The sequence below is a fragment of the Gordonia soli NBRC 108243 genome (genome assembly GCF_000334455.1).
Classification (GTDB): domain Bacteria; phylum Actinomycetota; class Actinomycetes; order Mycobacteriales; family Mycobacteriaceae; genus Gordonia; species Gordonia soli.
Genome location: NZ_BANX01000015.1, coordinates 1 through 57,671, shown reverse-complemented (window position 1 = coordinate 57,671; position 57,671 = coordinate 1). Strand labels below are relative to the sequence as shown.

At 67.6% G+C, this 57,671-nt stretch carries 53 protein-coding genes and 4 tRNA genes (1 of these 57 running past the window's edge); 40 read left to right on the top strand and 17 right to left on the bottom strand.

What is annotated here, in order from left to right:
• Together GS4_RS11070 and GS4_RS11060 are read left to right on the top strand one after the other, a co-directional pair.
• On the top strand, window positions 1–152 hold the 3' end of the coding sequence (locus GS4_RS11070; protein WP_007620532.1) for a TetR/AcrR family transcriptional regulator. Its footprint begins 514 nt before the window's first position; only the last 152 of its 666 coding nucleotides appear in the window; the start codon falls outside the window, past its left edge; its stop codon occupies window positions 150–152.
• Window positions 153–681: 529 nt separating this feature from the next.
• Window positions 682–2,079 (top strand): hypothetical protein, encoded by a 1,398-nt coding sequence (locus tag GS4_RS11060; protein ID WP_007620531.1) that lies wholly within the window; start codon window positions 682–684, stop codon window positions 2,077–2,079.
• A 16-nt stretch (window positions 2,080–2,095) separates the two neighbouring features.
• Here the strand turns inward: GS4_RS11060 and GS4_RS11055 are convergent, their stop codons facing one another.
• From GS4_RS11055 to GS4_RS11035, 4 genes are all read right to left on the bottom strand, one after another.
• Window positions 2,096–2,806 (bottom strand): heme-binding beta-barrel domain-containing protein, encoded by a 711-nt coding sequence (locus GS4_RS11055; protein WP_007620530.1) that lies wholly within the window; start codon window positions 2,804–2,806, stop codon window positions 2,096–2,098.
• A gap of 216 nt (window positions 2,807–3,022) precedes the next feature.
• Entirely contained in the window at window positions 3,023–3,328 is a 306-nt protein-coding gene (locus GS4_RS11045; protein ID WP_007620529.1) for a DUF1416 domain-containing protein, read from the bottom strand.
• 5 nt (window positions 3,329–3,333) lie between these two features.
• Window positions 3,334–4,173: a sulfurtransferase gene (locus tag GS4_RS11040; RefSeq protein WP_007620528.1), complete on the bottom strand. Its 840-nt coding sequence runs from the start codon at window positions 4,171–4,173 to the stop codon at window positions 3,334–3,336.
• 389 nt (window positions 4,174–4,562) lie between these two features.
• On the bottom strand, window positions 4,563–5,489 hold the full coding sequence (locus tag GS4_RS11035) for an LmeA family phospholipid-binding protein (RefSeq protein ID WP_007620526.1): 927 nt from the start codon (window positions 5,487–5,489) through the stop codon (window positions 4,563–4,565).
• 166 nt (window positions 5,490–5,655) lie between these two features.
• On the opposite strand from GS4_RS11035, the gene GS4_RS11030 reads away from it, so the two are divergent.
• The 6 genes from GS4_RS11030 (at window position 5,656) to pstB (ending at window position 11,585) form a co-directional block, all read left to right on the top strand.
• A complete protein-coding gene (locus GS4_RS11030) occupies window positions 5,656–6,510 on the top strand; it encodes a winged helix-turn-helix transcriptional regulator (RefSeq protein ID WP_007620525.1) in 855 nt (284 codons plus the stop codon).
• Window positions 6,488–7,393 (top strand): mycothiol synthase, encoded by a 906-nt coding sequence (gene mshD, locus GS4_RS11025; protein ID WP_007620523.1) that lies wholly within the window; start codon window positions 6,488–6,490, stop codon window positions 7,391–7,393. The genes GS4_RS11030 and mshD overlap by 23 nt, the downstream gene beginning before the upstream one ends.
• A gap of 219 nt (window positions 7,394–7,612) precedes the next feature.
• The gene (pstS, locus tag GS4_RS11020) at window positions 7,613–8,698 is read left to right on the top strand and encodes a phosphate ABC transporter substrate-binding protein PstS (RefSeq protein ID WP_040510253.1); all 1,086 of its coding nucleotides are present in this window, start codon (window positions 7,613–7,615) and stop codon (window positions 8,696–8,698) included.
• Between the two features lie 123 nt (window positions 8,699–8,821).
• A complete protein-coding gene (gene pstC, locus GS4_RS11015) occupies window positions 8,822–9,853 on the top strand; it encodes a phosphate ABC transporter permease subunit PstC (protein WP_007620520.1) in 1,032 nt (343 codons plus the stop codon).
• Between the two features lies 1 nt (window position 9,854).
• Window positions 9,855–10,757 (top strand): phosphate ABC transporter permease PstA, encoded by a 903-nt coding sequence (gene pstA / locus GS4_RS11010; protein WP_007620518.1) that lies wholly within the window; start codon window positions 9,855–9,857, stop codon window positions 10,755–10,757.
• 51 nt (window positions 10,758–10,808) lie between these two features.
• A complete protein-coding gene (pstB, locus tag GS4_RS11005; protein ID WP_007620516.1) occupies window positions 10,809–11,585 on the top strand; it encodes a phosphate ABC transporter ATP-binding protein PstB in 777 nt (258 codons plus the stop codon).
• A gap of 309 nt (window positions 11,586–11,894) precedes the next feature.
• Here pstB and GS4_RS25845 read toward each other — a convergent pair whose 3' ends face one another.
• From GS4_RS25845 to gad, 7 genes are all read right to left on the bottom strand, one after another.
• The gene (locus GS4_RS25845) at window positions 11,895–12,044 is read right to left on the bottom strand and encodes a hypothetical protein (protein ID WP_169331479.1); all 150 of its coding nucleotides are present in this window, start codon (window positions 12,042–12,044) and stop codon (window positions 11,895–11,897) included.
• A 92-nt stretch (window positions 12,045–12,136) separates the two neighbouring features.
• Complete coding sequence (phoU, locus tag GS4_RS11000) at window positions 12,137–12,799, bottom strand: phosphate signaling complex protein PhoU (protein WP_007620514.1); 663 nt, start codon at window positions 12,797–12,799, stop codon at window positions 12,137–12,139.
• A 90-nt stretch (window positions 12,800–12,889) separates the two neighbouring features.
• Complete coding sequence (locus GS4_RS10995) at window positions 12,890–14,959, bottom strand: LCP family protein (RefSeq protein ID WP_007620511.1); 2,070 nt, start codon at window positions 14,957–14,959, stop codon at window positions 12,890–12,892.
• Between the two features lie 103 nt (window positions 14,960–15,062).
• Window positions 15,063–16,148: a tRNA dihydrouridine synthase DusB gene (gene dusB, locus GS4_RS10990; RefSeq protein WP_040510279.1), complete on the bottom strand. Its 1,086-nt coding sequence runs from the start codon at window positions 16,146–16,148 to the stop codon at window positions 15,063–15,065.
• A 158-nt stretch (window positions 16,149–16,306) separates the two neighbouring features.
• Window positions 16,307–17,299: an acyl-ACP desaturase gene (locus GS4_RS10985; RefSeq protein WP_007620509.1), complete on the bottom strand. Its 993-nt coding sequence runs from the start codon at window positions 17,297–17,299 to the stop codon at window positions 16,307–16,309.
• Between the two features lie 314 nt (window positions 17,300–17,613).
• The gene (locus tag GS4_RS10980) at window positions 17,614–18,126 is read right to left on the bottom strand and encodes a nuclear transport factor 2 family protein (protein WP_007620508.1); all 513 of its coding nucleotides are present in this window, start codon (window positions 18,124–18,126) and stop codon (window positions 17,614–17,616) included.
• A gap of 79 nt (window positions 18,127–18,205) precedes the next feature.
• Window positions 18,206–19,606 carry a glutamate decarboxylase gene (gene gad, locus GS4_RS10975; protein ID WP_007620506.1) on the bottom strand — a complete coding sequence of 467 codons (1,401 nt, stop codon included), beginning with the start codon at window positions 19,604–19,606 and terminating at the stop codon, window positions 18,206–18,208.
• Window positions 19,607–19,752: 146 nt separating this feature from the next.
• Here gad and GS4_RS10970 point away from each other — a divergent pair, with 146 nt between their 5' ends.
• Together GS4_RS10970 and GS4_RS10965 are read left to right on the top strand one after the other, a co-directional pair.
• Window positions 19,753–21,156, top strand: a complete 1,404-nt coding sequence (locus GS4_RS10970; protein ID WP_007620503.1) for a WS/DGAT/MGAT family O-acyltransferase — start codon at window positions 19,753–19,755, stop codon at window positions 21,154–21,156.
• Window positions 21,157–21,392: 236 nt separating this feature from the next.
• Window positions 21,393–22,370, top strand: coding sequence for a patatin-like phospholipase family protein (locus GS4_RS10965; protein WP_007620500.1), 978 nt, complete (start codon window positions 21,393–21,395; stop codon window positions 22,368–22,370).
• A 638-nt stretch (window positions 22,371–23,008) separates the two neighbouring features.
• On the opposite strand, the gene GS4_RS10960 is transcribed toward GS4_RS10965, so the two are convergent.
• Both GS4_RS10960 and GS4_RS10955 read right to left on the bottom strand, forming a co-directional pair.
• Entirely contained in the window at window positions 23,009–25,030 is a 2,022-nt protein-coding gene (locus GS4_RS10960; protein ID WP_007620498.1) for an NAD(+) synthase, read from the bottom strand.
• Between the two features lie 80 nt (window positions 25,031–25,110).
• A complete protein-coding gene (locus tag GS4_RS10955) occupies window positions 25,111–25,479 on the bottom strand; it encodes a winged helix-turn-helix transcriptional regulator (protein WP_007620496.1) in 369 nt (122 codons plus the stop codon).
• A gap of 68 nt (window positions 25,480–25,547) precedes the next feature.
• On the opposite strand from GS4_RS10955, the gene GS4_RS10950 reads away from it, so the two are divergent.
• The 5 genes from GS4_RS10950 to GS4_RS10930 all read left to right on the top strand — a co-directional run bounded on the left by GS4_RS10950 (window position 25,548) and on the right by GS4_RS10930 (window position 29,425).
• Window positions 25,548–26,384, top strand: a complete 837-nt coding sequence (locus tag GS4_RS10950) for an alpha/beta fold hydrolase (RefSeq protein ID WP_007620494.1) — start codon at window positions 25,548–25,550, stop codon at window positions 26,382–26,384.
• A gap of 136 nt (window positions 26,385–26,520) precedes the next feature.
• Entirely contained in the window at window positions 26,521–27,051 is a 531-nt protein-coding gene (locus tag GS4_RS10945; protein ID WP_040510252.1) for a hypothetical protein, read from the top strand.
• A gap of 104 nt (window positions 27,052–27,155) precedes the next feature.
• The gene (locus GS4_RS10940; protein WP_007620490.1) at window positions 27,156–27,965 is read left to right on the top strand and encodes a YcnI family protein; all 810 of its coding nucleotides are present in this window, start codon (window positions 27,156–27,158) and stop codon (window positions 27,963–27,965) included.
• Window positions 27,958–28,494 (top strand): copper resistance CopC family protein, encoded by a 537-nt coding sequence (locus GS4_RS10935; RefSeq protein WP_007620488.1) that lies wholly within the window; start codon window positions 27,958–27,960, stop codon window positions 28,492–28,494. The genes GS4_RS10940 and GS4_RS10935 overlap by 8 nt, the downstream gene beginning before the upstream one ends.
• 10 nt (window positions 28,495–28,504) lie before the next feature.
• Window positions 28,505–29,425, top strand: a complete 921-nt coding sequence (locus tag GS4_RS10930; protein WP_007620487.1) for a CopD family protein — start codon at window positions 28,505–28,507, stop codon at window positions 29,423–29,425.
• A gap of 57 nt (window positions 29,426–29,482) precedes the next feature.
• On the opposite strand, the gene GS4_RS10925 is transcribed toward GS4_RS10930, so the two are convergent.
• Window positions 29,483–30,391, bottom strand: a complete 909-nt coding sequence (locus tag GS4_RS10925; protein WP_040510276.1) for an alpha/beta fold hydrolase — start codon at window positions 30,389–30,391, stop codon at window positions 29,483–29,485.
• A 153-nt stretch (window positions 30,392–30,544) separates the two neighbouring features.
• On the opposite strand from GS4_RS10925, the gene GS4_RS10920 reads away from it, so the two are divergent.
• The 8 genes from GS4_RS10920 to GS4_RS10885 all read left to right on the top strand — a co-directional run bounded on the left by GS4_RS10920 (window position 30,545) and on the right by GS4_RS10885 (window position 36,722).
• A complete protein-coding gene (locus GS4_RS10920; protein ID WP_007620485.1) occupies window positions 30,545–31,210 on the top strand; it encodes an HAD family hydrolase in 666 nt (221 codons plus the stop codon).
• A 108-nt stretch (window positions 31,211–31,318) separates the two neighbouring features.
• Complete coding sequence (locus tag GS4_RS10915; RefSeq protein WP_007620483.1) at window positions 31,319–32,206, top strand: alpha/beta fold hydrolase; 888 nt, start codon at window positions 31,319–31,321, stop codon at window positions 32,204–32,206.
• 129 nt (window positions 32,207–32,335) lie between these two features.
• Window positions 32,336–33,577: an ATP-grasp domain-containing protein gene (locus GS4_RS10910; RefSeq protein WP_007620481.1), complete on the top strand. Its 1,242-nt coding sequence runs from the start codon at window positions 32,336–32,338 to the stop codon at window positions 33,575–33,577.
• Between the two features lie 75 nt (window positions 33,578–33,652).
• On the top strand, window positions 33,653–35,776 hold the full coding sequence (locus GS4_RS10905) for a hypothetical protein (protein ID WP_007620479.1): 2,124 nt from the start codon (window positions 33,653–33,655) through the stop codon (window positions 35,774–35,776).
• Window positions 35,777–36,061: 285 nt separating this feature from the next.
• A tRNA-Lys gene (locus tag GS4_RS10900) sits at window positions 36,062–36,134 on the top strand.
• 283 nt (window positions 36,135–36,417) lie between these two features.
• A tRNA-Glu gene (locus tag GS4_RS10895) sits at window positions 36,418–36,490 on the top strand.
• Window positions 36,491–36,535: 45 nt separating this feature from the next.
• A tRNA-Asp gene (locus GS4_RS10890) sits at window positions 36,536–36,609 on the top strand.
• Window positions 36,610–36,648: 39 nt separating this feature from the next.
• Window positions 36,649–36,722: transfer RNA gene (locus GS4_RS10885), tRNA-Phe, on the top strand.
• A 180-nt stretch (window positions 36,723–36,902) separates the two neighbouring features.
• Here the strand turns inward: GS4_RS10885 and GS4_RS10880 are convergent.
• Window positions 36,903–37,694, bottom strand: a complete 792-nt coding sequence (locus GS4_RS10880) for an IclR family transcriptional regulator (protein ID WP_007620477.1) — start codon at window positions 37,692–37,694, stop codon at window positions 36,903–36,905.
• Between the two features lie 204 nt (window positions 37,695–37,898).
• Between GS4_RS10880 and GS4_RS10875 the strand changes: the two genes are divergently transcribed.
• The 17 genes from GS4_RS10875 to GS4_RS10795 all read left to right on the top strand — a co-directional run bounded on the left by GS4_RS10875 (window position 37,899) and on the right by GS4_RS10795 (window position 56,316).
• The gene (locus GS4_RS10875; protein ID WP_007620470.1) at window positions 37,899–38,438 is read left to right on the top strand and encodes a hypothetical protein; all 540 of its coding nucleotides are present in this window, start codon (window positions 37,899–37,901) and stop codon (window positions 38,436–38,438) included.
• The gene (locus GS4_RS10870; protein ID WP_007620468.1) at window positions 38,435–39,988 is read left to right on the top strand and encodes a xylulokinase; all 1,554 of its coding nucleotides are present in this window, start codon (window positions 38,435–38,437) and stop codon (window positions 39,986–39,988) included. The genes GS4_RS10875 and GS4_RS10870 overlap by 4 nt, the downstream gene beginning before the upstream one ends.
• A gap of 50 nt (window positions 39,989–40,038) precedes the next feature.
• Window positions 40,039–40,962, top strand: a complete 924-nt coding sequence (locus GS4_RS10865) for a phosphotriesterase family protein (protein ID WP_007620466.1) — start codon at window positions 40,039–40,041, stop codon at window positions 40,960–40,962.
• Complete coding sequence (locus GS4_RS10860) at window positions 40,959–41,645, top strand: HAD family hydrolase (protein WP_007620465.1); 687 nt, start codon at window positions 40,959–40,961, stop codon at window positions 41,643–41,645. The genes GS4_RS10865 and GS4_RS10860 overlap by 4 nt, the downstream gene beginning before the upstream one ends.
• A gap of 69 nt (window positions 41,646–41,714) precedes the next feature.
• Window positions 41,715–43,151 carry an MFS transporter gene (locus GS4_RS10855; protein WP_007620463.1) on the top strand — a complete coding sequence of 479 codons (1,437 nt, stop codon included), beginning with the start codon at window positions 41,715–41,717 and terminating at the stop codon, window positions 43,149–43,151.
• Window positions 43,148–43,975, top strand: coding sequence for an SDR family NAD(P)-dependent oxidoreductase (locus GS4_RS10850; protein WP_007620461.1), 828 nt, complete (start codon window positions 43,148–43,150; stop codon window positions 43,973–43,975). The genes GS4_RS10855 and GS4_RS10850 overlap by 4 nt, the downstream gene beginning before the upstream one ends.
• Before the next feature lie 128 nt (window positions 43,976–44,103).
• Complete coding sequence (locus tag GS4_RS10845; protein ID WP_157226585.1) at window positions 44,104–45,492, top strand: MFS transporter; 1,389 nt, start codon at window positions 44,104–44,106, stop codon at window positions 45,490–45,492.
• A 53-nt stretch (window positions 45,493–45,545) separates the two neighbouring features.
• A complete protein-coding gene (locus tag GS4_RS10840; RefSeq protein WP_007620458.1) occupies window positions 45,546–46,388 on the top strand; it encodes a transketolase in 843 nt (280 codons plus the stop codon).
• Window positions 46,381–47,370 (top strand): transketolase family protein, encoded by a 990-nt coding sequence (locus GS4_RS10835; protein ID WP_007620456.1) that lies wholly within the window; start codon window positions 46,381–46,383, stop codon window positions 47,368–47,370. The genes GS4_RS10840 and GS4_RS10835 overlap by 8 nt, the downstream gene beginning before the upstream one ends.
• Window positions 47,367–48,494 carry an iron-containing alcohol dehydrogenase gene (locus tag GS4_RS10830; RefSeq protein WP_007620454.1) on the top strand — a complete coding sequence of 376 codons (1,128 nt, stop codon included), beginning with the start codon at window positions 47,367–47,369 and terminating at the stop codon, window positions 48,492–48,494. The genes GS4_RS10835 and GS4_RS10830 overlap by 4 nt, the downstream gene beginning before the upstream one ends.
• Entirely contained in the window at window positions 48,484–50,073 is a 1,590-nt protein-coding gene (locus tag GS4_RS10825) for an AMP-binding protein (protein ID WP_007620452.1), read from the top strand. The genes GS4_RS10830 and GS4_RS10825 overlap by 11 nt, the downstream gene beginning before the upstream one ends.
• A 343-nt stretch (window positions 50,074–50,416) precedes the next feature.
• On the top strand, window positions 50,417–50,797 hold the full coding sequence (locus tag GS4_RS24805; protein WP_007620450.1) for an STAS domain-containing protein: 381 nt from the start codon (window positions 50,417–50,419) through the stop codon (window positions 50,795–50,797).
• 153 nt (window positions 50,798–50,950) lie between these two features.
• On the top strand, window positions 50,951–52,027 hold the full coding sequence (locus tag GS4_RS10815) for a hypothetical protein (RefSeq protein WP_007620449.1): 1,077 nt from the start codon (window positions 50,951–50,953) through the stop codon (window positions 52,025–52,027).
• Window positions 52,024–52,635: an NUDIX hydrolase gene (locus tag GS4_RS10810; RefSeq protein WP_007620448.1), complete on the top strand. Its 612-nt coding sequence runs from the start codon at window positions 52,024–52,026 to the stop codon at window positions 52,633–52,635. The genes GS4_RS10815 and GS4_RS10810 overlap by 4 nt, the downstream gene beginning before the upstream one ends.
• Window positions 52,636–52,754: 119 nt before the next feature.
• Window positions 52,755–53,306, top strand: a complete 552-nt coding sequence (locus GS4_RS10805; RefSeq protein ID WP_007620447.1) for a YceI family protein — start codon at window positions 52,755–52,757, stop codon at window positions 53,304–53,306.
• Window positions 53,307–53,511: 205 nt separating this feature from the next.
• Window positions 53,512–55,236, top strand: a complete 1,725-nt coding sequence (locus GS4_RS10800) for an adenylate/guanylate cyclase domain-containing protein (RefSeq protein ID WP_007620446.1) — start codon at window positions 53,512–53,514, stop codon at window positions 55,234–55,236.
• A gap of 201 nt (window positions 55,237–55,437) precedes the next feature.
• Window positions 55,438–56,316 carry an oxidoreductase gene (locus GS4_RS10795; RefSeq protein WP_007620439.1) on the top strand — a complete coding sequence of 293 codons (879 nt, stop codon included), beginning with the start codon at window positions 55,438–55,440 and terminating at the stop codon, window positions 56,314–56,316.
• A gap of 48 nt (window positions 56,317–56,364) precedes the next feature.
• Here the strand turns inward: GS4_RS10795 and GS4_RS10790 are convergent, their stop codons facing one another.
• Entirely contained in the window at window positions 56,365–56,895 is a 531-nt protein-coding gene (locus GS4_RS10790; RefSeq protein WP_007620438.1) for a hypothetical protein, read from the bottom strand.
• Between the two features lie 111 nt (window positions 56,896–57,006).
• The gene (locus GS4_RS10785; RefSeq protein ID WP_007620437.1) at window positions 57,007–57,636 is read right to left on the bottom strand and encodes an alpha-ketoglutarate-dependent dioxygenase AlkB; all 630 of its coding nucleotides are present in this window, start codon (window positions 57,634–57,636) and stop codon (window positions 57,007–57,009) included.
• Window positions 57,637–57,671 lie beyond the last annotated feature (35 nt).

Genomic DNA, 57,671 nt, shown 5'->3' with positions numbered 1-57,671 from the left:
TCGCCGCGCATCTCCTCGTCCGCTCCGGTGTCGCGGACAAGGCCCGAGCCCGCTCGATCGTGGCGGCGGAGGTCGCGCGTCTGTGTCCGGGAGAGTGCTCGCACGACCGCGCCGGACTCCGGGATCGTCCCTCGGTCCGTATCGACGGGTGAATGGGTCGACGGGTAAATCGATTGCCGCGCCCGCGGGGCGGGCGTACGTTCGGTGGTACACGAGAGAGGAGGTGGTCTGCAGTTGAAGAACTTGAGGACACGTGAGGTGACCATCCGCTAGCGCGGTTTCCACGAGGCATTCACTGCCGCGTTCGCGACCCGATCCGGGGCGCGGCCGTGCCGGCGAATACCAGGTGGTCACCGGACCCCCGCACCCCGACTCGTCCAGTCGGCGTAGGCCCCGTCAACCGGGGTGGTGCGGGGGTCACTCATTTCTCGGGGGTATCCGACCTGCGCAAATCGCGTCGCTCGGCCCGCTTCGTCCCCCATCGTGTAACGAATGTCACCAGATGGCCGACTGCCATTTCGGGTAGTGGACTACTCGTGCGTCCCCTCGACGCGCGGGTGACGATGGCATCGGTCGCGTCGCTCCACCTCGAGAGATCGAGTCGGAGCGGCACGTCCCCTCCGACGCCGGCGCGGCCACCGCCCACCGACGACCTCCGATTCGCCCCCGAGGAGCGGTCCCATGACGACCACGCATGCACAGACCACGTCGCATCCGGGATCGACCGACACATTCGCGTCGCCCCGAACTGACCTCCGCGTCGCTCGTGAGCGACAGCCGGATGCCGAGTCGGTGTCCGCGGAGCTCGGCGACAGCGCGGTCGCGTCACCGTCGGCAGATCTGCGGCAGGGCGGCCCGGACGGGCCCCGCGGGTCGGTCGACACCCGATTCCTGACCCCGCAGAGCCCTCGGTGGACCAACGACGGCACGGCCGACTGGCTCCCCGGTCGGGTCGCCGGGCTGACGTACACCGAGGTGCCGGGAACAGCCCGCCTCGTGCTGCACAACGGCGGCCCGGTCGATGTCGGCGTGCTCTCGACGCCGCGACTGCCGCGCACCGACGGCACGGAGTTGACGGTCATCGCCGCGGGGGCCTCGGAGTCGCTGCCGGCGGCGGGCTATCACATCCTGCAACGGGAGATGGTGGACGGACATCCGGTGCTGGTCGGTCAGATCTGGCAGGACGAGGACGGTCCGGTGATGACTGTCGACGGGCCGGTGTCGGGCGAGATCGACATCGCCGCAATCGATTCCGCAAACCGGTTCTGGACCCCGGGTGATGCCGACTTCGGTGGTCCGGAGATGCCCGACCTCGAATTCCGCGACCCCTTCGCCGCCGGTCTGTACGTCACCGCCGACGGTGGTGAGGTGGCCGTCCACAACCGCGGAGATCAGCAGATCGCGGTGCTGACCATCGGCTCCGACGGACCGCGTGACCTGCTGCTCATCGCCCCCGAGGACACGGCGCCACTACCCGCGGGCGACCTGGTGGCCTATGTCCAGGGGGAGCGCCTCGACGGTGTTCCGGTGCTCTACGGGGTGTTGTGGATCGCCGGCGGCCGGATGATGCCCAGCGTCCTGCCGCTGCCCGGACGTCGGGAGTTTCTCGACTACCGCTACCTGACGCCGTGGAGCTCGGACTGGGACTGCGGTTATCCCGATCAACTGCACCTCGACGCCGAACTCGACGAGGTGACCTACCAGTACCGCGCGGGGGCGGAGTCGATCACCGTGCGCAACGACGGGCACATGTGGATCGCGGTGCTGCACAACAGCGGTGACGACCGTCGGATCACCGAGGTCGCCCCGGGCGGCAGGGCCAGCTTTCCGGTCTCGCCCGACGCGGACCGCGGACAGGTCTTCTCGATGGTCGGTGAACGCGTGGACTCCACGCCCGGCCGTACCGCGCGGATCGATGCCGATGGGGAGGTCGCACCGGGGTCGCCGGGACGCCCGGGGACGCCGACCAACTACGGGTCGGTGGTGATCATGCTGGGCGCAGTGGTCTACAGCGCCATCCCGAAGAAGAACCTCTACCTGGCGTGGTCGGATCGTCGGCGCAGGTGGGCCCGACGATAGATCGTGTGCGAGTGGCTCAGCCCGCGTAACGACGCAGCTTTGCCGACAGCCTCGGCGTGAGATCGCCGTCGGCGTCGACCCGCTCCTCCACGTAGGCCAGGTCGCCGTCCTCGACGAGACCGTAGAGGCGCTTCGCCCCACCGGTCCGGTGGCCGGACTGCGCCCGGATGACGACGTCGGTCGCGAGTTCCCAGGACGTCTGGTTGCGCGGCTGACCGTAGAAGAGTTCGATCGATCCCTCGGCGTGGGCCAGGAGGAGTTCGATGGTGTCGTCGTCGCCGATCCGCCAGAAGCCGCTCTCGCGGAGGTCGGGCCGGACGAAGCCGCCGTCGGCGTCGATGACCCACGAACGGGACTGCCAGTTCAGGAAGTTCTGACCGTCGTGGCTGATGATGATCTGCTGCGCGAAGTGGTAGTCCTCACCTGAGTCGGGGTCGTTGCCCTCGCCCTCACCGCGCCACACGCCGACCATCGGGAGCAGCGCGAGCAGTCCCGGATGCAGATCGGCGCCCTGGCGGAGATTGGCGGTGTCCGGTGGGAGCGGCAGCTCACCCCACACGGGGAGGTTGCGGTCCGCGGTCTCGCGGGCACGCTCGGCCGCCTGATTGATCGCCTCGTCGCCGGATCGGTGCCGGGCAGGCGCAACGGCCTGGTCCGCGTCGGGATCGCCCGCGGCAGAGTTGTCTGCGGCCGGTTCGTCCGGTGTGGGCTCAGGCGCGTCGGTCACGACTCGTCGGTGACGAGACGGTAGAGCACGTAGATGCCGAACCAGGTGATCAACACCGCGGCGGCGATCAGCAGGATCTCGAAGAAGATGACCACACCCGCAGTTTACCCAGGGGTGCCGGACGACGAAAACCGCCCACCGGGGTCGAATCGGGAGATCCCCGACACGACCACCGGTGGGCGGTCTCGATGGCGTCCCGCCGTATGGCGGACGGGCCTACTTGGCCACGGTGACGACGTGCTCGTGGACACCCGGACCATCGGGGTTCACGGTCACGTCGCCGTTGCCGACGGCGCTCAACGCGCGGACGGTCCACGTGCCGGGTGCGGCGAAGAACCGGAAGTCTCCGGTCGCACTGGCCACGACCTCGGCGGTGAACTCACCGGTCGAGTCGAGCAGTCGGACGAAGGCTCCCGCGACCGGGGCGCCCGAGGAATCGGTCACCTGGCCGGTGATCACGGTCTCCTTCTCGACGTCGACACCCGCGGGCAGCTTCTGACCTTGCTTGGGGGCAGAGCACATATGACTTACTTTCCTTCTCCGAGTTCGATCGGCACACCGACCAGCGAACCGTACTCGGTCCAGCTGCCGTCGTAGTTCTTGACGTTCTGGTAGTCGAGCAGCTGGGTCAGCGCGAACCAGCTGTGCGACGAGCGCTCGCCGATTCGGCAGTACGCGATGGTGCCCTTGGACGGGTCGATGCCGACGCCGTCGTAGAGCTCCTTGAGCTCTTCGTCCGACTTGAAGGTGCCGTCCTCGTTGGCGGCCTTGCTCCACGGCACGTTGACGGCGCCGGGGATGTGACCCGGACGCTGGCTCTGCTCCTGCGGGAGGTGGGCCGGCGCGAGGATCTTGCCCGCGTACTCGTCAGGCGACCGGATGTCGAGCAGGTTCTTGTTGCCGATGGCGTCGACGACCTCGTCGCGGAAGGCGCGGATCGAGTTGTCGGGGTCCTTGGCGACGTAGGTGGCCGGCTCGCGGGTGACCGAGTCGGTGCTCAGCGGACGACCGTCGAGCTCCCACTTCTTGCGACCGCCGTCGAGCAGCTTCACGTCCTGGTGGCCGTAGAGCTTGAAGTACCAGTAGGCGTAGGCCGCGAACCAGTTGTTGTTGCCGCCGTACAGGATGACGGTGGTGTCGTTGCCGATGCCGTTGTCGGACAACAGCTTCGAGAACTGCTCCTGGTTCAGGAAGTCGCGGCGGACCGAGTCCTGCAGGTCGTTCTTCCAGTCGAACTTGATCGCGCCCTCGATGTGGCCACCGTCGTATGCGGTGGTGTCCTCGTCGACCTCGACGAAGACGACGTTGTCGGTTGTGAGGTTCTGCTCAGCCCAGTCGGCGCTGACCAGGACGTCGGAACGAGCCATGGTGGTGATCCCTCCCAGAATGGATTTCTGATGTGAGTGGTGAGGTGAGGAGGGCGGCGACGCAAGCGCAGGCCGACCGCCTCGCGGGTGATGAACGACCGCCACACATCGGCTGCGCCGACGGGAGTCAGGAGTAATGCAGTGATCTGCACCGGCCGTCATCGAAGACGGTGGACGTGGGTGCCGGTCCCGGACAGGACGCGGCGACGCCGCACCGGACTACAGACAGCAACAGTTGGCGAGACGACAGAAGTCGATCGCCCGACGGCGGGTGAGCATCAACTCACGGCGCAGTTGCATGCCCACGAGGGTACAGCAGCACCGATCGGGTCCGGCAAGCCTGTCCGACGCCGTGATCGCAACCCGGACGTCGGGGTGTGGGGTGTCGATCAGAACTGGTCAGGCCGTATGTCGCGGGCGCCGACCGAGGTGGCCAACAGGATGTCGCTGCCCTCGCTGTGTGCCTCGGTCGCGGTGAGAGACCACGGCAGGGGGAGCGGCGGCAGGGTCCCGCTGAATGCGGCCAGCACAGCGGCCCGCTCGGTGTCGGGGACGGTGGTCGGCGAGTGCTCCTCCGGGCCGTCGTAGAAGTCGGTCGCCTGCAGATGGAGTCGACCGTCGCGCACGGACAGGTCGACGCTCACGCTCACCCGAGCCTTGCGCCCGACATACGCCGACGCCGACGGCGGGTCGGCGGGATCGCGGCCTGCTGCCGGCGGGAGAGCGACCGTGCCGGTCAGCAGCACCCCCGACGTACGGCTCAACAGTCCGTCGCCGGGACCGCCGCCACCGGCTCGGTCGGTCGGCGCGGGAGTGTTCACGGTTAGGTCGAGGATGCCCAGCATCCGTCCGAGCGCGATGGTGTCCAGTCGTGTGTAGGCGTCCACCGATTGCGCGCGCAGGGTGTCGGACGGTCGGATGTGCCAACCGTCGGGGACGTCGAGGGGGCCGAGGGTGGCTCCGAGCTCAGCCCGGCATCCGCCGCGGTCGGCGCAGCCCGGCACCGACACGGCGCGGGCGGTGATCACCGCTCCGTCGAATCGCCCCGAGGCTGCGGCACGCAGATAGGGCGAGCCGCTCAGCGTCACCTCGGGCTCGAAGGTGACCCGGGGGGACGCGAGCAGTGCGTGGGCGAAGCGCTGCTCGCCGACGATCGCCCCGACGGTGTCGGTGAGAACGGCCGCCAAGACGGCGACCACGACCGCGAGCACGGCGACGACCACGATCCGTCGCCCGATCGGGGAGCGGCCGCGCCCCGGTGGAATGGTCGATCGCTCCGGCTCCCCGGGTGCCTGCGAACGAGCGAAACGCGACATTGGCGCTATTCTGTCACCTATCGCGTGCACGGTGGCACGACCATCCCGGTCGCTGCCGAGAGAGACCGACGAGGTGTCGGCGCGAGGACGAGCCCGTCCGGTCGGAGGTCGACCCGCAGCGGGCGACGACCGGGGACGGGCGTGGACGACGAGATCGGAGTGGCGTGTGGATCTCTTGCTGTTGACGGCCGATCCCGACCCGGAATCCGTCCTGCCGTCCCTGAGCCTGCTGGCGCACACCGTCCGCGTCGCACCGACCGAGGTGTCATCGCTGATGGAGGCCGGCAACGCCGACGTCGCCATCGTCGACGCACGCACCGACCTCGCCGCCGCGCGCGGACTCTGCCGACTGCTCGGCAGCACGGGATCGTCTGTGCCGGTCGCAGCGGTGCTCACCGAGGGCGGCCTGGTCGCGGTGAACGCCGACTGGGGTATCGACGAGTTCCTGCTCCCGGCGACCGGACCCGCCGAACTGGACGCCCGCCTACGTCTGCTCGTGGTTCGTACCAGCGGACTGACCACCGAGGAGTCCTCCGGCAAGGTGACGCTCGGCGAACTGGTCATCGACGAGGGCACCTACACCGCACGGCTGCGCGGCCGTCCACTCGACCTCACCTACAAGGAGTTCGAGCTGCTGAAGTACCTGGCGCAGAACGCCGGTCGGGTGTTCACCCGTGCCCAGTTGCTGCAGGAGGTCTGGGGCTACGACTTCTTCGGCGGTACGCGCACCGTCGACGTCCACGTCCGGCGCCTGCGCGCCAAACTGGGCAGTGAGCACGAGTCCCTCATCGGGACCGTCCGCAACGTCGGCTACAAGGCGGTACGACCCAGCCGAGGACGATCCGGTGGCGTCGAGACCCCGATCGAGGACGACTTCGACGACGGCGACATCGACGATCCGGACTCCCTGCCCACCACCCGTGAGCAGATCGCCGGCAGCCGGACCCGGCCGCCGAACACGACCACGCCGAGTGACCCGAGTATCGACGAGGAGTTCAGTGCCAGCGCCAACCGGAGCTGACGATCCGATCGTCACCGCGGAGCCGACCCCCGACGCCGCTTCCGAAGCCCACCGGCTGGTCACCGCTGCGACCGCCGCAGATGGCGTCGCCCCGTTGTCGGAGCAATCCGTCCTCGCGATCGACGGTCGTCATCCGGGCGCGGTGCATGTCCTCGCGACGGGTGCCTACGCCAACATCCTGCCCGGCCGGGAGGGTGAGCCGGCGATGATCGAGGCCGTCGTCGATCCCGAGCGCCGACGTGAGGGTCGGGGAGCGGCATTGCTGCGCGCCGCGTTCGGCGCTGCCGCATCTCTGCCCGGTGATTCCGCCCGGGCCTGGGCGCATGGCGATCTACCGGGAGCGCAGGCCCTCGCCGCGGCGCTGGGCCTCGAGCGGCGGCGTGAGCTGCTCCAACTGCGTCGGCCCCTGGGTGCCGACGCCCCGCTGCCCGATCTGGCCGTCGGCGCCGGGGTGACGTTGCGCACGTACACCGGGTCGGCCGACGACGCGGAGATCCTGCGCGTCAACAACGCCGCGTTCGCATGGCACCCCGAGCAGGGCGGGTGGACGCAGTCCGAGATCGACGACCGCGTCGGTTCCGACTGGTTCGATCCGGGAGGGTTGTTCCTGGTCGTCGACGACGCCGATCCGCAGAAGGTGCTCGGTTTCCACTGGACCAAGGTCCACGACGATCACCTCGGCGAGGTCTACATCGTCGGGGTCGATCCGGCCGCACAGGGACGCGGTCTCGGGCGTCTGCTCACCCTCGCCGGCGTGCGGTACCTCGCCGACCGCGGCCTCGACGAGGTGAACCTCTACGTGGAGGGCGACAACACCGCTGCGCTCGCCACCTACGAGCGTCTCGGGTTCACCCGGTACGCCATCGACGTCGCCTACGGCTGACGACGGCCGCACGTCGGTACGGGGATCTCCCTCCGACGATTTCTGGCACCGTGTGACACAACCGACAATGTGTCCATGACCACGCATTTTCCGCTGCTGGTCTCCGTGTGCAATTCACCTTTCGTTCATCTTGCGTAGAGGGACCGTCCACCACCCACCCCTAGCTTCAAACCGGACACTCCAGCGGAGTCGATGAACCAAGCGAAAGGCATTCCAGCTGTGAAAATCAATCGGAACGGTGCGATGGCGGCAGTGTCGACCATTGCGGCGGTTGCACTGGTCAGCGCGTGCAGCGGCGGGGGCGGCGAGAGCCAGTCGATCAGCGGCGAGGGATCGACCGCGCAGCAGAAGGCCATGGAGCACTTCAGCCAGGTGCTCACCGACAACGGCGACATCGTGCTCGACTACACCGGTAGCGGCTCGGGCGACGGCATCAAGAAGTTCATCGCCGGTGACGTCGACTTCGCCGGATCGGACTCGGCTCTGAAGGGCGAGGAGATCGCCCAGGCCAAGGAGCGCTGCAGCGGCAACGACGCATGGCACCTGCCCCTCGTCGCCGGACCGGTCGCCGTCGCCTACAACGTCGAGGGCGTCGACAAGCTCAACCTGAACCCGACCGTCCTGGCCGGGATCTTCGACTCGAAGATCAAGACCTGGAACGACCCGGCCATCGCCGCCCTGAACCCGGGCGTCAACCTGCCGAGCACCGCCATCGTCCCGGTCCACCGCAGCGACAGCTCGGGCACCACCGACAACTTCCAGCGCTTCCTGCAGGCGTCGGCCCCGCAGGCGTGGCCGTACGAGCACAGCAAGGAGTTCAAGGGACAGGGCGGTTCCGGAGCGGCCAAGTCGACCGGCGTCGGCGACACCGTGAAGAAGACCCCGGGCGCGATCAGCTACGTCGAGTGGGGCTTCGCCACCGAGAACGACCTCGGTGTCGCGGGCATCGACTTCGGTGCCGGACCGGTCCAGCTCACCAACGAGACCGCCGGTAAGGCGCTCGACGCCGTCAAGTTCAAGACCCCGGGCAGCAAGGACCTGGTCGTCGACACCGACGCCCTGTACGCCTCCAAGGAGGCCGGCTCCTACCCGCTGCTGCTGACCCCGTACTCGATCGTGTGCTCGGCCGGTTACGCCGACCAGGCCACCAGCGACACCATCAAGTCGGCGTTCACCGAGATCCTGAACAAGGGCCAGGACGGTCTCTCCGAGATCGGCTACGTCGCACTGCCGCAGGCCTTCAAGACCACCCTGCAGGGCAGCATCGACTCCCTGGGTCAGGCATCCGGCGGACAGAACAGCTAGTAGTACCGACCGAGATCCCCGCCGCGGGGCCGCCGAGATTTTGCGGCCCCGCGGCATCGGTTGACACACTGAACTCCATCGAACGCGGGAAGCCGGATGACCAGAGCCGAACCAGAAGGACGCATGACCTCTCTCAGTGAGCAGCAGGGCGACTCACCCCAGGGTGATCCCACGTTGCCAGGACCCCCCTCGACATCGGAGGGCGACACCGAGGGACTGCGTTCGGGTACCAGCAGCCGACTCGGTGACCAGATCTTCCGCAGCCTCTCGGTCGGCTCGGGATTCCTCGTCTCCATCATCATCGGGCTGATCGCGCTGTTCCTGCTCGCGCAGGCAGTGCCGTCGCTCATCGACAACTCCGCGAACTTCTTCACCTACCAGGGTGAGTGGATCACGACCGGTACCGAACTGCGCTTCGGTATCCCGCAGCTCTTCTATGCGACGGTCATCGTCGCGGTGATCGCGCTGCTCCTGGCCATGCCGATCGCGTTGGGCATCTCGATCTTCCTGACCGAGTACGCGCCCAAGCGCCTCGTCGGCCCGATCACCTACACCGTCGACCTGCTGGCCGCGGTGCCCTCGATCGTCTACGGCCTCTGGGGCATCCTGGTCCTCGGACCGGCGCTGGTCCCGCTCAACAACTGGCTGGTCGGCAACCTGTCGTTCCTGCCGTTCTTCCAGCAGCCGACGCAGGTCGCCAACATGTCGACCGGCGGCACACTGCTCACCGGTGGCATCGTGCTGGCGGTCATGATCCTGCCGATCATCACCGCGGTCACCCGCGAGGTCTTCGTGCAGACCCCCAAGGGGCATCGCGAGGCCGCACTGGCCCTGGGTGCCACCAAGTGGGAGGTCGTCCGCGTGGCGGTCCTGCCGTTCGGCTTCTCCGGCTACATCAGCGGGTCGATGCTCGGTCTCGGCCGCGCACTCGGCGAGACGATGGCGCTGCTGCTGATCATCTCGACGGCCGGCCCCATCGACTTCAACCTGATGGAGAGCGGCGAGACCTTCGCGACGAAGATCGCCAACAACGCGGCCGAGTTCGACTCGCCCGCCAAGACCGGTGCCTACATCTCGGCCGGCCTGACCCTCTTCGTCCTGACCTTCGTCGTCAACGCCGCCGCCCGCGCGGTCGTCACCGGAAAGAAGAAGTGACATGTCCGTGACCGTGGAGAACCCGGGCACCGACCCGGTCAAGACCCGCCCATCGGGCTTCGTCCCGCTCAGCGCTCGTCGCCGGGTGACCAGCAACGGGGCCGGCATCCTGGTGACCCTCGCCGTGCTCATCGCGCTCGTCCCGCTGTTCTGGTTGGTCATCACCCTGGTGGCCAACGGCATCGAGCCGATTCTGGACCCCGACTGGTGGTTCCGGGCGGAGCGCTTCAACGGTGCGGCCAACGCGATCATCGGCACGCTGATGCAGACCGCGCTCGCCGCGGCGATCTCGGTGCCGCTGGGCATCTTCGTGGCCATCTACCTGGTCGAGTACGCGACCAAGAAGTCGGTGCTGGCCCGGGTCACCACCTTCATGGTGGACATTCTGTCGGGTGTGCCCTCGATCGTGGCCGCGCTGTTCGTCTACGCGGTGTGGCGCACCACGCTGGGCCTGCCCCGTTCGGGCTTCGTTGTCGCCATCGCGCTGGTGCTGCTGATGGTGCCGCTGGTGGTCCGGGCCACCGAGGAGATGTTGAAGATCGTGCCGCAGGATCTCCGAGAGGCGTCCTATGCCCTGGGTATCCCGAAGTGGAAGACGATTCTGCGCGTTGTCCTGCCGACCGCGTTGTCCGGCATCATCACCGGCGTCATGCTGGCCATCGCCCGCGTCATGGGTGAGTCGGCCCCGGTGCTGATCCTGGTCGGTGCGACCAGGGCGACCAACTGGAATCCCTTCGACGGCAACCAGCAGTCGCTGCCGCTGATGATGGTGCAGCAGTACAACAACGGTCCCAGCGCGTTCGACGACGTGTGGGGTGCCGCCCTGACGCTGGTGATCATCGTCGCGATCATCTACTTCGGCGCCAAGGTGGTCTCGAAGGTCTTCGCGCCCAAGACCTCCTGACCCGGCGCACCCGAACCGACTTCTTCTTCTCGCAACCGAAACGGACATCTCATGGCCAAGCGCCTCGACATCAAAGACCTGAACATCTACTACGGCGATTTCCACGCGGTCAAGGACGTCACCCTCGAGGTCTCGCCCCGCTCGATCACCGCCTTCATCGGACCGTCGGGCTGCGGCAAGTCCACGGTGTTGCGCACGCTGAACCGCATGCACGAGGTCACCCCGGGTGCCTACGCGCAGGGCAAGGTGTTGCTCGACGGTGAGGACATCTACGCCAAGGGCATCGACCCGGTGAGCGTGCGTTCGACCATCGGGATGGTCTTCCAGCGTCCGAATCCGTTCCCCACCATGTCGATCCGTGACAACGTGGTCGCCGGCCTCAAGCTCCAGGGCGTCCGCAGCCGTTCGCAGCTCGACGAGGTCGCCGAGCGCAGCCTGCGCGGTGCGAACCTCTGGGAAGAGGTCAAGGATCGTCTCGACAAGCCGGGCGGCGGTCTCTCCGGTGGTCAGCAGCAGCGCCTGTGCATCGCGCGAGCGATCGCGGTCTCCCCGGACGTGCTGCTGATGGACGAGCCCTGCTCGGCGCTCGACCCGATCTCGACGCTGGCGATCGAGGACCTGATGGGTGAACTCAAGAAGGAGTACACCATCGTCATCGTGACCCACAACATGCAGCAGGCCGCTCGCGTGAGCGACCAGACCGCCTTCTTCAACCTCGAGGGCGTCGGGCAGCCGGGCCAGCTGGTGGAGATCAACGACACCGAGACCATGTTCTCGAACCCGCTGAAGAAGGAGACCGAGGACTACATCTCGGGTCGCTTCGGCTAGCTCAGACCACCGGTCGCCACCTCAGCGACCGGAGAGCACCGCTGCTCCCCTTCCGGTGATCCCGGGCGGGGAGCAGTGGCTTTGCCGGGCCTCGAACCGTCGATCGTGCACTCGGATGCGTTGACCGTGCACTCGCGGCTGTCGATCGTGCGCTCGGAATCGTCCATCGTGCGCCCGGAAACGTCGATCGTGCGCCCGGAAACGTCGATCGTGCTCGGACTCGCCGGTGCAAGCGCACGGACGATGATCCACGGCGCACGATCAACGGTTTACTGTGCACGGTCGACGCTCGGCAGCGCACGGTCGACGTCACATGTTGAGGATCAGGATCACCAACAGCGCCAGGAGCGAGAGCGTCACACCCGCGTAGACGATGAATTGTCGGCGCCGCGCTGCAGGCGACGGCTCGTCGTCCGGAACGGCGTTGAAATCCGGCTCGGCGGGATAGTGCACACCCATGCCGTCACCCTAATCACAGAACAGTCCGGACGGAGAATTCCGTCCGGACTGTTGTGACGATCGTGACCTCGACCGGGTCACCGTGAGCTGGGTCAGGAAACCTCTTGGAACTGCTCCGGGGTCTTGCCGGTCGCCTGGAAGACGACGCGTCGGCCGATCAGCACCGCGTGGTCGGCGAAGCGCTCGTAGTAGCGGCCCAGCAGGGTGACGTCGACCGCGGCGGCCACACCGTGCTTCCATTCGCGGTCCATCAGGACCGTGAACAGGTGCTTGTGCAGGTCGTCCATGGCGTCGTCGTCTTCTTGCAGACGCAGCGCATCCTCGGGGTTCTGGTTGGTGAGGACCTCGCGAGCGTTCTTGGCCAGCTGGACCGCGAGGCGACCCATCTCGGCGAAGTAGCCGTTCACCTCTTCGGGGAGTGCCTTGGCCGGATGCCGTCGACGAGCCACCTTCGCGACGTGCAGGGCCAGTGCGCCCATGCGGTCGATGTCGGCGACGATCTGGAATCCGCTGACGATCCCGCGCAGGTCGCCTGCGACCGGCGCCTGCAGGGCGAGCAGGGCGAAGGCCTGCTCCTCGGCCCGTGCGGACAGCTGGGTCATACGATCGTTGTCGGTGATGACCTCTTCGGCCACGGCGAGGTCGGCCTGCAGCAGTGCCTGGGTGGCCCGGGCCATGGCGGCGCCGGCCAGGTCACACATTTCGCCGAGGACCGTGTTCAGGCCCTCGAGCTGCTCTTGGTACGCGGTACGCATGCTGACCAGCCTACTTCCTCGGTGCATCCAACAGGGCTACCGATGAGGTGAATAGCCCGTGAACGGCCGGGCGAACCCGAGGTCAGGGGGTCAGGAGCAGGTGGTGTCGCCGGCGTTGGTCACCGACAGGTCGTTGGGCAACGCCGACGAATCGGTCGAGGGCGCGAGCTGCTGCACCGACAGCGTCTCGCCGGCCGACGGCACCGACCCCAGCGAACCGTCGTACGAGTTGCCGAGGATGACCTCGACGCCCGACTTCACGTTGCGGTCCTGCTGGATCTTCGCGCCGGGGAACATCGTGGCCAGGGTGGCGGCGGAGTCCTGCTCGCCGGTGCCGTAGCGGATCACGGTGGTGTCCTGGCTCGACGATGCGTCGGCGACGCCTCGGACGTCGAATCCGAGCGGCGAGAGCTGATCGGAGACCTCGGTCGCCAGACCCGATCGACCGGTGCCGTTGAGCACCCGCACGCCGACGTTGCCGGGGTACTGCGCGGTCGCCGACATCTTGCCCGGGGTCTGGCCAGAGCCCGTGGACGGCGACTTCGACGTCGAGGATGGCTTGGACGAGCTCGACGGGGACTTGGTGGCCTTTTTCTCGCCGGGCAGCGGGTCGTCGTCGATGATCGCGTTGAAGATCGCGTCGATGTCGTCGGTGCGTGGGAGCTCGTTGTTGGAGCCGTCGGTGGCGGTGCCCGAGGTGGGGATGGTCAGGAAGGTCACCCGACCGGCGTCGATGCCCTGCATCGAGTCGGCGAGGTTGAGCAGCGAGTTGGTGTCCACACCGTCCACGTAGCTGTACTGGATGAACGTGTTGACCAGGCTGTTGAGCTTGTTGGGGTTGGCCAGCACGTTGCCCGACAGTGTGGAGCGCAGCAGCGACGACATGAACAGCTGCTGGCGCTTGATGCGTCCGTAGTCGCCGTTGCCCTCGGAGGAGATGTTGCGGGCACGAACGTAGTTGAGGGCGCGCCTACCGGTGAGCTTCTGCTTGCCCGCCTTGCGCAGGACCTGTCCGAGCTCGTAGTCGTAGAGCGGCTTGGTCGAGCACACCTGTACTCCGCCGATCGCGGTGACGACCTTCTCGAATCCGAAGAAGTCCATCGCGATGAAGTGGTTGATGTTGAGGCCGCTCATCCGGGTGAGGGTCTGCACCAGGCACTTCGGTCCGCCGTCGGCGTAGATGCTGTTGAGCTTGACCGCGTCGGCCGCGGGCAGCGACTGCCCGTAGGTGCCGTTGTCGTTGTCCCAGTCCTGGCACTGTGGTCGATCGACTTGCAGGTCACGGGGGAACGACACCGCGACGACGCGACTGCGGTTGGCCGGGATGTTGACCAGGATGACCGTGTCCGACCGGGCACCCTCGGCGTCGGCGGTGGTGCCGGCACCGACCTTCGAGTTCTTGCCACCACGGGTGTCCGTGCCGACGATCAGGTATGTCTCGTCACCGGTCTGGGCGTTCTTGTTCCGGATGTTCTCGTCGTCGGGGTTGACCGCGTTGATGGTGTTCCAGGTGCCGTTCACCGACTTCAGGTAACCCCAGACAAATCCGGTGCCGACCAGGGCGAGGACGCAGGCGATGGCAACGAGGATGCGGCCGGTGACGGTCGCGTTGCGGGCCATGTGACGGCGGCGCTGCTCGGCGGTCGGTGGGTGCCGCAACGGCCGCGATCGCGGGGGGACGGTGTCGGAGAGGTCGGGGGTCCGCTGCATCGGCGGTCGGGGGCCGCCCTGGCCACGTGACTCTTCCATCACCCGCTGGGTGGTGGCGTCGTCGGAGAGGTCGACGTCGCCGGGCGCCGAGCGGATCAGTGGGATGCGGGTGGTGACGTCGTTCTCGTTGCCGAACCGGTGGAGTTCGGTCGGGCTGTCGTCCGGCTCGGGGGCTCGTCCTTGCGCCGATGGCGATGCAGACGGCGAGGAGGCGGCGGACGCGGGCGGTTCGCCCGCGTTCATCTGCTCCATCAGCTCGCGCACGGTGAGTCGGGTGCGTCCGCGGACGTAGCGGTCGGTGGCGCGCGGCTCGTTCAGCCGTCCGGCATTCAGGTCGGCCGGTGACTCGCCAGGAGTGTTCGGAGGCTGGTTCGCGCCGGGACGACGGCTGCGTCGGGAGGCGTCGGATCCACCCGACTGCGGATCATCCGACCCCGGAGTGCGACTCACCTGACACTTCCCCTTGACCGCGCACAGAAGGTGCGCACCGCGAAACGGTTCCGTCGATCACGGAACCTCCGCGCTATATTACTGATCTGACCTGAGAAGTGACTCAGCCGCCGGAGTGCATGATCTCTGCGCCGTCCGGGACGACGTCTTCCTCCGGGTCGTCGAGCCAGCCGTGCGGTAGCGCGACCTGCGCCGGAGAGCCCTGTCGGCCGCGGGGACCGTGCCCGTCGCGGGGGAACGGGGCGTCGGCGGGCAGAGATCCGACCAGTTCGCGCAATTCGTCGACGGTGCTGACGAGCGCCATCCGCTGCCGCAGATCGGACCCGACGGGGAATCCCCGCAGGTACCAGGCAACGTGCTTGCGGATCTCACGCATGCCCTTCATCTCGCCGTGGTGTGCCGCGAGCAACTGCCCGTGCCGCACGATGATCTGCGCCACCTCACCGAGATCCGGTGCCTCCGGAGCGGTGACCCCGTTCAGTTCGGCGGCGAGCTCGGCGAAGAGCCACGGGCGGCCCAGGCAACCTCGGCCGATGACCACGCCGTCGCAACCGGTCCGTCGCATCATCTCGACGGCGTCCGACGGCTCGAAGATGTCGCCGTTGCCGAGGACGGGCACCGAGGTGACGTGTTCCTTGAGGCGGGCGATCTCATCCCAGTCGGCGGTGCCGGAGTATCGCTGCGATGCCGTGCGAGCATGTAATGCAACAGCTTTCGCACCCTCTTCGGCCGCGATGCGGCCGGCGTCGAGGTGTGTGTGGTGCTCGTCGTCGATGCCGATGCGGAACTTGACCGTGACCGGGATGTCGGTGCCCTCGGTGGCGCGGACGGCCGCGGCGACGATTTTTCGGAACAGGGTGCGCTTGTACGGGATGGCCGACCCACCCCCCTTGCGGGTGACCTTGGGCACCGGACAGCCGAAGTTCATGTCGATGTGGTCGGCCAGATCTTCGTCGACGATCATCTTCGCTGCGGCGTAGGTGTTCTCGGGGTCGACGGTGTAGAGCTGCATCGATCGCGGCGACTCTTCCGGCGCGAAGGTGGTCATGTGCATGGTGGCCGGGTGCCGCTCCACCAGTGCTCGAGCGGTGACCATCTCGCAGACGTAGAGCCCCGAGACCGTCCCGGTACGCGCGAGTTCCAGTTCACGGCACAGGGTTCGGAACGCGACGTTGGTGACGCCCGCCATCGGGGCCAGCACAACAGGGCTCGACAGTTCGATCGACCCGATGCGCAGCGCGGCATCGCCGGTCGTCGATGCCGCCCGCGGGTCGGGTGCCGACAACGGCGAACCGGCGCCGTCGGTGTGCGAGGGCGCCGGTTCGGGTCGTGCGGTGACTGCGGTGCTCAGGATGCCTGCTGCTCCCGCTTCTTGGCCTCGCGGGCGAGCGAGCGATCGCGCATCTCCTCGAAGCGGATGGTGTCCTTCTCGAGCTGCTCGAGGAAGCTGGCGAGCTCCTCACGGGTCTGCTCGCCCGCAGCGGAGAAGTCCTCGCGCTCGAAGACCTTCCACTTGCGCAGGACCGGCATGATGACCTCTTCGAGGTGCTGGCGCAGGTCGTAGATGCCGTGCTTGGCCATCAGCACGCCGTGGCGACGGAAGTTCGGCATGCCGGCGCCGGGCATCTGGAAGTTGGTGACGATGTCGGTCACCGCGCGCAGCGTCTGGTCCGGCGAGATGTCCATACCCGCACCGCAGATGTTGCGGTAGAAGATCATGTGCAGGTTCTCGTCGGCCGCGATGCGCTGCAGCATCTTGTCGGCGATCGGATCGTTGCACGCCTTGCCGGTGTTGCGGTGGCTCACGCGGGTGGCCAGTTCCTGGAAGGTCACGTAGGCGACCGAGTGCAGCAGCCCGAGCTCGTCGGCGTGCTCCTGGAACTCGTCGACGCGACCGGCGGCGGCGAGCATCGGGTCGTAACCGTTGGTCATGTGGATCATGCGCGCCTCTTCGAGGGCGACCGGATCGACGCCGCGGGTGACCACGAGGTAATCGCGCATCACGATGCCGTGACGGTTCTCCTCGGCGGTCCACCGGCCGACCCAGTGGCCCCAGCCGGAGTCCATGGAGAAGTTGTCGGCGATGACCCGGTGGTACGAGGGCAGGTTGTCCTCGGTCAGCAGGTTGGTGATCATGGCCGCCTTGGCGACCTCGTCCAGCTGTGACTGTTCCGGGTCGTAGTCGACGCCCCCCAGCGCCGCGAAGTTACGCCCCTCGTCCCACGGCACGTAGTCGTGCGGGTTCCAGTCCTTGGCGATCTTCAGGTGTCGATTGACGTTGTCTTCGGCGACAGGTGCCAGTTCCTGGAGAAGCTCGAGTTGAGTCAGCTCGCGTGGCATTTTTCCTCCGAATGATTGTCCGCATCGCGATGCCGATACGTCCGCGGCACTGCGACCGACGTGGATGATCAGTGGTCCAGCGTACGGCAACAGGACAGGTGAACCCAAGCCCTACCTACGCAGTCGTAACCAACTCCCCCCGGCGTTACCCCACTTCACCGTGTCACTGGTCACGCGAGACGATCATGGCTGATCGACCCGTCTGGACGCCAGCCCGCGAGCGGATTCACAGCAGGATGCCAGCCTGGTCGAATGTCCAGGTCGGCGGGGTGTCGCCCGGGCCGTGTCCGCTGGCCGTCGGCCGCTGACCGTCGTCAGCGGCGCCGGGCGAACATCGCCCCGGTCGTCTCCATCCACCGGGTGGCGTCGGCGTCGATGGTACCGAGATCGGCGGCCTTCTCACACCACCTCATGGCGGCCACGCCGAACTCGAACGGGTTGTAGACGTCCTCTTCGCGACTCCACAGGCCGTCGCCCGCATAGGTCAGGATGGTGATGTTGGTGGCGGTGATGACCGATCCGTCCCCTGGATCGCGCATCGGGTTGTCGACCTCGCAGATCACGCGTGCGGTCGGTGCGTCGACGACATGCCACAGCGACGGGTAGCCCGTCATGTGGCTGCCGGGAAAGGCCGACATCGTCTTCCAGATCCAGGCCCGGATCTCCTCCCGGCCGGACATCGTGCCCAGCGCGTGTTCGACGTAATCGGCGTCGGTGGTGAACATCTCGGCGAAGCGATCCCAGTCGCGACTGATCGCGATCTCGGCGACGGTGCGCTGGAACTCGCCGAATGCGGCATCGAGTTCGTCGGCGGAGAAGGTGCTCATCGTGCGGGCTGTTCCCCTCTGGACCTGCGCTGTCGCAGGGCCGCTGGTGGTTGGCGGACGATCGGATTCGCCGCGGCGCTCAGTGATGGAAGCTGTCGGTGATCGCCGGTGTCGGCGCGGGTGCGTCGAGGCCGTCGAGGTACGCGACGGACGCCTTGATGTCGTCGAGCAGATGCGTGGCGAGATCGTGGGACAACCCGTTGCGCACCACGATCCGGACGACGGTCTGGTCGGCCAGGTTGTCGGGGAGGGGGTACGCGGGGACCAGCCAGCCGCGTTCACGCAGCTGTGACGACAAATGGTGCAGATCCCAGTTCTCGGTGTGGTCGGCCTTCAGACGCCAGGCGAACACGGGGATGTCGCGGCCCTCGCTGAGCAACTCGAACGGGGCCATCTCGCCGATCGCGCCGGACAGGTAGACCGCGACGTCCTGGCAGCTCTGCTGCACCGCGCGAAAGCCCTCGAAGCCCAGACGCAGGAACTGGTAGTACTGCAGCAGCACCTGCGCACCCGGGCGTGAGAAGTTCAGTGCGAAGGTCGGCATGTCGCCGCCGAGGTAGCTCACCGAGAAGATCAGGCTCTCCGGCAGCAGCGAGCGGTCGCGCCAGATGATCCACCCGAGTCCCGGATACACCAGCCCATACTTGTGGCCGGAGGTGTTGATGGAGTGGACCCGGTCGAGCCGGAAGTCCCACACCACGTCGGGCTGCAGGAATGGAGCGACCATCGCTCCCGATGCTCCGTCGACGTGGATCGGGATGTCGAGGCCGGTGTCGGCCTGCAGTCTGTCGAGCGTCGCGGCGATCTCGGCGACCGGCTCGTAGGCGCCGGTGTAGGTGACGCCCATGATCGCGACGACGCCGATGGTGTTCTCGTCGATCACGTCGGCGAGGCCGTGGCCGTCCAGCACCGGGTGCTCCGCGGTCACCGGCACGTAGCGCGCCTCGACCTCGAAGTAGTTGCAGAACTTCTCCCAGCACACCTGGACGGCCGACGACATGATGATGTTCGGCTTCTCGGTCGACTCGCTCGCGGCGCGTCGGCGTTCCTGCCAGCGTCGTTTGAGCGCGAGGCCACCGAGCATGCCGGCCTCGGACGACCCGATCGTGGAGGTGCCGATTGCGTCGGTCGCGACCGGTGCGTTCCAGAGGTCGGCGAGCATTGTCCAACAACGGGTCTCGATGGCTGCCGTCGCCGGGTACTCGTCCTTGTCGATCATGTTCTTGTCGGCCGACTCGATGTAGAGCTTGTCCGAGTGCTGGTCCATCCAGGTGCCGACGAAGGTCGCGAGGTTCAGTCGCGCGTTGCCGTCGAGCATCGCCTGGTCGTGCACGATCTGGTAGGCGGTCTCGGGCAGCGACGGGCCGTCCGGGAGTGAGTACCGCGGGAAGTCGGTGGCCTCGCCCGGCCTGGAGAACAGCGGGTTGGCATTGACCGGGACGTCTTCGTAACGCTTGCGCTCTGAAGCCTCGCGATGCATGGGTCAAACCTACGTGATCTGAATCGCTGGTACGGCATGATGGTGAGCCGGAGCACCAACCGGCGACATGGGAACCCCGACGGAGGACTACCGTGGCGTCGTCGGCCATCGTCAGCCCGACGATCGGGTGTACTCGGAGGTGCAAGATGCAGCGGCTCAGCGGACTCGACGCCTCGTTCCTGTACCTGGAGACACGGTCGCAACTCATGCACGTGATCGGGTTGATCGAGATCGACCCGAGCACGGTCCCCGGTGGCTATTCGTTCCCGCGGATGCGCAGCGAACTGGAGCGCCGGGTGTCGGCGATCCCGACCTTCCGTCGCAAACTCGACAACTCGCTCCTCAACATCGACCACCCGGTCTGGATCGAGGACGACGACTTCGACATCGAACGACATGTCCATCGCGTCGCAGTGCCGGCGCCCGGCGGTGAGCGTGAGGTCGCCGACCTCTGCGGTCACCTCGCCGGACAGACCCTCGATCGCGGTAAACCCCTCTGGGAACTGTGGTTCATCGAAGGCCTCGCCGACGGCAAGATCGCGGTGATGCTGCGTGTGCACCACGCCAACGTCGACGGCGTGACGAGCGCGGAGATGCTGGCGCAGCTGTGCACGATGACACCGGAGCCGCCGGACCTCGACTCCCAGCAGGTCGCCGAATCGGCGGGCGGCACCTCGCGGGCCACGATGGCCGTCGGCGGTGCGGTCAACTATTTCGTGCAACGGCCGATCGCGATGGCCAAGCTGCTGCCCCGCACGCTCGACATCTCGGTGGGGTGGCTGCGGCGATCCTTCTCGAACACCGGGATGCCCGCACCGTTCCGTGCGCCGCGCACCCGGTTCAACGCGCCGATCAGCCCGCACCGCAGCATCGCGATCACCCAGGTGTCGCTCGACGACGTCAAACGTGTGAAGAACCGATTCGGTGTGACGGTGAACGACGTGGTGCTCGCGCTGGCCGGCGGCGCGCTGCGCAGCTATCTCGAGGACAAGGACGAACTCCCGGACCGCCCGCTGGTCGGGATGGTCCCGGTGTCGGTGCACGGTCTCGACGAGAAAGACCTCGTGGTGCCGGGGACCAACAAGGTGTCCGGGATGTTCACGCTCCTCCCGACCGACCGGCCCGATCCGGTGGAGAGGGTCGAGGCCGCAGCCGAACTGAGTCGTCGATCCAAGGCACATCACGCCGAGATCGACGGGAACATCTTGCGGGCGTGGGCGCAGTTCGCGCCCGGCACCACGATGGCGAACTTGATGAAGCTCTACGGCGACCGGAATCTCGCGGCATCGCATCCACCGGTGTTCAACGTGCTGATCTCCAACGTCCCCGGTCCCGACTTCCCGCTGTACTTCCTCGGTGCTCGGGTGAGCGCCGTGTACCCCCTGGGCCCGATCTTCCACGGCCTCGGCCTCAACATCACGGTGTTCTCCGCCGACGGGCACCTCAACATCGGCATCCTCTCGTGTGCCGACCACGCGCCTGACGTCTCCGTGATCGCCAACGGGTTCGCCGACCAATTGAAGGTACTGCTCGAGGTGTGCGAGGCCTGACCCTCGATGCGCACCGGATCGCGCCCGTGGGCGGGTCGTGCTGCGGCAACTGCGGAAACCGCTGGCGCGCCGCCGATCCGGCATGCTAGCGTTCGCATCGATCGTGTTCGAGCTGTCAGGAGGTGAGACCCATGTACGCAGTATCCGCATCGGGTGCTCCCCCGCAGTCCACGATCTCGCGACTGGGATAGTCGCCACCGGGAGCCCCGCCACGCTCTTCTCGAGAGGCGACTCCCATGAACACTTCTTCTGTCACTGATTCCATTCCGGCCGGTCAGCCGGCTGTACATCCCTCTGCCGCACCGGGTTCGGCGTCCGGTGCATCCTCCGATGGTCGGGCCCTGGTACTCGGCGGGGGCGGCTCGACGGGGAACGCATGGCTTATCGGCGTCGTCGCCGGTCTGGCCGATGTCGGGCTCGACGTCACCACCGCGGCCCTGAGCGTCGGGACGTCGGCGGGTGCCACGGCGGTGGCCCAGTTCGCCGGCGCGACGGCCGCTGAGCTGTTCGAGGCCACCCAGGTCGCTCCACCTGCTCCGCAGCGCGACAGCGGACACCGTGGTGGTGCGCCGGGCGCCCCGGCATCGGAGCAGCTCACACGCTTACGTGCACTCATCGCCACCGCAGTCGATCCAGACGACATGCGGCGACGGGTGGGTGCGGCCGCGATGGCACGCGAGGCGGAGTCGGACGGCTCCTGGTCGGAGCGGTGGCGTGGGATCGTCGCGCCGCGCCTGCCCGACAACCTGTGGCCCGTCGACCGGGCGATGGCCATCACGGCCGTCGATGCCGAGACCGGCGAGCCGATCGTCTTCGATGCTCGCAGCGGGGTCGACCTCGTCGATGCAGTCGCCGCGAGCTGTTCCGGAGGTGGTCTTCCGTATCGGATCGGCGACCGCTGGTATGTGGACGGTGGTTACCGGCGGAACGAGAATGCGGACCTGGCAACGGGATTCGGCCGGGTTCTGGTGCTGTCGCCCCTCGGTGGTCGGACCCTGCACCCGCTCGACTGGCGGATGCAGCTCGCCGCGCAGGTCGAGGAGCTCCGTGCGACCGGCGCCCGGGTCGAGATCGTCGTGCCGGATGCCGAGTCGGAGTGCATGTTCGGGGCCAACGCGATGGATCTGTCGCTCCGTCCCGCCGCGGCCCGCGCCGGCCGGACTCACGGTCGGGCGCTGGCCGGACGGTTGGGGGAGTTCTGGTCGGCCGCGTGATCGGGTGCGGGCGTCGGTGACTGAGGTCTGCTGCTGAGCGGCGGGGGTTCGCCGAAAATCTGTACGTCGGGACTGGGCTGTTGACGATATGTCGGTGGCCCGGCCCCGGGGTACAGATTTTGCGGGCCGATCGGGGGCGGGCCGTCTCCGAATCTGCCCGAAATCCGCCCGTATTGGGGACGTGGGAACCGTATTGGCAGTGGTGGCGTGCTGTGCGGTGGTTTTCGGTTGCCGTTGGGTGGTTTTCGGGGTGGGTGCGCCGGGGCGGGCCCGGCGTGCCGGGGCATCCCCCGCCGAAATCTGTACGTGAGCGCGGGGCGGTCGACGTTATGTCGATGGTTGTTCGCTGGCGTACAGATTTCGTGCGGACGGCGGTGCCGGGCCGGGGGCGATCTGCCGGCCTCGGCATGCGCCGGACAGCGGGCCCGGTCGACCAAGAACTGCCGCCCAGCGCTGGGTCGTGTGCAATATCCACGCGCTCCAGCGCTGGACGGCAGATTTTGGGCAGACGGCAGACGGCAGACGGCAGACGGCAGACGGCAGACAGCAGACGGCAGACGGACGCCGGTCAGACCGGGCGCAGGCGGCGGACAGGGCGGGCGGGAAAGGTGGGCCCGGCACCCGACTGAACCGACCCGTCAACGCCCCAACTGGTCCAACCAGGCACGCACCGACGCATCCGACGGCGACCGCCAGTCCCCGCGCGGCGACAGCGACCCACCCGATCCGACCTTGGGACCGTTGGGCATCGCACTGCGCTTGAACTGGTTGTTCATGAACCGCTTGAGGAACACGCCCAGCCAGTGCTCGATGGTCGCGCGGTCGTACTCGTTGCGCTTGCCGGACTCGAGCATCTCCGGCCACGGTCCGCGGTCGCGGTCGCCCCAGGCGTGTTCGGCCAGGAAGGCCACCTTGGACGGCCGATAGCCGAATCGGGTGATCCAGTAGAGGAAGAAGTCGTGCAGTTCGTACGGCCCGACGGTGTCCTCGGTGCTCTGGATGGCGCCGTCCTCACCGGCCGGCACCAGCTCCGGCGAGATCACGTCACCGAGGATCTCGACGAGCACCTCGGTGGTCTCGGGTGAATGCGCACCCGACGCGATCATCCATCGGATCAGGTGCTGGATCAGCGTTTTCGGCACGGACGAGTTCACGTTGTAGTGCGACATCTGGTCACCGACACCGTAGGTGCACCAGCCGAGCGCGAGCTCCGACAGGTCGCCGGTGCCGAGCACGATGCCACCGTTGTGATTGGCCAGGCGGAAGAGGTGCGAGGTGCGCTCGCCGGCCTGGACATTCTCGAAGGTGACGTCGTACACCGACTCGCCCCGCGAATACGGATGACCGAGGTCGGCGAGCATCTGCTCGCACGACGGTCGGATGTCGATCTCCTCGCCGGTGATCCCCAGTGAGTTCATGAGTCGATGCGACCGTGCCAGAGTGGCTGTCCCGGTGGCGAACCCGGGCATCGTGTATCCGAGGATGTTCGTCCTGGGCAGGCCGAGCCGATCGAAGGTGTCGACCGCCACGAGGAGTGCCAGGGTCGAGTCGAGCCCGCCCGACACCCCGATCACGATCTTGTCGATGCCGGTGGAGCGGAGGCGCGCGGCGAGCCCCTGGACCTGGATGTTGCCGACCTCGCGGCAGCGTTCGTCCCGATCGGCCGAGTCGGCGGGCACGAACGGGAAGCGCGGCACCGTCCTTCGCAGGATCGAATCGGAGCCGCCGGGTCCGCCGAACGAAAACCTGATGCGGCGCAACTGCTTCAGGTCGTCCGCGTGATCACCGATCTGATCGCGGTGGCTGATCATCCGCATGCGTTCCTGGCGGAGACGGTCGAGATCGATGTCCGCGGTGATGATCTGGTCGTCCATCGCGAACTGTTCGCTGCGGGCGAGCAGCGTGCCGTTCTCGGTGATCAGGGCATCGCCGTCCCAGGCGAGGTCCGTCGTCGACTCGCCGAATCCGGCAGCGACGTAGATGTGCGCAGCCAGCAGGCGTGCGGAATGTGCTGCACTCAACGACTTCCGGTAACTCTCCTTGCCGACGGTCACCGGCGAGCCGGAGAGGTTGGCCAGCACCGTCGCGCCACCGAGTGCGGCCCACGTGCTGGGCGGGACCGCAACCCAGCCGTCCTCGCAGATCTCGACGTGCAGTGCGAACCCGGGAAGATCCTCTGCCTCGAAGATCAGGTCGGCGCCGAACGGGACGTCGCGGCCGAACACGCGGGCGGTGTCGGTCGGCGCATCCCGCGCCGCCGCGAAGAAGCGCTGCTCGTAGAACTCCCGATAGTTCGGCAGGTACGACTTCGGCACCACACCGAGGACCTCGCCGTCGCGGATGACCGCCGCGCAGTTATAGAGGCCGTCACCGACCACCAGCGGCAGACCGACGGCGACCAGCGGCCGCAACCCGACACTGGCATCGACGATCTGTCCGAGCCCGGTCAGGCACGCGTCGAGCAGGGCGTCCTGGTGGAAGAGGTCGTCGGCGCTGTACGCCGACAATCCGAGTTCGGGGAACACGACCAGCGCCGGATCGTCGTCGGCAGCGCGACGAAGAAGCGTGATGGTCTGTTCGGTGTTGAACGCCGGATCGGCGACCCGCAGTGTCGGGACCGCGCCGCTGACACGTGCGAAACCGTGGGAGTAGACGGACACCCGTCGAGCGTAGCCCGGTCGGACGCCGGAGAAACCGTGGCGCGCGAGCCCGAAGCCGGCCGCTGCGCCGACGCTCGGCGTCAGGCGGTCGCCATGTTCTCCTGGGCCCAGCTGCGGACCGTCACCAGCAGTTCCTCCAAGGAGCGCCCCTTCGAGGTCAACGAATAGTGGACCCGTGGCGGGGTCGTCGGCTCCACCCGGCGGTGCACCAGGCCGGCCTGTTCCATCTCGCGCAGGGTCTGGGCGAGCATCTTCGCCGAGATCCCGACAGTCGAGCGACGCAGATCCGAGTACCGCATCTCCGGTTGCGGCCACGCGGCCAGGATCTTGACGACCAGTGCGGTCCAGCGGGTGCCGAGGTGATCGAGGAGCCGGCGGGTGGGGCAGAGTGCGGGGTCGGTCACCTCGGAGTGACCAGGTGTGGACCGAGTGCGTTCTTGTGTGGTCACGGTGGCGTCCTTAGCGTCGGGGAGGTCGTTCGGTCGAGTTCGCGAAGGGGGTAGGTCCATTGTCGGGGATGGGCGTCGAGGAGTTCACGGTCGCGGCGAACGGTGTGCGCCTCAATGTCGCCACGGCGGGCACCGGACCGGCGGTCGTGCTGCTGCACGGGTTCCCGCACACCTGGCGGATCTGGTCGGCTGTCATCCCGGATCTCGCCGACCGACATCGGGTCATCGCACCGGATCTGCGCGGACTGGGCGCCAGTGAGCGTGCCGACAGCGGTTACGACGCGGCGACCCTCGCGGACGACGTGCTCGCACTGCTCGACGGAGTGGGCGAGTCGAGGGCGTCGGTGGTGGCGCTCGATGCCGGTGTCCCGCCGGCGTTCCTGCTCGCCGCGCGGCACCCGCAGCGGATCACGCGGCTCGTGCTGATGGAGGCCCTCATCGGGGTGCTGCCGGGAGCAGAGGACTTCCTCGCGGGTGGGCCGCCCTGGTGGTTCGGATTCCATGCGGTGCCCGGGCTGGCGGAGTCGGTGCTCGCGGGCAACGAACGTGCGTACATCGACTTCTTCCTCCGACAGGGCACCGCCGACGGTGCGGGGCCGCCGCCCCCGATCCGCGAGGCGATCCTCGACGCGTACGCCGACACCGAGTCGCTGCGGTGTGCCTTCGAGTACTACCGCGCCGGCACCCGCAACGCCGCCGACATCGCCGACGCCGCGCGGAGTCGGCTGACGGTCCCGACGATGACGATCGGCGCCGGGGTCGTCGGCGAGGCGACCCACCGGCAGCTACGCCCGATCACCGACGACCTCGTCGGTCACGTCATCGCCGACAGCGGTCACATCGTGCCGGTCGACGCCCCGGGCGAGCTGCTCGAATCGATCGGGCCCTTCCTCACCGGCGGCTGATCCGGGCCCAGCGGCCGCGAGCCCCTCGTGAGTGGAGCCTTCGACGTCGGTGTGGGCGTCGACGACGCGCGTGACATGCTGAGACCCGACAGATCACGACCGGGGACAGCGGTCCCCGACGGCCAGAGGGTTCGGTATGAGCGGCGCGAGGACAGGTGCGGTCTCGCCACGCCTCGCAGTCGGTCTCGTCGTGCCCGCGGTCGGGATGGCTGCGCACGGATCGGCTTCCGGTGCGTTGCCGACGCTCGGCGGTGCGATGCTCTGCGTCGGGGTCGGCGTTCTCGCGGCTGTCGTGACGCCCCGATCCCGTCGCCTCTCGATCATCGACGTGACGGCCCGCATCGTGACGGTGCTGACCGTCGGCCAACTCGGTTGCCACGCGGTGCTGGGTCTCGACGAACACCGACACGCAGCGGCGACATCCGGCTCGGCGCTGGGGACGATGGCGCTGACCCACCTGGTCGCGATTCCCCTCGGTGCCGTGCTCATCGCGTTGACGGGCCGGCTGCTCGACGTCCTCACCTCGACCGTGCGGACCCTCGCCGGTCCGGGGCGGCTCCCGGTCGGTGTTCCGCGATTGATCGTGGCGACGCGACCGGCGGCTGCCCTGCCGATGCCGGTCGTCCTCGGTTCGGTCGGGGTCCGGGGACCTCCCGTGCTGCGCTGATCCGTCGGTGCCCCCGCTCAGTCGGCCGCATCGGCGTCGACGCCACCTGCCCCACATCGGGAGGTCGGCGCCCCACACCTGATCGCCGAATCGAGAGGTCATCCATGTCATCCACCGTCATCACCCCTGCCGTCCCCCCGTCGATCCGACCGCGCTCGACGCGTGTCCGTCGTTCTCTGGTGGCCACCGTCGCGGCCGGCTCCGCCGCCGGCGCCGTGTTGCTGGGGTCGGGTGCCGCGAGCGCACACGTCACCGCGAATGCGCCGACCCTCACCCAGGGCGGCTACGGCGTCGTGACGCTCGTCGTGCCCAACGAGTCCGACACCAGCCCGACCACCACCCTGACGGTCACCCTGCCCAATCTGAAGTCGGCACGCGCCGAGGTCCTGCCCGGCTGGAAGGCCGACATCGTCAAGGATCCCTCCAGCAAGGAGGCGACCTCGATCACCTGGACCGCGCTGCCCGGCACGCCCGGCGTGCCGGTCGGTGAGTTCCAGCAGTTCCGCATCTCCGGTGGTCCCTTCCCCGAGGAGGAGACCGTCGGGCTGCCCGCGGTCCAGACCTACGCCGACGGCGAGAAGGCGTCCTGGACCGAGCCGGAGAACTCCGATGGTTCCGAGGCCGAGTACCCGACCCCGACGCTGACCCTGGCGCCTGCGGCCGAGGGGGGCGACCACCACGGCAGCTCGACCGCCACCGCGACGAACGAGGACTCGACCGCGCAGGCCTCGTCGTCGGACAGCGCCGCACGCTGGATCGGCGGCATCGGGCTGGTCGTCGGGGCGCTCGGCGTCGTCGTGGCAGTCGCCGCGCTGGCGCGCTCGTCCCGTCGGGCCGCCGCAGCATCGACCAACGCAGCATCGACCGACACCGGCTCGGCGGGAACAGAGGACAAGGGGGGCTCGGATGCGTAGTCGTCGAATCGCGGGAACCGCCCTGCTCGGGGCGATCCTCGTCGCGATCCTCGGATCGTGGACCGCGCCGATGGCCGCTGCGCACTCACGTCCGGAGTCGTCGGTGCCCGCCGACGGTGCCCGCGTCGAAGCCGGTCCGCAGCAGGTGTCGATCACCTTCAACGAGTCGCTGCAGAAGTCGTTCGCGGTGCTGAACGTCGTGGGTCCCGACGACCGGTACTGGCAGGACGGCGATCCGATCGTCGAGGGTCCGACGATCCGTGCCGCCCTGCGGCCACTCGGACCGGCGGGGACCTACAAGATCAACTACCGGGTCACCTCCGCCGACGGTCATCCCGTCGAGGGGCAGCGGACCTTCGAGCTGACGACCGCCGGGACCGGTACGCCAGGACCCGCGGTCGCCGACGCGCAGGAGTCCGATGAGAGCGGGGTCCCGTTGTGGCCGTTCATCGTCGGTGCCGTCGTCGTCCTCGGCGGTGGCCTCGGCGTGGTGCTGTGGGTGACCCGGCGCTCGCCCGGTCGTAGCTGATCGGTCCACGATGGTGACCGTCACGACGACCCGACGCTCCGCCCTGTTGATGGGTGGAGCCTGCGTCGTGACGGTCGCCGGGCTGGGCCTGGCCTGGCTGCTCGCGCACCCCGATGGTCCGGAGTCGACCGCGATCCCGGCAAACGTCGCGGTCGGGGCCGCGGTGCTGCTCGTCGGGTTGGGCGGGTTACCGCAGTTGGGCGCCGTCCCGTCGAGTCGACTCGTCGGTGTGGTCGGTGCGATCTGGGCGGTCGCCGCACTGACCACGGCGTGGGTACGCGCCGCAGACCAGGCCGGGGTCGGTGTGCTCCGGTTGGATGTCGGTCGGTTCGCCGACTCGGCCCACGCCGGCGCACCCGATCTGGTGGCGGCGGGATGTGCGGTGCTCGTCGTCGGCTGGGCGGTGGCCGATCTGATCACCGAGACGCGTATCCCGGTGGCTGCGGTCGCGATCCTCGCGGGGGTCGGTCTGCTCGCGACCTCGATCTCCGGTCATCCCGGTCAGACGACCTGGGGGCCGGTGCTGGTCGGACTGCACGCACTCGCGGCGGCCTGGTGGTGTGGGACCCTGCTGGCGCTCGCCGTGGCCGTTCGCGGCAGATCCGGGTGGGCCCGGGCACTCCCGGTGTTCTCCAGCCGGGCGCAGTGGGCGGTCGGGGTGATCGCGCTGACCGGCGTGATCGCCGGGATCATCGAGATCGGCGTCGGCTGGGTGCTCGTGGACACCGGTTACGGACGACTGTTGATCGCGAAGAGCGTCGGGTTGGTGATCCTGGTCGGGATCGCCGCCTGGCATCGCAGTCGCTGGCTTCCGGAGGTGCGGCGGCATCGGGGGAGTGAGTCCACGGCCATCCGCCGCGCCGCGGTGGAGATCGCGGTCATGGCGGTGGTGATCGGCCTGGCGGTCGGACTGTCGGCGACCGCCCCCTGATCTGTCGACCGTGCGCTCGGATTCGTCGATCGTGCGCTCGAGTTCGTCGATCGTGCGCTAGGCGTCCTGCTGCTCCCAGATGGTCATCAACTCGGTGAGGATGTCCACGGCCATCCCGAGCCCGCCCAGATGACTCTCACCGTGCATCGTGAACAGTTTCGCGTCAGGCAGCATGTCCACCATGTGCTCCCCGTGCGCGAACGGGATGATGTGGTCACGGTCGCCGTGCCACCAGCGCACCGGCGTCGTCACCTCCGGCACCCGGAAACCCCAGTCCCGCGCGAAGACCACGATGTCGGCGAGTGGCGCCTCCATCCGTCGACCACCGCCGTGCAGCAGGTCGTCGAGGAACATCGCCTTCACCTCGGGCCGTGCCAACAGCTCTCGATCGCCCTGCGGTGACAGGCGGCCGTAGATGCTGATCGCGGGGTCGGCGACCGGCCGGGCCACGCGCAGGACAGAGCTCAGCGCCTTGCCGATCGGTGCACCCGCGATGTTCAGCACCGGCGCACTGAAGGCCGCCAACCGCATCGCCCCGCCGGCGATGGCATCGGGTCCGACGGTCGGCGCGACACCGCCCAGGATGCCCGCCGCGACCACGCGGTCGGGATGACTGTGCGCGACACCCAGCGCATACGGCCCGCCGCCGGACAGCCCGATGATCGCGAACGCGTCGATACCCAGTGCGTCCGCGACGGTGATCAGGTCGTCGGCGAAGGCCGCGACGTCGGCGTAGGCATAGGGCGTCGACGATCCGACACCCGGCCGGTCGAGGCCGATGATGCGAATTGCGTGGTCGGCGGCGAAGTGGCGTGCCTCGGTCGGGATCTGGCGGCGGGCACCGGGGGTGCCGTGCAGCCAGAACACCGCCCGTCCGGTGGCGGAGCCGAATTCGGCGAACCCGATCCGGCGACCGTCGCCGACGGCAACCGAACCCTCGATCTTCGGCCGGTCGATGTCGATCATCATCCGAGCATGGCATGCCGACATGTAGCCCGGATCACAATCCGGCCGTTTCGGCGATCGCTACGGCCCGGTCGGTGGGGCCCGATTCACCTAGCCTGGAACCCTCCCCGTCGTACAGCCCGTTGCGACGCCCGGCGACGTGAGGAGTTCGTCATGGCCATCTCCGCGGTTCTGTTCGACATCGACGGCACCCTGGTCGATTCCGTCTACGCCCATGTCGGCTCGTGGCAGCGCGCATTCGCCGAGGTGGGCCGCACCGTACCGGCCGCAGAGATCCATCGACAGATCGGCAAGGACGGCAGCCTGCTCGTCCACGACCTGATGACCGACCACGGTGGATTCGACCAGCAGGTCGCCGACGACGCCTCCGAACGGCACTCCCGCCTCTACCTGGCCGACGCATCACGCCTCGACGTGTTGCCCTCGGCGCGTGAGCTGCTGTCAGCGGTGGCCGGACGCGGACTCCGAGTGGTGCTCGCGACATCGGCGCCACCGGAGGAGTTGGAGATCCTGCGCGATCTGCTCGACGTCGAGGAGCACGTCTACGCCGTGACCTCGGGCGACGACGTCGACACGGCCAAGCCCGATGCGACCGTCGTCGCGATCGCGGTCGAGCGCGCAGGGGTCGACCCTGCGGAGGCCGTGATGGTGGGCGATGCCACGTGGGATGCGATCGCCGCCACCAAGATCGGCGTCCGCTCGGTCGGCGTGCGCGCGGGCGGTATCGGCGCCGACGAACTCGCCGACGCCGGGGCGGCGGTGGTCTATGACGACCCGGCCGACCTGCTCGCCCACCTCGACGAGGCCCTCGATGTCTGACGCTCGGGCAGCAGGGCCGACGACCAGGGCCGTTCCCGCCCCGGAGCTCACCCTGCTCCAGCCGCGACGGCCGTCCGATGTCGCCCGATCTCGCGTAGCGTCGTCAGGGTGAGTGTCCGAGACGTCTACGCGTCCGCGCTGCGCGCCGTGCGCCATGTCGCCGCGCCCTATCCGGTCGGTGATCTGCCCACCGGTCGCGCGCTGGAACTGCCCGGTCGGGGGACCACCTTCGTGGTGGACGACGGGCCGCGTGACGCACCCGTCGTCTTCCTGATGCATTCGGTGCTGACCACCGGTCTGCTGTGCTGGTATCCGACCATCCCGGAGCTCACCGACCGCTACCGCGTCATCACCATGGATCAGCGCTGGCACGGGCGTGGCATCCGGTCGGACGTCTTCGACCTCACCGATTGCGCCGACGACGTCATCGCGGTCGCCGATCAGCTCGGTGTCCCGACCTTCACCGCCGCGGGCTTCTCGATGGGTGGCGGGATCGCGCAGCTGGCGTGGCAGCGGCACCCCGATCGGGTCCGCGGTCTCGTACTCTGCTCCACCGGACCGTATTTCAGCACGCGCGATCCGGACAACCTCGCGAGCGCACATCGCACCGGCCGCCGGCTGCAGGCTGCTCGTCGTCTCATCCCGCGGGTCACCGGCCCCGGACTGGACGACACATCCGGCCACACATCGGTGTGGGCGCTACGCCAGTTCTTCTCCACGTCCCTCGCCGAACTCGGGACCTTCGGCGACGGGCTGGGCCGTTTCGACTCGCGCGACTGGCTGGCCGAGATCGATGTGCCGACCGCCGTCGTCGTGTCGGTGCACGATCGGGTGGTCGAGCCCGCCCGCCAGGAGTTGTTGCTGGATGGCATCCCCGGTGCCCGAAGGTTCGACGTACAGGGTGGACATGCCTGTTGCGTCATCGGCGCCGAGCGGTTCGTGGGGCCTTTCGGCGATGCCGTCGATCACGTGACCGCGCAGGTCACGGTCGTCTGACACCGGTCGGCCGACGACGCGCGCCGCCCCGGGTCGTCGGCGTGTATGTACGGTGGCTTCGAGGAACCGTGCCGCGCGATGCGCGATACGACGACGCATGAACCGCGCACGACCAGCGAAAGGACATGCATGGCGGAGCCTGCGAAGACCCCGAAGGACCCCGAGAAGGGGTATGTGGCGTTACTCGGCTGGAGTCTGAGCGCGATCGAGGCGCTGGATCGATTCGACCGCCGGTACGTGGTGGTGGCGCCCGATTGGGCCGAGGAGTACTGCACCGAGCACGACATCCCGTACCTGCCGTGGAACTTCGAGCGGCTGAACGATCGATCCCTGGAGATCGCCGAGACGTTGCGCGAGAAGGGCGTCGACGTCGCGATACCGCTGTTCGAGGAGACGGTCGAGTGGGCAGGCGCGATCAACGCCGTCCTGCTCAACAACCCGCGGCTCTTCGGCCAGGCGATGTTGTTGCGCGACAAGGCGTTGATGAAGCGTCGTGCCCAGCTCGGCGGAATCCGGGTCGGCATCTTCGAGGAGGCGCACGACCGCGAGGACGTGATCCGCTTCCTCCGTCGGGTGAACCAGACGCTGCTCAAACTCGACGGCGACCCGAATGATCCGATCCACCTCAAGGCATTCGACAAGGCCGGCTGCCTCGGACACCGCGTCATCCGCACTCCGGACGAGGTCGACTCGATACCGGACGAGGAGTTCCCGGTGTTGATGGAATCGCACCTGGACGGTTGGGAATTCGCCGTCGAGGCGTGGATTCACAACGGCAAGATCAAGTTCCTGAACATCTCGGAGTACGTCACTCTCGGCTACTCGGTGTTCGTCCCGGCCACACCGGAACTCGAGAAGTACCGCCCGCAGATCACCGCGCAGATCGAGAAGCTGATCAAGACCTTCGACATCGACTTCGGATTCGTGCATCCGGAGTACTTCGTCACCAACGACGGTGAGATGTACTTCGGCGAGGTCGCCTACCGGCCACCGGGTTTCAAGGTCTTCGAGCTGCTCGAGCGCGCGTACGGCTTCAATGCCTACCAGGCGCTGGTGCTCTCCTTCGACCCCAAGACCACCGAGGAGGAGATCGACGCGTTCTTCCCCCGCGAGGTGGTCGACGCGGCCGGTGTCGCCGGATGTTTCGGCGTCTACCCGCGTCGGCGGGTGGTGTCGAACCTGGAGATCCCCGAGGTCACGGCAGACGACGACTACTACGAGACCAACGATCTCGCCCCGCCGCTGGAGGAGACGGTCACCAAACGCACGGCATTCGGTACACACTGGGGTCTGCTGTACTTCTTCGGCGAGGATCCGTATCGCATGCGGGACCTCCTGAAGAGTCAGGAAGAACTCGACTTCTACGTGTGATGCGATGAGGTACGGCTAGTCGGTGGACCGCGAACCGCGCGGTCCGCGTGAACGGTGAGGACAGCAGGGTTGCCAGTGGCTTCAGCGGAGGGGGCTTCAACGGACGGGGCGGCGACGGACGGGGCACCGGTCGACGGTGGTCCGATCGGTGCGGCCCCGACGGACACGTCCGAGGCGCACCGCGCCGCTCAGGTGGACGCATCCCGGGCCGATCGGTTCGGGCCGGAGGACGGTGCGAGCGACCGCGCCCTGGCCTCGCGGGTCGAGCAGCTCGACCATGCCGTCGCCGCGATGCGCGACGCGCCGGAGTACACCAGGCCGAGCAAACTGCGACGTGTGCTCGATGCCCTGCGTCGGGTGTTGCTGCAGGACGGCGGCCCCGCAGCGGTCCGTGAACGCGCTGCGGCACTGGAGGATGCCGGGGTGTTCTCCGGTTCGGATTGGGACCAGCCCAGCATCCTCGTACCGACGCTCGCCGGTCCGAGTCTGCGCAGTGACCGTACCGACACGGTGCTGCTCGAGGCGACGAGTGAGCTGCGCATCCTCGCGATCGCAACCGGCGACCATCACCGAGAAGATCTGTCGGCCGAGGATGCGCGCCGGTTCCTCTCCCAGGTGCTGGCCATGAATCTCGACCTCCTGCTGGCGCCGCCGTCGGAGTCGGAGCGGATTCGCCAGGGACGCACCGCGTCCCTGATCCGCGACCTGTTCGCCTACCTCGTCGACGAACTGGGTTACGACAGCATGCTCGAGGGCCTGGTCGAGGAGATCTGGCGGATCCTGCGTCAACGACCCATCCAGGTCGATCACGTGAAGGCGATGGTCACCCGCATCGCGATCCACCGCAGCGCATCCGACGTCGATCTCGGCTCGGCGGCACAGGGTCTCGACCGGCTCACGACGGCGCTGTTCGGTCCGACCGAGGCCTCGCGTGAGGACCCGGGCATCGACACGTATTTGTCGCGGGTGTCCGCGATGGACGCCGAGGGCCTGGAATTCGAGGCGCGCGGCTTTGCCCGGGCGATGCACGACACCGGCTTGGTCTCGCCGTATCACGCTGCGCTGGTGCGTTTCCTGGTGGAGGACAACGTGTACCTCCTGCCCGAGGCGCTGGGGTTGTCGGAGGTGGGCCGCAACTCCCTTCTCCGCTACCCGGAACTGGTGCATCAGTTGATCATCGAGGCCGTGCTGCCGCAGAGCCCGCAGAGTCTCTACGGACTGGCGCTGCTGCTCGACCGCGGCATCTTGCATCAACCCCCGGTGGTGCCCTCGCTGTGGCGACAGCTGGTGCTGCGACTGTCACCTCGCGTCCGCGAACGGCTGCACTCCGGGTTCGGTCCCGCCGTCGCACCCGAATCGCTGCTGCTGGGCGGAATCCTGTCGATGCTCGGCCAGCCACTGGGGGTCGGTCAGGGTGACAACCCGACCTGCCAGTCGGCCCGCGCGTTGTCGATGTGGGCCTACAACGATCCCGACTACCTGCTGCAGGTGGTCGCCTGGGCGGCGCGCGACGACGAGGTCATCGCCCACTTCGAGGGCCAGCCGATCTCGTCGGTGGAGAGCGTCGGGGGAGTGGCCACCGCCGATCCCATCGACCTCGATGCGGTGTCACTGCTCGTGGTTCCGCATCTCGACCGGATCTATGCAGAGATGGTGCGACGCTGTGCAGATCGCGCCGGCGACCCGCACCGATGGGTGAACCCAGAGTTCCACGGCTGGTGGTCGGCGCGCGGCTTCCGCATCAACGTCGACGTCGAGACCGGCAAGATCATCGACATCGACGACTTCATCCGGCAGTTCTACGCGGCCTATCACCCCGACTACAACGGGAATCAGCCGCTGATCCACCCGCAACCGGCCGGCATCGCGTTCACCGACAGCGCGGCCCGATATGTCGGGTGGCACGCGATCACCATCCTGCGCGTCGCGGCCGACCCGAACGGTGTCATCCGCGTCTACTTCTACAACCCGAACAACGACAGTGGTCAGGACTGGGGTGACGACGTAGTCGTCGGTACCGCGGGCAACGGTGAACGCCCTGGCGAGGGCTCGTTGCCGTTCGAGCAGTTCGCATCCCGGCTCTACATCTTCCACGCCGACCCACTCGAGGACGGTGCCGCCGACCAGGTCCCCGTCGATGCGGTGGAACGGATTGTCGGGCACATCGGGCGCAGCTGGGGAGTCGACCGCCTGACCTGAGTCGGCCAGTGCGATGCCGGTGTGGATTCGACCACCGCAGCAGGTTTCACGTCCACGGACACGGGTAGCCGATCATCAGCCTGTGATGAGCGCCGCGGAGTTTGTCGGGTCAGATCCCCGGGGTTGAGAATGTGCAGCCCCGGGGATCGTTCGCGTCTGGTGGGTCGTCGTGCGCCCGTTCGTCATCCGCGGCGGCCGATCCGGCGAGTGGTCCGAACGGCCCGGGGTTCGGACACCGGCGTCCGGCTTGTAAACTGGCGTGGCCGCGGGAGGTTCCCCGGCACGGCCCCTATAGCTCAGTTGGTAGAGCTACGGACTTTTAATCCGCAGGTCCCAGGTTCGAGCCCTGGTGGGGGCACAGCGGGCGCACCGCGGGGGCACAGTGGGACCTCGAGGTCACGGCGACGGACAGTTCCGTTGAGCCGATGCGTTCATCCGATCCGACTGTGGGTATCGGTTCCTCACGACGGCATCGCGTCGATGATCGACGCGGTGACCAATGGGTCGATCGACCATCGAGCCGGCGACCGACCTGTGCCGTCCCTCGAGTGACCGATCATCGCCGAATCTGCGCCTGACCTGCCGATTTGAGGTTTCCGACGCGCGTGCCCTAAGCTAACGTAGCTCCCAACGGAGAACCGGCCCCCTTCGTCTAGCGGCCTAGGACGCCGCCCTTTCAAGGCGGTAGCGCGGGTTCGAATCCCGTAGGGGGTACGTTTGCCCCTTACCGGGGTGGGCACCAGAAGTACAACAGAACATGGCCCTGTGGCGCAGTTGGTTAGCGCGCCGCCCTGTCACGGCGGAGGTCGCGGGTTCGAGTCCCGTCAGGGTCGCAAGAGATTGCGATTGGCATTCGGTTTCCGGTGCCGTCCGGCCAGGTAGCTCAGTTGGTACGAGCGTCCGCCTGAAAAGCGGAAGGTCGTCGGTTCGATCCCGACTCTGGCCACAATCGAGTCAGAGCGAAGCGGTCCTCTCCGGAGGGCCGCTTTTCTGGTTCCGCACCCCGAATCCGTAGAAGTTCGTCCCGGAAGGCGGGTGAGTTCACAGCGGCATTGCACAGTCAGGCTGCCGGCACGATCTCAGGCGGGATTGCGTGATCTGTGGAGTGCTCGCGTATGCGGGCAGTTCAGCCGACGAAGCCCAGCCTTCTCGACACGGTACGTGCGCCGTCCATCAGGGCCTGTGCCATTTCGGTCTGGCGGGTGTCGGACATGTCCGCCGACAGTCCGCCGACGCTGAGCGCGGCTACTGCGTGACCCTTGCGGTCGTGGATGCAGGCGCCGAGCGCGGCGACCCCGGGTGTCACATCGCCTACGCTGATCGAGTAGCCACGCTTGCGGATCTCGGTCAGCCGCGACCGCAGTTGCGCCTCGGTGATCTCCTCGCCGGATGGCGTGAGCATCGGGCCGGCGCCGAGGACCTGGGGGAGTGCGGTCTCCTCCAGCTCCGCCAGCAGCGCGATCGGCGCGCCGCCGAGATACAGCGGCAGCGAGCGCCCGACAGTCAGCACCATCACCCGGATCGGCTGGCTGCTCTCGATCAGGTCGAGACAGACTGCACGCGCGCCGTCCGGCACGAGCAGGTACACGTGTTCGTCGAAGCGCGCGGCCAGCTCCGACATCACATGACTGGCCTCGGTCCGCAGGTCGAAGCTGCCGAGCACGGCGGACCCGAGCTCGAAGACACGCAAAGTCAGCCGGTAGTCGGCCGACCGCGTCCGCTCCACCCATCCGGCGACCTCGAGCGTGCTGAGGATCCGGTACATGGTGGTCCTGCTGTAGCCACATTTCTTCATCAGCTCGGCCAACGACAGCTCGGTGCGATCCCCCTTGAACGCCTCCAGCACGGTCGTCGCCTTGATGATCGAGGCGATGTGGTTCTTGGGGTCGAGCTCGCCCGGTCCGGCTGCTGTGGTCACGAGATCTCCTGGTTGTCCTGTATGCCAACGGTATTCGACGGAGTCGTCATCGGTGCGATCATCCGTTGTCGGACGGTCGTCCGAGTCGACAGCCACACTCCGGCACGTGATGTGATGGTTGACACATGGCACCGACCCGTGCAAGTGTTCCGTATGGCGCACACGCTATCCGGATTCCGGACACCGAGTCAAGGTGTAGAGGTGATGGACATCGACACGGCACCCTCTGTGACAGTGCTGACCCTGCCGACCGACGGACCGTCCACGGCCGCCGGCCGCACCGCGTCCGGCGCAGAGCAAACGGTCCCGGTTCCCGGGTGGGGCGTCCTCGACTCGATGGTCGAGCGCTTCGCCCCCGAGGCTGCCATCGCACTCGCTGCCGACTTCGCCGGAACCGTCTCCGCGTGGTCGACCGCACCCTCCCGCGTTGTCTACACGGTCGCCGGCGGGCGTGATGTACTCGTCGGCCTCTCCTACCAGACCGCGCCGACCGAGATCCTTGCCGCGGTGTGGACCGGTCTGTCCGTCGCGATCGCGCGCACGCTGCGGGACAACATGTTCGAGGGCGCAATCGTCGTCGACTCCGACCATCCGGGTGCCGACGCCCTCGTCGAGCGCCTGGCCGACCTCGGCATCCCGGTCGCCGGTGGTAGCCGGGCGCCGGAGGAGTCGTCGGAGGTCGGTACGGAGATCGACGATGTGGTCCGCGTCGTTGCACTCACCGCGCGGGAGTCGGTCCGATGAGCCGCCGATCCGTCGTCATCGGCATCGACAAAGGCACCAGCTCCCTCAAGTCGATTGCGGTCGATCTCGCCACCGGCGAGCTGGTCGCGGACTGCGGCGCACGAACGCCGTGCAGCTACCCCGGAGCCGGTCGGCACGAGGAGGATCCGGAGACGACGTGGCAAGCGGTGGCGGGCACGCTGCGCACGGTGGTCTCGGCGCTCGGACCGGAGACGACGATCGCCGCGGTCGGGGTCACCGGCCACATGGGTGGGTTGTGGACGCTCGACGAGGCAGGTGATCCGGTCGGTCCGGCCATCTGCTGGCCGGACGCGCGGGCGACCGCGATCCTCGACGAGGTCGGCGACCGCGGGGAACTCGACGCGCTGTTCGAGCTCAGTGGCAATGCGCTCATCCCCGGCACGCCGTATCCGCTCCTCGCGTGGGTGAAGCGACACGATCCGGGCCGCTACCGACGCATCCGCCACTTCTTCATGGCGAAGGATTACGTGAACTTTCGTCTCACCGGAGTGATCGCGACGGAGGAGTCGGATCTCTCGTTCGCGCCCTGCGACTTCCGTGGACGCCGCAGGTCCGAGGCCTTCTTCACGGCGTTCGGTATCGAGGAGATGTCCGACCGCCTGCCCGTTGTCGGCGTGAGCGACGGACTCCTCGGGACCGTGACCGCCGCCGCGGCGGCGGAGACCGGACTCCCCGTCGGGACGCCGGTCTGCGCGGGTACGGGTGACGCAACCGCGAACATGATCGGGATCGGCGCCGCACACGACGGTCAGGCCGTGACGACCATCGGCACGAGTCTGATGAACGGCACCTCGACCGACCACCCCGTGCTGCAACCGGCCGGCGTCGGCTTCGGCTTCCTCATGCCGGAGAACCGCTGGCAGCGGCAGATCACCAACTCCGGCGGAGGGACGCTGTGCCTCGACTGGGTCATCGCCACGTTCTGCCCGACCGAGGTCGAGCAGATCGCCACCGGCGCGACCACGCTGGGCGCCGTGGTCGCCGACTTCGCCCGCGCCGCCGAACCCGGTTGTCGCGGACTGATCTTCCACCCGTACCTCAACACCGCGGGTGCCACCGCGCCGTTCCTCGACGTCAACGCCCGCGGCAGTTTCGTGGGTCTGCGTCGCGACACCACGCCTGCCGAGATGGTCCGTGCCGTGATGGAGGGGACCGCGCTGTCGGTGCGTGACTGCTACGCGGCGATGCCCGTGCAGATCGACGAGATCCGGCTCACCGGCGGCGGGGCACGCAGCGTCGAGTGGAGTCAGATCGTCGCCGACGTCCTCCAGAAGACGATCGTCGCGCCCGATGTCCCGGAGTCCGGGGCCCTGGGCGCCGCGATGCTGGCGGCCGTGGCGACCGGCCACTTTCCTGATCTCGACTCGGCGACCGCACGGATGGTCCGCGCCGGACGCATGCACGAACCGGATCCGACCGCGGCCGCGATCTACGACCAGGCCTTCAACACGTACCGCGCGGTCCTCGACCCGCTCCGCGAGGTGTGGGCGGCGAGCGCCCGAGCCGTCGACGCCCTCGCCTCCGCCTGATCCCGTTCCGACACCGAAATCCCCACATCCCATCGCGAAACGGAGACCCCGTGACCGTCATCAGGACAGTGCTCGGCGACATCGCCCCGGACCAGCTGGGCGTGACGCTGTGTCACGAGCACCTCTTCACCAACCCACCCCTGTGGGCGCAGACGAAGGACAGCGACATGGTGCTCGACAAGGTCGACGCCGCAATCGGTGAAGTCGCCGACTTCGACGGCCTGGGCGGCGGTGCCCTGATCGAGATGACCACTCACGACTACGGTCGCAACGCCGCGGGACTGCTCGCCGTCGCCGAGGCGTCCGGAGTCCACATCGTCAGTGCCAGTGGTTATCAGAAGGGCATCTACTACCCGGAGACGGTGACCATCGAGAGCATCGACGAGATCGCCGCCCGGTTCATCGCCGATGTCGAGTCGGGTGTCGACGGCACACCTGCCCGTGCCGGCGTCATCAAGTTCGGCACCTGCCGGACCGACGAGATCCGGGACGACGAGCGGAAGGTCCAGCGGGCCGTCGCCCGAGCCCACCTCGTGACCGGCGCGCCCATCTCGACCCACTGCCAAGCCGGGACGCTGGGAACATTGCAGGCCAACGGATTCGCGGACCTCGGGGTCGACCCCGCCAAAGTGCTGATCGGGCACCTCGACCGCAACCTCGACTACGGCTACCTGCGCGAGGTCGCGCAGACGGGCGTGTGGCTGGGCTTCGACCACTGGACCAAGCCCAAGTATCCCTCTGACGAGCTCCGCGTCGAGTACGTGGAACGGCTCTTCGCCGAGGGGTTCACGCGGGTGATGGTCTCGGGCGATCTCGGTAGACCCTCCTACCAACCGCACCATGGCGGTGGTCCCGGCTTCGCCGGCCTCCTCAAGCAGATCCGCGAGCGGCTCTCGGCAGACATCGCCGAGCAGGTGCTGGTGACGAATCCTCGGGAATTCTTCGCGTTCACGCCGGCCGAGGTGTCGGCATGACTTCGCCGATCACGGTGTCGACCTCGTCGACGCGCACCCACCTGCCCACCCGCGGAGTGCTGTTCGACCTCGACGGGACACTCATCGACTCGCGGTACGCCATCATCGAGTCCTACCGCGCGACGTTCGAGAACGAGCTCGGACGTCCGCTGCCCGCCGAACTCGAGGATCCGAGTGCGATCATGGCACCACGGCCGCCGGAGATCTTCGCGCGCTTCGCCGACGAGGATCCGCTCGAGCTCGAGCGAGCCTACGGACGCCACTACACCTCAGATGCCTTCCGCAGGGTTACGCCGTACCCCGGTCTGCGCGAGACGCTCTCGGCTCTGACCGAGCGGGGGATCACGGTCGGGATCGTCACGAACAAGCGGATGAGCCGGGTGTCGACCGACTTCGATCATCTCGGGATCGATCCGGCCACCTTCGCGACCGTCGTCACCGCCGATGACACCGCAGAACGCAAACCCCATCCGGCACCCGTCCTGCTCGGACTCGAACGTGCCGGACTCGACCCCGCCCACAGCTGGTATGTCGGCGACGGACCACAGGACGTCCTGGCCGGCGCAGCCGCGGGGACCGGGACCATGGGCGCCGCCTACGGCTACTACGGCACCGCCACCCTGGTCGACCATCGGCCCGATCATCTGCTGACCACTCTTCCTGAATTGCTCCACCTCGTCTGACGCTGCGCCGCAGCATATCTCACGATCTCGTCCACCCTGGGAGTGGGCGCTCACCGGAACGGAATCATCATGACCCAAGTACTCCCTGCCCGAAATCGGGCGTTGACCTCGGTCGCCGAGGTCGATGACCTGGTCGACTCCGAGGACATCAGAACCCGTCGACACAAGGTGATGTTGATTCTCGGTCTCGCCGGGATCGCCTTCGAGGCCTACTTCCTCGCCGTCCTGAGCTCGGGCACCGCACCCATGAGCGAGCAGCTGGGACTCGATGCCAACGGTGTCGGTCTGGTGAGTGCGTACGGCTACATCGCCACGCTCGTCGCGGCCGCCACCTGCGGCCTGCTCGCCGACCGCTATGGTCGCGTGAAGATCATGGTGTTCGCAAAGATCGTCGCGGTGATCGCCGCGTTGATGATGGCTGCCGCACCGAGTTTCGCGATGCTGGTGCTCGCCCGTTGCATCGCCGGTGCGGCCTACGGCGTCGATCTCGGCGTCGCGATGGCCTACCTGTCGGAGAACCTGCCGAAGAAGCGCCAGTATCTGCTCAACTTCTGGCAGGCTCAGTGGTACATCTCGACCGTCGTCGCACTCGCGATCGTGCTCGGCTTGTACCACCTCGACGTCGGCCTGGACATCTGGCGCTGGGGCCTCGTGACCGCCGCGATCTTTGCTTTCGTCGTCGCGATCGCCCAGTTCGTCCTCATGCCCGACAGCCCACGGTGGCTGGCGAAGAAGAATCGGCTGACTGATCTCACGAAGTCGTTGAAGCGGATGTACGGCATCGACGCGTCGTATCCGACAGGTCGTCTCGAGGCCGCGATCACCGAGCCGAAGAAGGAACGTCGGTTCACCGATTTGTTCAGCGTGCGGTTCCGCGCACGGACAGTCTTGGCCAATGTCGTGACGATGATGCAGGCCCTGCAGTACTACGCCGTCGCCTACTATCTGCCGGTCATCGCTCTCAGCCTGTTCGGGGACGACTTCGGTGAGGCCACGTTCGGGTCCATCGTGTTCAACCTGTTCGGCATCGTCGGTGGCGTCGCGTCGATCTGGGTCGCCGCCAAGCTGGGCGCGAACGGGGCGGCCAAGTACGGCTTCCTCCTCGTCGCGACGACGATCCTGGTGTTGGGTGTGTTCTTCGATTCCCTCCCGATAGCACTGGCATTCGCGGTGCCCGCCCTGTTCATCTTCTTCCACTCGGCCGGCCCCGGTGTGTCGGGACTGACGATGGCGGCCATGGCGTATCCCTCCGATCTGCGTGGTCGCGGAGGGCAGTTGGCCACGATCTCGCAGAGCATCGGCGGCATCGTCGGTCTCTACGCCTTCCCGCGGATGTCGGAGTCGCTCGGCCTGTCCACCACCATCACCATCTTCGTGGCGGTACCCCTCGTCGGCGCGGCGATCTGCATGCTGATCCGCTGGGAACCGTTCGACACGTCGACCGACTCCAACGACGTCGGTGCCGCGGAGGGAGACATGGCGGTGCGAGAGGTGTCGGGCCGATGACGCCCCGGACGACATCACCTGTCGCGCTGATAACCGGTGGCGGACAGGGGCTCGGCCTCGCGATGGCACGTCGCCTGCGCGCCGACGGTTTCGAGGTGGTGGTCGCCGACGTCGACGCCGGCCGGTCCGATCAAGCCGCGGCGGAGGTGTCGGGTACCGCCCTGGTGATCGACGTGACCGACGACGAGTCCGTGCGACGGGGAGTCGACACGCTGGCTCGACAGTTCGGTCGACTCGACGTCCTGATCAACAACGCGGGCATCATCTCCCGGAGCAACGCCGAGGAGATCGACTCCCACGGGTGGCAACGTGAACTGGACGTCCATCTGGGCGGGACGATGCGCTGCAGCCGACAGGCATTCGGGCTCCTTCGGGACTCGTCCAATGGGTCGATCATCAACCTGGCCTCCGTGGGCTCGACCCTCGGCCTACCGCATCGGCTGGCCTACACGGCGGCGAAGTCCGGCGTCACCGGTCTCACCCGCACGTTGGCCGCCGAGTGGGGACCGTTCGGGATCAGGGTCAACGCAGTGGCACCGGGCTACATCGACACCGGCATGATGCGCTCCGGTCTCGAGTCGGGGGTTCTCGACGAGGATCGGCTCCTCGAGCGTACGCCGCTGCGGCGCTTCGGGAGTCCTGACGAGATCGCCTCCGCCGCATCATTCCTCGCCTCGGCGGATGCCTCCTTCGTCACCGGCATCGTGCTGCGGGTCGACGGCGGCATCACCATCGACGGCACCTTCCACTCGTCTGAGTTCACAGGTGTCTCCGGCCGCGCGCACACTCCCGATTCGTCGGGAACTCAGGAGGGCCTTCGATGACTCCGACGGGAACCAGATCTACTACCGGACAGTCGGAATCGAGCCCCGTCGTCATCACCGATGCAGGTGATGTCGATCGGGCGATCGACGGACGCCCGATTCAGGGACGTCGTCATGTTTTTGTCATCGTGCTGGCATTCGCCGGACTGGGCTTCGAGGGATTCTTCGTCGGCGCCCTGAGTGGCGGAATGTCGACGCTCAAGGAGCAGCTCGGATTGGACGGCGATGCCGTCGGGACCTTCAGCGGATTGGGATACGCAGCGAGCATCGTCGCGGCCTTGGCGTGCGCACGAATCGGTGATCGGGTAGGTCGGGTTCGTCTGCTGGTGGGGGCGAAGGTCCTCGCCGTGATCGGTGCGACCGTCATGGCGACCGCAGGGTCGTTCGACATGCTGCTCGCCGGTCGGGTGACGAGCGGGATCGCGTATGGGATCGACCTCGGGATCGCGCTGGCCTACCTCGCCGAGTTCCTGCCCAAGGCCCGGCGCAACTGGCTGAACTTCAGTCAGGCGCAGTGGTACACGTCCACATCGCTCGCCCTGCTGGTCACCCTGGTGGTCACCGAGTTGGGAGCCGGGCTGGACACGTGGCGTTGGGTCCTCGGTGTGGCTGCTGTCGTCGCGTTCGTGCTCTTCCTGTGTCGCCTGATCTTCATGCCAGAGAGCGCGCGGTGGCTCGCTGCACGAGGCGATCTACCGGGCGCAGCGCGATCCCTGACGCGCTTGTACCGAGAGCCGTTCGTGGCCGAGGCTGCGGCATCGGCACCCGCACCCGCTGTGACCGTTCCATGGTCGGCGCTCTGGACTCCGGGCTACCGCAGGAGGACGGTCCTTGCGAACATCGTCGGGTTCACCGAGGCGTTGCAGTACTTCGCGATTGCGTTCTACCTGCCGATCATCTCACTGGAGTTGTTCGGTGGAGGGATCACGATGGCCATCGCAGGCTCGCTGGTGTTCAACGTGTTCGGGATCATCGGCGGGTTCCTGGCAGTTCGATTCACTCAGCGTCTGGGTCTGCGGGTCGCCACTGCATGGGGATACGCAGGTGTGGCGGTGTCGATACTCGTTCTCGCGCTATGGACCGACATCCCGTTGTGGGCCGGCTTCCTGGTGCCGTCGGTGTTCATCTTCTGCCATGCGATAGCTCCCGGCACCGCCGGACTCACGATGGGATCACTCGCATACCGCAGCGAGCTGAGGGCTCGCGGTTCGCAACTCGTCACGATCTCTCGCAGTGCTGCAGGTGTGACCGGACTGTATTGCTTCCCCGTGTTGCAGAGTGCCGTCGGGACGTCGACGACGCTGTTGATCTTCCTGGTCGCAGCGCCGCTGACCGGACTGGTCGCGTGCCTGGTGATCACGTGGGAGCCGCTGAGCAACGAGTCGGATCGCGAATTGGACATGCTGTCCGACATGCCATCCCGTCCCGTCGCACGGTCCGACCGATCGATGGGGGACGAGAACGAACCCGAATCGCGCGAAGCAGCACACGACGACGAGCGGATCGGTCCACGGTGACCGATCCGGATCGACCACTCGTACTGACCGAACTACCTGAGAGGACAACCGAATTGTTGACACACCCGACGGTCGATTCACCGACGGTCGCCGATCTGCGCGACATCGCGTTCCGACTTCGCTCGACGATGATGCGGATGGCCGCCGACAAGGGCGAGGGATACATCGCGCAGGGACTCGGCATCGCCGATGTGTTGGCGGTGATCTACTTCCGCCAGCTGCGGTTCGATCCCACCGACCCCGACTGGGTCGGCCGCGACCGCTTCCTCATGTCGACCGGGCACTACTCGATCGCGTTGTATGCCGTGCTCGCCGAGCTCGGCATCCTGACCGAGGATCAGATCGCGGACTACGGACTCAATGGCAGTGAGCTGCCGATGAGCACCTTCGACCAGACTCCCGGCGTCGAGATCACCGGTGGCTCCCTCGGCCACGGACTGGGCCAGGGAGTCGGCATGGCGCTGGGGATCCGGCTCGACGGCGGCGATCAGCGGATCATCGTCGAGTTGTCTGACGGTGAGCTGCAGGAGGGGGCGACCTGGGAATCGGCGATGTCGGCTGCCAGCTTCGGGCTCGGTGGACTCACCGCCGTGGTCGATTGCAACGGCATCCAGGCCGACGGTCCCATCGTCCTCGACATGGAGCCGATCGCCGACAAGTGGGCGGCATTCGGCTGGGCGGTGCAGGAGGTCGACGGCAACGACATCGACGCGTTGGTGGCGGGATTCGACGCGTTGTCGCAGGCGCCGGCTGACCGGCCCCGCGTCCTGATCACCCGCACCACACCCGGAACCGGGGTCCCGACCCTGGTCACCCGGGAACGGGCACATTTCGTCCGGGTCGCCGACAACGAATGGGCCGGACTCATCGCCGAACTGGAGGAGAATCGTGGCTGAGGTCAAGAACCGTGCGGGTGGCATGGGTGAGATCGCGGAGGTGGAGGGCCCGTACGAGCGGGCCCCCTTCGGAACCGAGCTCGCCGACCTGGGCGCACTCGATGAGCGGATCGTCGGACTGAGCGCCGACATGTCGAAGTATTCCGACATCATCCCGTTCCGGGACCGCTTTCCGGAGCGCTACTTCAACGCGGGCATGGCAGAGCAGAACGCCGTGATGATGGCCGCCGGCATGGCCAAGGTCGGCAAGATCGCCTTCTGCGCGACCTATGCTGCTTTCCTGACGCGGCGGGCGCTGGACTTCATCGCCGTCTCGTGCGCGCACAGCAACGCGAATGTCAAGATCGTCGCCGGCTCGCCGGGACTGGTGAATCCCTATGGGGCGACGCATCAGTCACTGGAGGACCTGGTGGTCATGCGGTCGATACCGGACCTCACCGTCATCGACCCGTGTGACGCCGTCGAACTTCGGCACGCAGTCCGCGCCGCGGCCGCGACACCGGGGACGTTCTACATCCGCAACCTACGCGGCAAGGTGCCGGTGGTGTTCGACGAGACGGACTTCACGTTCGAGATCGGGCGCGCGCGATTGCTGCGGCCGGGACGGGACGTCGCGGTGATCGGCACCGGCTTCATGACCGCGCGCGCCCTGGCGGCGGCGGAGACGGCTGCGGGACAGGGTGTGTCCGCGGCCGTGCTCCACGTCCCGACGGTGAAGCCACTCGACGCGGAGGCCATCGCCGCGGTGTGCGCCGACGTGAACCGGGTGATCGTTGTCGAGAACGGCGTGCGCTCAGGTGGTCTCGGCACCGCGGTCGTCGAGACGCTGTCCGATCATGGGATCGCAGTCCCGGTGCAGCGCATCGGACTCGGCGACCGCTTCCATCCGTGCGGATCCCAGGCCTACAACGAGGCGCTGTTCGGACTGGACGAGGACGCGATCACCCGCGCGGTCATCACCGGCGACTGGCCGCACACGTGAATGCGGTACTCGACGGCGTGGGGGTGGCCCGGGCGGCACGGAGGTTCGCCGCACCGCAGCAGTATGTGCAGGGGCCCGGTGTCTTCGACGACCTGGGCACGATCGTCTCGCCACACGGCACCCGACCGGTCGTGGTCGTCGATGCCGATGTCGCCGAACTACTCGGTGACCGACTCGCCGCGACCATGACCGCAGCGTCGCCGGCTCATCAGGTGCTCGCGGTCAGGGGGCCGGTCACCCGCGAGCACATCGCAACCGTTGTCGCCCGGATCTCGGGAGGCAGCGGTGACGTGATCGTCGGGGTAGGGGGAGGCAAGGCACTCGACATCGCGAAGGGTGTCGCCGAGTTGCTGGGCCGACCGATGATCTCGGTCCCGACCGTCGCGTCCAACGACGGCCCGACGGCCGCGGTCTTCGCCCTCTACGACGACGCCGGCCGACTCTCGGAACTCGGTCGGCTGCCGACCAATCCGGCCGCCGTGGTGGTCGATACCGAGATCATCGCCGGGGCTCCGATTCGGTTCCTGACGTCGGGCATCGGCGACGCCTTGGCGAAGAAGTACGAGGCGCGTTCGTGCGCCCGTGGCAGCGGTGTCACCACTCAGGGCACCCGCCCTCTCAACATCGGCTCGGTGGTCGCCGACGGATGTTCGCGAATCCTGCTGCGAGACGGCGAACAGGCGGTCCGCGATGCGGCGGACGGTCAGGTGACGCCTGCGGTGGAGGCTGTTGTCGAGGCGGTGATCTTGTTGTCGGGCATCGGATACGAGAACGGTGGGCTGTCCATCGCGCACTGCATGACGCGCGGACTGCAGATCGGACGCGGGACATCGGCGCATCTGCACGGCTTCCATGTGGCCTACGGGTTGCTGGTGCAACTGGCGCTCGAGGACGATCCGGACGTCGATGCGGGGGAGATCCGTCGGTTCCTGACCGCGATCGGGTTGCCGACCCGGCTCGCCGACCTCGACATGTCCGATCCGACCGCCGAGGAGATCGAGGAGCTCGCCGTCGCAGCGGCCGCGGCACCCCACGCGTCGAACACCTGGGTCGACGCCTCGACGCCCCGTATCATCGCCGCCATCGAGAGAGTGGAGAAAGAGGCGGGATCCGATGTCGGATGAGTCGCGGCCGCCGGTGCCCGCACCGGCGCCGTTCACGTTCGCGCCGCTGACGCCGGCCTCCTTCCTCGACCGTGCGGCGGCGGTCTTCGCCGACCGGACTGCGATCGTCGACGGCGACCGCCGTCTCACCTATCGCGAGTTCCACCGTCGGGTCGGCCGTGTGACAGGTGTCCTGGAGAGTCTCGGCGTGGGTGCCGGCGATCGGGTCGCCGCATTGTGCGCGAACAGTCACGTGATGCTCGAACTTCACAGTGCGGTACCGGTCCACGGGTCGGTGTTGGTGCCGTTGAACATCCGGTTGTCGGAGCGGGAACTGACGTACATCCTCTCGCACAGCGGCGCGGCCGTGCTGATCGCGACCGTCGAGTTCGCCGACCGGGCCCGGGCCGTCGGCGAGGCGGTCGGGGTGCGGGTCCTCGTCGCCGGCGAGGTCGACGGCCGCGACGAGTACGAAGAACTCCTCGCCCGGGCCGACGAGCCGGTCCGGCGCGAGCCCGAGGAGCGTGGACTGCTCGCGATCAACTACACGTCGGGGACCACGGGACGTCCGAAGGGCGTGATGTACCACCATCGCGGCGCCTACCTGCAGTCGCTCGCGATGGCTCATCACGCCGGACTGGGGCCGGCGACGAATTATCTGTGGACGTTGCCGATGTTTCACTGCGACGGTTGGTGTTTCACGTGGGCGGTCACGGCTGCAGGTGGAACGCACGTCTGCTTGCGGGCCATCGATCCCGGTCAGATCTGGCGACATCTGACCGAGGACGGGATCACACATTTCAGTGCCGCGCCCACCGTCCTGACGATGATCGCGGAGGACCCGACAGCGCGCCGGCTCGACCGGACCGTGGCCGCCGGAACCGGAGGGGCACCCCCGTCTCCCGCGCTGCTCTCACGGATGACGCGGCTCGGCATCGATGTCACACACCTGTACGGCATGACCGAGACCTTCGGTCCGATCGTGGTGAACCAGTGGCAGCCGGAATGGGACGGCGGTACCGACGACGACCGGGCCGTCCGCTCCGCGCGGCAGGGGATCGGCAACATCGCGTCCGGCCGGGTGCGAGTGGTCGCCGGGGACGGCACCGACGTCGCGGCCGACGGCGAGACCACCGGTGAACTGTTGGTGAGGGGGAACATCGTGATGCTCGGGTACTACCGGGACCCGGACGCGACAGCCGCGGCGTCACAGGACAGCTGGCTCCGAACCGGCGACATCGCCGTGATGCATCCCGACGGATACGTGGAGATCCAGGATCGCAGCAAGGACGTCATCATCTCCGGCGGGGAGAACATAGCGTCGGTCGAGATCGAGCGCGTCCTCGATGCTCATCCCGATGTCGTCGAGTCCGCCGTCGTGGGCCGCGCCGACGAACGGTGGGGCGAGGTGCCCGTGGCCTATGTGACCGTGCGAGCCGGTGCGCGGGTGTCCACCGACGACCTGCTCGATCACGTACGCCGGGAACTGGCGCGGTTCAAGGTGCCCAAGGAGATCGTGTTCGCCGACCTGCCCAAGACGTCGACGGGCAAGATTCAGAAGAACGTGCTCCGCACGCGGTCCCGCACCCCGAATCCGTAGAAGTTCGTACCGGAAACCGGGAACTTCTCCTACGAAATCGGTGGGGTGGGCGGCCGGCGGGAATTCGCGGCGTCGTTACCTGACCGTGACCGCCGGTATCGGAGTCGCATCACTCCGCGACAGTGGATGGCGGTGGGCATCGAGCGACCGATAGCGTCGAACCCGAAGACACTCCGACGACTCACCGATCGGGGACCTACAGAGCGCTCATCGTCGCTGACGGACAACGCTTGTCGGCGCCGGCCCCCACCGATCCGATGCCTCGGGTGACTTCGCCACTGCCGGCGGGGCCGAGCCACGTGCTCCCGACCAGCGCATGACCCTGCGACGATCGGTGGACACCATGACACTGGCTCCTTTCGCCAACGAACGGCACGACTCGATCGACGTCTTCGACGTCCTCACCCCGCACGAGGCCCAGCATGCCGAACCGCTGTTCGAGGTGAACGTCGAGCATCGATCCCCCGAGCGCGCCACCGTGTGGGCAAGCGGTGAGATCGATGTACTGGCCGCATCCGACGTCCAGAACGCGGTCGACGAGGCGTTGCGCTCGGCCGACTCGGTCCACGTCGAGTTGTCGTCGGTGACCTTCCTCTGCTCCCGCGCGGTGTGCGTGCTGGCCGAGCATCCCGCCGCGTCCGACGGTCGGATGAGCGTCCACGCACCGACCCGGCACACGCGGATGCTCTTCGAGCTCTTCGGGGCACAGGGGCTGCTCGCCTGATCGGCAGCACCTTCTCGGTCCGCGCCGCCCGAGGCGGCCCCACTGAAACTGATCCGTCGGCACCACTCGGTGTCGGCGGATCGGTCGTCTCCGGACCATCGCGAAAGCGCGGTAACGCCTGTTCGGGCGTCCGTTTCGGGCGATACTTCAGCGATGAGAGCCCACACCCGCGCGACCGCGGTGATCGTGCGCAGTGTCTACGGCACGGCAGCGGTCGAGTGGTTCCTGATATTCGCCATCGGCACCATCTTGGTGACGCGGGCTTATCTCGAGCTGACGGGCTACCCGCAGATCGGTGGCGGCACCCTCCACATCGCCCACGCCCTGTGGGGTGGCGCGTTGATGATGCTGGCGCTCGTCACGGGATGGCTCTTCCTCGGACCGACGACCCGCATCCTCGCGATCGTGATGGGCGGCATCGGGTTCGGGCTGTTCCTCGACGAGGTCGGCAAGTTCGTCACCAAGGACAACGACTACTTCTACGGTCCGTCCGCCGAGATCATGTACCTCCTGGTCGTACTGATCCTCCTCATCAGTCGGATCGTCCGGGACGTCAGGCGTCCGACAATCGCGGAGGCGATTGCCAACGCTGCTGCCATCGCGGCCGATGGGGTGGCCCACGGCCTGCCGACCCGGCGACGACAGCAGGCCACCGAGTTCCTCCAGGTGGCCGCGGACAACGGCGGCGACCCGGAGACCATCGCGCACATCCGCGCGTTGGTCGAGGCGGGAGTCGACACGCCAGATCGGCTGATGCGGCTGCGTGCGCGGGCGACCCGCCTGATCCCCGGCTTCTTCCGCAGTCCGCGCTGGCTCACCGTCGTCGGGTGGTTGCTGGTGGCCAGCTCCACGATCACCGTGATCGTCGGCGGGCTCAGCTTCTACTTCGACGGTCGGCGTCGCGGTGACGTCGACCTCTACCTGGAACTGAGCAAGAACCACACCGCCACCTGGATCCTCCTGGTCAGTGGTGCCGTCACGCTCGCGCTCGCGTTGCCCGCGATGATCGCCCGACGTCGAACCGTGCGCGTGTGGCCGCTGCGAGCCCTTCGGATCGCGGCGCTGATCTTCACGCTCTCCAACGCCCTCGTCGACTTCGCGCTCGAAGGCTTCGGGGCCGTCTTCAACCTCACCCTCGGCCTGTTCGCCCTGGCCGTCATCAGCTACCACCTGGGTATCCGGGTCGCGGTCGCGACCCGGGAGCTCGACCATGATGAACTGAGGGTGTGACTGGACTCGACCGGGAATCGGTGCGTGCACGGCTCGCCGAGTTCGACCGCCGGGTCGTCGATGTCGGCGAGGTTGCCGACAGTCGTCCGGCCGCGGTCGCGATCACGATCGTCGAGCACGACGGACGGCACGGCATCTGGCTGACCAAACGTCCGGCGTCGATGCGCGCACACGCCGCGCAGTTCGCCCTCCCCGGTGGTCGGCTGGACCCGGGCGAGGACGAACCGACCGCCGCGTTGCGCGAGCTCCACGAGGAGATCGGCATCCGGCTGGCCCCGGACGACGTCATCGGAATGCTCGACGACTATCCGACCCGATCGGGCTATGTCATCACCCCGGTGGTCTGCTGGGCCGATGTCGATCAGACACCGCGTCCCAACCCGGCCGAGGTCGCCGAGTTGTTCTTCGTCGACACCGACGAACTGATGGCCGAGCCACGTTTCCACTCCATCCCCGAATCCGAACGCCCGGTGATCCAGTTGCCGATCGTCGGGTCTCTCGTCCATGCGCCGACCGCGGCCGTGATCTACCAGTTCGCCGAGGTGGTTCTACGTGGTCGACACACTCGCGTCGACGGTTACGAGCAGCCGGTCTTCGCCTGGCGATAGAAAGTTCCGCCGCGCGGGAATGAAATCGGACCGTGGTCCGGTTACACTCGTCGATGGGTCGCGAGGACCCACCGACCATCCGGGGATCGACGCCGGTCCCATCCGCAGGAGGAATTCTCATGACCACCAGCATCAAGGCCCCGCTCTCCGCAGGCACCTGGACCATCGATCCCGTCCACTCGACCGTCGGCTTCTCGGTCAAGCACCTCGTGGTGAGCAAGGTCCGCGGCAGTTTCGGTGCGTTCACCGGCACCATCACGGTCGCCGAGGACGGCACCCCGTCGGTGAACGCCGAGATCGACGTCACCTCGATCACCACCAACAACGAGCAGCGCGACGGGCACATCCGGTCCGCCGACTTCTTCGACGCCGAGAAGTTCCCGACCGCGACCTTCGTGTCGACCTCGGTGCAGTCGAAGGGTGACGATTACGAGCTGACCGGTGACTTCACCCTCAAGGGCGTCACCAAGCCGGTCACCCTCGCGCTCGAGTTCAACGGCGAGAACCCCGGCATGGGCCAGGGCCCCGTCGCCGGCTTCGAGGCCAGCACCGTGATCAACCGCAAGGACTTCGGCATCGACATCGACATGCCGCTGGAGACCGGCGGCGCCGTCGTCGGCGACAAGATCACCATCACCCTCGAGATCGAGGCACTCGGCCAGCAGGCCTGATCCTCTTTTGACCGCCGGTCGCGACTCGTCGTTACCGGTCTCAGGAGTCGGTGCGCTGACCCCCGACCACGCGCACCGGCTCCTGTCCTACCGCCCGGGCTGCCGCGACTTCGTGTCGCGCGTCCGGGCGGCGTGGTCTCGGCCCTTCGTCGGTGAACGTCGATTCGGTATCCTGCACATACCGGATGGCAGGAGGTGGCCGTTGATGCGACCACGCGATCGACACCGCCCGGACGATGAGCGTCGGATCGGCCGGGCCCGATCGACCATGCGTTACCTTCTCGGCCGTCCCGTCGCCGCCGACCTCGACATGGTGACCCTCCCGGTCGCCGATCGCGCATGGATGGCCCGGTGCGCGACCGCGGCCGCCGGCCTCGCGATCGTCGGGAGCAACGGCCTGGTCGGTCTGGAGACGTTCTTCCTGGTCCAGCTCGCCTTCAACGGCGGGCAGCTCTCCTTCGAGACCACCATCGGTGCTCCGAATTTCCCGGCGGTCGTGGCCGCCATCGTGGCCGGGATGATCGTGAACGTCGTCCTCGGCCTGTACCTCCTCAAACCGGCGCTGCGCTGGTTCGTCTCCGGTGCCGCCGCCGATCACGAGCAGCGCCGAGCCGTGCAGCGCATACCGATCTTCCAGGTGTGCGGATCGCTTGCCGCGTGGGCGACGGCCCTGGTGACCTACGCCGTCACCGCCGACGACCTGGCGAGCGTCACGGTCGCCGCCGTGGCCGGCGCATTCGCGCTGGCCGGCATCTCCAGTGCGTGTATCACGTATGTGTTCGCCGAGCGCGCCGCTCGCCCCCTCGCGGTGGTGGCGCTGCGCGACTATCCCGCGCAACACGTGATCAACGGTGTGCACGCCCGCATGACGGCGGTGTGGCTGGTCAGCTCCGCGGTGCCGATGATCGGCCTGCTGATCATGAACATAGCGCGCTGGACAGGCATGCTCCCGCCGGTGCGCGGGCCGGTGGACTGGACGTCGATGGTGCTGGCGATCGTCAGCCTGGCCGCCGGCGCGCGCGTCATCGCACTGGTGGGCCGCGCCATCGCCGACCCCCTCATCGACCTGCGTTCGGCCATCCGTCGCGTCGACGACGGTGACCTCGCGGCACGCGTCCCGGTCTACGACTCGTCCGAACTCGGGGTCCTCCAGCACGGTTTCAACGAGATGGTGACCGGGCTCGAGGAGCGTGAGCGGATGCGCGAGCTGTTCGCGCGGCACGTCGGCGACACCGTCGCGGCCAACGCACTCGAACGCGGCGTCGGAATGCACGGCGCCAAGACCGAGGTCGGGGTCTTGTTCGTCGACATCGTCGGATCGACGACCATTGCGGCGCAACAGGACCCGCAACGGACCGCCGATCTGCTGAACGCCTTCTTTACCATCGTGGCCGACGCCGTCGACCGCCACGGTGGCTTCGTCAACAAATTCGAGGGTGATGCCGCGCTCGCGGTCTTCGGCGCTCCCGTGGAGGTCGAGCGTCCAGGGGCGGCCGCGCTCGCCGCGGCACGAGATCTCGCCCGCAGTCTCGACGAGAACCTGGCGATCTCCTGGGGGATCGGGGTGTCCTACGGCCCGGTCTTCGCCGGTGACATCGGTTCGGAACGGCGTTATGAATACACGGTCATCGGGGATCCGGTGAACGAATGCGCACGACTGTCGGAGATGGCGAAGTCGAACAGCGTGCCGGTCATCGCCAGCGGCGCAGCACTCACCGACGCCGGAGACGAGGCGGAGGAATGGCGTTCCATCGGGTCACGCCGGCTGCGCGGCCGGACCGAGAACACCGACGTCTTCGTGCCCGAGGAACTGGCCCAGGACGCGCGCCAACCGTCGCTGGCCGCGGGACTCACCGGACTGCTGCGCCCGCCGCACAAGGTGTCCGCGTCGGGTCTGCTCCGGCTGCCGTTCACCTTCCTCGGCCGCTGAAGCCACGTCTGTTCGGTTGGGCCGCAGCATCATCGACGATGCAAGCGATCTCCTGCCCCGGTTGCCGTTGACACCGGTGGCGCGGGGAAAATAGTTTGGTCCGGAGGTGGTCGATCGGCGGCGGTCACCGGTCCGCCCCGGACGCCTCGACCGCCGACACGGTTCGGGCGAATGGCCCGGCAAGACAGGGAGCGTGGCGCGATGAGTGGATGGTCCACATCCGACATCCCGGATCAGACAGGTCGTCGGGTGGTCATCACCGGCGCGAACAGTGGATTGGGCGCCGAGACGGCCAAGGCGCTCGCCGCCGCGGGCGCCGAGGTGGTGCTGGCCGTGCGGACCACCGCCAAGGCCGAACCCGTCGCAGCCGAGATCGGGCCGAAGGCGTCGGTTCGCCGGCTCGACCTCGCCGACCTCGCGTCGGTGCGCGACTTCGCCGAGGGATTCGACGGCGCCGACGTGCTGATCAACAACGCCGGCGTGATGGCGGTCCCGCTGGCCCGGACCGCCGACGGCTTCGAGATGCAGATCGGTACCAATCATCTCGGCCACTTCGCGCTGACGGCGCTGCTGCTGCCGAAGATCACCGATCGCGTCGTGACCTTGTCGTCGGAGGTACACCAGATCGGCAACCTCGACCTCGACGATCTCAACTGGGAGAAGCGGAAGTACGGACGCTGGCGCGCGTACGGCGACTCGAAACTCGCCAACCTGATGTTCGGCAAGGAACTCGCCGCGCGGCTGGGCTCCTCCGGCTCCACGGTGCAATCGCTCGTCGCGCACCCGGGTTATGCCGCAACCGAATTGCAGGGTCGCTCCGGGAACTGGACCGACCGGTTCGCGAAACTCGCAAACCGGCTGCCGATCGCGCAGTCGGCGGCGGGGGGTGCCCTTCCCACGCTGTACGCGGCGACCTCGCCGGACGCCTCATCGGGCGGCTTCTACGGTCCGACGGAGTTCTTCGGTATGCACGGCGCCCCGGGACCCTCGCGCTATCACAAGCGAGCCGACGACACGGTCAAGCGGGAACGGCTGTGGACCCTCTCGGAGTCGTTGACCTCCACGACCTTCGGGGTCTGACGCGATCCGCGGGTCGGGGATTCGGATCGAATCCCCGACCGCGCCGGGTCAGCGGATCGTGAAGGCGATCTTGTTGGAGGCGCCCGAGATGCCGTCGGTGACGCTGATCGTGTAGTTGCCTGGGGCGCGGAGGACGAAGGTCTTCGTCGCGGTGCAATCGCGCGTCCGGGTGAGCTGTGCCGACTTCGGGACGCGGGGTCCCGACAGGCGGACCGCGATCGCGCACTCGTTGCCGTCGATGACCGGACCGGCGTCGATGGTGGAGTTCCATCGCACGCCCACGCCAGCACCCTTGCCGTAGACACCCGGAGCGACCGGCTTCGACTTCGGTGCGTACACCCAGGTGTTGATCGACTTGACGCCGTTGGGCGCATCCGGACGGCCGAGCTTGCCGAAGTGCTTCGGGGTGTTGTCCGACGATCCGAGCGCCGCGCTACCCGAGTCCAGGCTGCCGGTTCCGCCCGCGCTGCCGAAGAGCGCGTCGAGTGGGTCGGCTCCGGCCGGTGCGGAAGAGAGGGCGATCGCGAGGGCGCTCAGCAGTGAGAGGACAAGTGCGGACGCCGACGTCGTGCGCTTCATGGGGGACTCTTTCGTGGGGACGGCACGGACGGACCCCGTCTCGCCAACAGCACCCACCCGGATAACGGATCGATTAAACCACGGGGCTGTTCGTCAACCTCGTGACGGGCGTCACCAGACGCCGAGTGGTCGGAACTGCACGCTCATCCGCGCGCCGACGCCGTGCGCCTTGGGTACCGCGTGTTCCCAGGTCCGCTGGCAACTGCCGCCCATCACCAACAGGTCGCCCGCGGCGAGCGTGAAGGTGAGAGACGCGCCACCCGCCCGTGGACGCAGCATCAGGGCGCGGGCCGAGCCCAGGGAGAGGATCGCGACGAGGGTGTCCTCGGTGTTGCCACGGCCGATGCGGTCGCCGTGCCAGGCGACGCTGTCGGAACCGTGGCGGTACAGGCACAGACCTGCCGTGGCGAAGCCGTCCGGAAGTATCGGGCGGTAGTGATCGCTGAGACGCGAACGTGCCTGCGTCAGAAGAGGGTCGGGTAATGCGTCGTCTGCGAGATAGGTCGCGACGAGGCGCGGCACGTCGACGATGCGGTCGTACATCCGCCGCCGCTCAGTACGCCATGGGACGTCGGTCCGCAGGTGGTCGAACAGCGCGTCCGACCCGCCCAGCCATCCCGGACACAGGTCGACCCAGGCGCCTTCGGTCAGCGGGCGCCGCACCATCTGGTCGGCCAGAGATGCGAAGACCGGCTCGTCGGTGGGCTGATCGAACAGCGAGCCCTGCATCCCGGCGGTCATGTCGCCAGCCTACACCGTTAGTCGAACGTGTGTTC

Coding starts and splice junctions, on each gene's coding strand:
- GS4_RS11060 (WP_007620531.1), top strand. CDS start 682: ATGACGACCACGCATGCACAGACCACGTCGCATCCGGGATCGACCGAC.
- GS4_RS11045 (WP_007620529.1), bottom strand. CDS start 3,328: ATGTGCTCTGCCCCCAAGCAAGGTCAGAAGCTGCCCGCGGGTGTCGAC.
- GS4_RS11040 (WP_007620528.1), bottom strand. CDS start 4,173: ATGGCTCGTTCCGACGTCCTGGTCAGCGCCGACTGGGCTGAGCAGAAC.
- GS4_RS11035 (WP_007620526.1), bottom strand. CDS start 5,489: ATGTCGCGTTTCGCTCGTTCGCAGGCACCCGGGGAGCCGGAGCGATCG.
- pstC (WP_007620520.1), top strand. CDS start 8,822: ATGACCTCTCTCAGTGAGCAGCAGGGCGACTCACCCCAGGGTGATCCC.
- pstA (WP_007620518.1), top strand. CDS start 9,855: ATGTCCGTGACCGTGGAGAACCCGGGCACCGACCCGGTCAAGACCCGC.
- pstB (WP_007620516.1), top strand. CDS start 10,809: ATGGCCAAGCGCCTCGACATCAAAGACCTGAACATCTACTACGGCGAT.
- GS4_RS25845 (WP_169331479.1), bottom strand. CDS start 12,044: ATGGGTGTGCACTATCCCGCCGAGCCGGATTTCAACGCCGTTCCGGAC.
- phoU (WP_007620514.1), bottom strand. CDS start 12,799: ATGCGTACCGCGTACCAAGAGCAGCTCGAGGGCCTGAACACGGTCCTC.
- dusB (WP_040510279.1), bottom strand. CDS start 16,148: ATGGCGGGCGTCACCAACGTCGCGTTCCGAACCCTGTGCCGTGAACTG.
- GS4_RS10985 (WP_007620509.1), bottom strand. CDS start 17,299: ATGCCACGCGAGCTGACTCAACTCGAGCTTCTCCAGGAACTGGCACCT.
- GS4_RS10980 (WP_007620508.1), bottom strand. CDS start 18,126: ATGAGCACCTTCTCCGCCGACGAACTCGATGCCGCATTCGGCGAGTTC.
- gad (WP_007620506.1), bottom strand. CDS start 19,606: ATGCATCGCGAGGCTTCAGAGCGCAAGCGTTACGAAGACGTCCCGGTC.
- GS4_RS10970 (WP_007620503.1), top strand. CDS start 19,753: ATGCAGCGGCTCAGCGGACTCGACGCCTCGTTCCTGTACCTGGAGACA.
- GS4_RS10965 (WP_007620500.1), top strand. CDS start 21,393: ATGAACACTTCTTCTGTCACTGATTCCATTCCGGCCGGTCAGCCGGCT.
- GS4_RS10950 (WP_007620494.1), top strand. CDS start 25,548: ATGGGCGTCGAGGAGTTCACGGTCGCGGCGAACGGTGTGCGCCTCAAT.
- GS4_RS10945 (WP_040510252.1), top strand. CDS start 26,521: ATGAGCGGCGCGAGGACAGGTGCGGTCTCGCCACGCCTCGCAGTCGGT.
- GS4_RS10940 (WP_007620490.1), top strand. CDS start 27,156: ATGTCATCCACCGTCATCACCCCTGCCGTCCCCCCGTCGATCCGACCG.
- GS4_RS10935 (WP_007620488.1), top strand. CDS start 27,958: ATGCGTAGTCGTCGAATCGCGGGAACCGCCCTGCTCGGGGCGATCCTC.
- GS4_RS10930 (WP_007620487.1), top strand. CDS start 28,505: ATGGTGACCGTCACGACGACCCGACGCTCCGCCCTGTTGATGGGTGGA.
- GS4_RS10925 (WP_040510276.1), bottom strand. CDS start 30,391: ATGATCGACATCGACCGGCCGAAGATCGAGGGTTCGGTTGCCGTCGGC.
- GS4_RS10920 (WP_007620485.1), top strand. CDS start 30,545: ATGGCCATCTCCGCGGTTCTGTTCGACATCGACGGCACCCTGGTCGAT.
- GS4_RS10910 (WP_007620481.1), top strand. CDS start 32,336: ATGGCGGAGCCTGCGAAGACCCCGAAGGACCCCGAGAAGGGGTATGTG.
- GS4_RS10875 (WP_007620470.1), top strand. CDS start 37,899: ATGGACATCGACACGGCACCCTCTGTGACAGTGCTGACCCTGCCGACC.
- GS4_RS10870 (WP_007620468.1), top strand. CDS start 38,435: ATGAGCCGCCGATCCGTCGTCATCGGCATCGACAAAGGCACCAGCTCC.
- GS4_RS10860 (WP_007620465.1), top strand. CDS start 40,959: ATGACTTCGCCGATCACGGTGTCGACCTCGTCGACGCGCACCCACCTG.
- GS4_RS10855 (WP_007620463.1), top strand. CDS start 41,715: ATGACCCAAGTACTCCCTGCCCGAAATCGGGCGTTGACCTCGGTCGCC.
- GS4_RS10850 (WP_007620461.1), top strand. CDS start 43,148: ATGACGCCCCGGACGACATCACCTGTCGCGCTGATAACCGGTGGCGGA.
- GS4_RS10825 (WP_007620452.1), top strand. CDS start 48,484: ATGTCGGATGAGTCGCGGCCGCCGGTGCCCGCACCGGCGCCGTTCACG.
- GS4_RS24805 (WP_007620450.1), top strand. CDS start 50,417: ATGACACTGGCTCCTTTCGCCAACGAACGGCACGACTCGATCGACGTC.
- GS4_RS10815 (WP_007620449.1), top strand. CDS start 50,951: ATGAGAGCCCACACCCGCGCGACCGCGGTGATCGTGCGCAGTGTCTAC.
- GS4_RS10805 (WP_007620447.1), top strand. CDS start 52,755: ATGACCACCAGCATCAAGGCCCCGCTCTCCGCAGGCACCTGGACCATC.
- GS4_RS10800 (WP_007620446.1), top strand. CDS start 53,512: ATGCGACCACGCGATCGACACCGCCCGGACGATGAGCGTCGGATCGGC.
- GS4_RS10795 (WP_007620439.1), top strand. CDS start 55,438: ATGAGTGGATGGTCCACATCCGACATCCCGGATCAGACAGGTCGTCGG.
- GS4_RS10790 (WP_007620438.1), bottom strand. CDS start 56,895: ATGAAGCGCACGACGTCGGCGTCCGCACTTGTCCTCTCACTGCTGAGC.
- GS4_RS10785 (WP_007620437.1), bottom strand. CDS start 57,636: ATGACCGCCGGGATGCAGGGCTCGCTGTTCGATCAGCCCACCGACGAG.